This is a genomic window from Ruegeria sp. A5, assembly GCF_056543005.1.
In genome coordinates, this window is sequence record NZ_JBQGAV010000003.1 from 1 (window position 1) to 56,599 (window position 56,599).

Below are 56,599 nucleotides of genomic sequence, written 5' to 3' on the forward strand. Positions count from 1 at the left end.
ACGGATACTGAACAGGCATCTCCCAACCCGCAAAATCAACCAACTTACCCCCCAACTCAACATGCAAAGCGTGAAGAGGCGTGCGTTTTAATTCGGTCATCAGACTAACCTTTCAATCAGCGGGACTGGTCGCGAACAACCGTGACGGTGCAATGCGCGTTGCGCACGACACGGGCCAGGTTCGGGCCAATCTCGTAGTTCGGAAAATCGCCTTTGGTCGAAGCCATGACGATCAGATCAAAGCCCTCTTTGTAGGCGAGCTTCAGTATCTCACGATAGACGCTGCCTTCTTCGATATGGATCGCCACATCAGATGCACCGTTGTGATCCAGTATGGCCTGCACCGCATTGCGCACGTGGTCTTTTGCGCCTGCGCCATAGTTGGCGGGCAGGTTCGGCAACTGGATGATCTCAGGAATGACAGCAATCGCGTGCAATTCGGCACCGTAGAACTTTGCTTGTTCTTGTGCGAGCGGCAGGGCGTTCTTCCACGAACGGTCGTCGGTGTGATCAATCGGCAGCAGGATTTTCGTGGCCATCACGTCTCTCCTCGAGAAATGGAATTCTGTTTGAAGCCGGGGGGCCGGGATGGCCCCCCGTATTTTCATCCGAGATTATTCGGCGGGTGTGCCGCCTGGCTCTTCGGACTTGCCGCCCGAAGCGAAGAACTCTTTCGTCAGTTTGAAGACGATCGGGCTCAGCAGCGCCAGGGCGATCAGGTTCGGAATGGCCATCATCGCGTTCAGCGTATCGGCCAGCAGCCAGATGAAGCCCAGATCCGCTGTTGCGCCAAAATAGATCATGACGATCCACAGGACGCGGTAGGGCATCAGGGATTTCACGCCTAGCAGAAACTCAACACATTTCTCGCCATAGAAGGACCAGCCCAGAATGGTGGTAAAGGCAAAGATCGACAGAGCGATGGCGATGAGATACCCACCGATACCCGGCAGCGACAGTTCGAACGCGTGACTGGTTAGTGCTGCACCGGATTCACCCGATGTCCACGCACCCGACGAGATGATCGCCAGACCGGTGATGGTGCAGACGATGATTGTGTCGATGAACGTACCCAGCATCGCGATCAGGCCCTGGTTGACCGGACCTTTGGTCTCGGCTGCGGCGTGTGCGATCGGAGCGGAACCCAGACCGGCTTCGTTCGAGAAAACACCACGTGCCACACCAAAGCGGATCGCGGCCCAAACGGCAGCACCCGCGAAACCACCTTCGGCGGCCGACGGGGTGAAGGCGTAGGTGAAAACAAGCGACAGAGCGGAGCCGATGTTACCGATGTTGATCAGTAGAACCAGCAGGCCTGCGACGATGTAGGCAATCGCCATGAACGGAACCAGTTTACCTGCAACCGCACCGATGCGGGTGATTCCGCCCAGGATCACGGCCGCGGTCAGAACCATCAGGACAACGCCGGTAACCGAAGTGTTCAGGCCGAAGTTCGACTCCAGAACCTGTGCAACACCATTGGCCTGTACGCCGTTGCCGATGCCGAACGCCGCGATTGCGCCGAACAGAGCAAATGCAACACCCAGCCAGGCCCATTTCGCGCCGAGGCCATTTTTGATGTAGTACATCGGGCCGCCGACATAGTTACCAAGCTCGTCTTTTTCGCGGTATTTCACCGCGCAGACAGCTTCGGCATATTTAGTGGCCATGCCCACCAGGGCGGTCATCCACATCCAGAACAAGGCACCCGGACCGCCCAGGAAGACAGCAGTGGCCACACCAGCGATGTTGCCCGTACCGATAGTCGCAGATAGCGAGGTCATCAGCGCGTTGAACGGGCTGATCTGGCCCTCGCCCTGACCTTCGCGGCCTTTGAACAGCAGGCTGAAGCCCGTGCCAATGCGCAGGATCGGCATGAACTTCAGGCCGACCTGCAGGAAGAAGCCAACGCCGAGAATGAGAACCAGCATCAGCGGCCCCCACACGACGCCATTGATGGCCCCTACGATTGAATTTAACGCTTCCATGGTTTCCCTCCCATTTGCGTTAGGTTTATGCCCTGTTCGCCAAAGCCCGCTGGCGGGCCTGCTTGAGGGCGGCAAAGTCTTCGTCCGCGTGGAACGATGATCGGGTCAGCGGCGTTGCCGACACGTGCAAAAAGCCCTTGGAACGCGCGATCTGTTCCAGTTGGGCAAAATCTTCCGGTGTCCAGAACCGGTCAATCGGATGGTGTTTAGGGGTCGGTTGCAGATATTGGCCGACGGTCAGGAAATCGACATTGGCCGCGCGCAGGTCGTCCATGACCTGACGGACATCGTTCAGACTTTCGCCAAGCCCGACCATCAGGCCAGATTTGGTAAAAAGCTCCGGGTTCGCGCGTTTGGCATCATCCAGCAGACGCAGCGAGGTGTAATAGCGTGCACCCGGTCGCACAGTTGGATAAAGGTGCGGCACAGTTTCCAGATTGTGGTTGAAAACGTCTGGCGCCGCTTCAAATACGATCTCTGACGCAGTGCCTTTTCCAAGAAAATCGGGTGTCAGAACCTCGACAGTCGTACCGGCGTTCTGATGGCGCACGGCACGGATGGTCTGAGCGATATGCTCGGCCCCACCATCTGCCAGATCATCGCGATCGACCGAGGTGATCACCACATGACGCAGGCCCAGTTTCTTGACGGCGGCGGCGACTCGCCCGGGTTCAAACACATCCAGAGCATCCGGGCGACCCGTTGAGACATTGCAGAACGAACAACCCCGCGTACAGACCTCACCCATAATCATCATGGTCGCGTGACGCTTGGACCAGCATTCGCCGATATTGGGGCAGGCGGCTTCTTCGCAGACCGTCGCCAGATCATGCTCGCGCATGAGGCGTCGTGTTTCATAGTATTCAGCGCTGTCGCCCTTTTTCTTGCGAATCCACTTGGGCTTGCGCGGGATGACACTGTCGGCCTTTTTGGCTTTTTCCGGGTGGCGAGGACGAAGCTGGATGGTCATCTGGCTGGTCTCCCTTATGCGTGGATCGCGCGCCCCAGGGCGTCGAGGCAGGCTTCTTTGACGGCCTCGCCCATGGCCGGGTGCGCATGGCAGGTTGCAGCGACTTCGGACACCGTTGCGCCCTTTGTCATCGCCAGAACCAGTTCAGCGATCAGATCGCCGCCATGGGCTCCGCATATATGCGCACCCAGGATCTGGCCGTTCGGGTCTGCCAGAACCTTCACTGCACCGTCTGTTTCACCGGTCGAACGCGCGCGTGAGTTCGCCATGAAGGCGAATTTGCCGACCGAATACTCGGCACCGGATTCTTTCAGTGCTTCTTCGGTCAAACCAACCGAGGCGACTTCGGGGTCGGTGTACACCACGCCGGGGACGGTGTTGTAATCGACGTGGCCAGCTTCGCCTGCCAGCATCTCAACACAGGCGACACCATCTTCTTCGGCCTTGTGCGCCAGCATAGGTCCGGGAACGCAATCACCGATGGCGTAGATGCCCGGGACAGATGTCTGAAATGCGCCATCAACTTCAATGAAACCGCGTTGGTTCACGGCCACGCCCAGCTCTTCCAAGCCAAGGCCACGTGTGACTGGGCGGCGACCCACGGCGATCAACACCTTGTCGGCCTCGATCACTTCTTCTTTGTCCTTGCCGACGCGGTCCACAGTTAGTGTCAGACCAGTATCCGTTTTGTCGACGGATTTCAGTGCCCGGCCCAGCTGGAATTTCAGGCCACGTTTTGACAGCCCGCGTTGCGCCAGTTTGGCAATTTCACCATCCATGCCGGGCAGCACGCGGTCCAGATATTCGACGACCGTAACTTTAGCTCCGAGACGCGCCCAAACTTGCCCAAGTTCCAGTCCGATGACACCGGCACCGATCACCACCAGATGCTCGGGCACACTCTCCAGCGCAATCGCGCTCGTCGAACTGAGGATATCTTGCTCGTCAATCTCAATTCCTGGCAACGGAATAGGTTCGGAACCAGTGGCAATGAGGATGTTCTTGGCCTCATGAACTTCGTCACCTACCTTGACCTGACCAGCGGCCGGAATACTGGCCCACCCTTCGATCAGATCAACGCCGTTTTTCTTGAACAAAAACGCAATGCCCTTGGTCAGGTCGCCTACGATCTTGTCCTTGCGTCCCATCATTGCGGGCACATCGATGCTGGCCCCCTCGACCGCAATACCGTGGGAGGAGAGATGTGCAAGTTCGGCATATTTGGCCGAGGAGGTCAGCAACGCTTTGGAGGGTATGCACCCCACATTCAAACAGGTCCCGCCAAGCGCACTGCGGCCTTCAACGCAAGCGACTTTCAGGCCCAGCTGTGCCGCGCGGATCGCGGCGACATAGCCGCCCGGACCGCCCCCGATGACAATAAGATCGTAAGTCATTTGGTCTTCTTTCAGTAGATCGGGTGGCTTGCGCAGAGCGCGCGGACCTTTTCACGTGTTTCCTTTTCGACGGTCTCGTCACCGTCAGACGATTGTGCCAGCGCGTCGAGCACATCACCGATCATGTGGCCAATCTGTTTGAACTCTTCTGGTCCAAACCCACGGCTGCAGCCTGCGGCCGTACCAAGACGGATGCCGCTGGTGACAGTGGGCTTTTCGGGATCACCCGGAACGCTGTTTTTGTTGCAGGTGAAACCTGCACGCTCTAGCGCCGCTTCGGCGTCTTTGCCGGTTACGCCGACTGGGCGCAGATCAACCAGCATAAGGTGGTTTTCAGTGCCACCCGAAACGATGTCACACCCGCGCGCCATCATCACGTTGGCCAGGGCCGAGGCACTGTCGACAACGCGCTGCATATATTCTTTGAATTCAGGCTGCAGCGCTTCACCAAAGGCGACTGCCTTGCCTGCGATCACATGCATCAGGGGGCCGCCCTGCAGACCCGGGAAAACAGCCGAGTTGATCTTTTTTGCCAGCGCTTCATCGTTTGTAAGAATAATCCCACCGCGCGGACCGCGTAGCGTCTTGTGCGTAGTCGACGTAACAATGTGTGCGTGCCCGATGGGCGAGGGATGCAGGCCGGTCGCAACCAAGCCGGCGATGTGGGCCATGTCTGCCAGAAGCCATGCGCCAACTTCGTCGGCAATGGCGCGGAAGCGTGCGAAATCGATCTTTTGCGAATAGGCCGATGCGCCTGCAATGATCAGTTTGGGCTTTTCGGCTTTCGCCAATTCTTCAACCTGATCATAGTCAATCAGCCCGGCCTGGGTCAGGCCATATTGAACCGGACGGAACCACTTGCCGGACTGGGCAGGTTTTGCGCCATGGGTCAGGTGACCCCCAGCATCCAACGACATACCAAGAATCGTGTCCCCCGGGCTGAGTAGTGCCAGCTTAACCGCCCCGTTGGCTTGCGCGCCCGAGTGCGGCTGAACGTTTGCATATTCACAGCCAAACAGCTTCTTCAATCGGTCAATGGCTTCGGCCTCAACCTCATCCACATATTCACACCCGCCATAATAGCGGCGACCCGGATAGCCCTCGGCGTATTTGTTTGTAAGTACGGAACCCTGCGCATCGATCACTGCCTGAGAGACGATGTTCTCGGAAGCGATCAGTTCGATCTGTTCAGCTTGGCGTATGCCCTCGCGTGCGATCGATGCAGCGATGACGGGATCAGCCTCGGTGAGCGGTTTTGTGAACATGATCTCCTCCTGTAATCTCGTTTCCAGTGTACGAAATTTTGTTTCCTATAGTGGAATTAGTGTACGCAAGGCAACAAAAATTTCATCACAGTAAAGTTGTTTGGCTCGGGGGAAATGAGTAAGCTGTGATAAAACAAGGAGATTCCCATGTCTGAGGACAACCTGAAAGATGGTGCCGGACCGGAAGAACAGGACGAGGGGGCGGCTTTGGGTCGGTCGATCCGGGATGCACGCCGCGCAAAAGGCTGGACATTGGAGGAGGCCGGGCGCGAAGCGGGAATCGGTCGATCGACACTTTCAAAGATCGAAAACAACCAGACACGTCCAAGTTTCGAGATCGTGCGGCGGCTGACACAGGCCTTGGACATGAACACGCCACAGCTGTTCTTGCAGTCCGCCCAATCGGGAATTTCGGGGCGACGTGATTTTACGCCGAAAGGGCAAGGCGAGATAAGAAATACGCCGACCTACATGCACGAATTGCTGTGCTCGGACCTGACCAGTAAGCGAATGCTTCCTTATATCGCGACGATAAAAGCGCGTGACATATCAGAATATGAGAACTGGATCAGGCACACAGGCGAAGAATTCATGTACGTTATCAGTGGCGAGTTGATATTCGTATCCGAGCATTACCGCCCCTTACCGATGAAACCCGGAGATTCTCTGTACTACGATAGCGGTATGGGGCATGGCTGTATTTCTACGAGTAAGGAAGACGCCAGGGTCTTGTGGGTTTCGCTGGAATGACACGTTAGGCCACGGCGCTTTCGCGCAGAATACCAATACCAACCTGAGCAAACGGATATCTCATGGACCGGACTATTTTCACTGGAACTATGCCTGCCCTTATGACGCCGTGTAAGGCCGACAGGACACCTGACTTTGACGCGCTGGTCGAAAAGGGCAAAGAGATGATCGCGGCCGGCATGTCCGCTGTCGTCTATTGTGGCTCGATGGGGGATTGGCCGCTTCTGACGGATGCCCAACGGATGGAGGGCGTGGAACGGCTGGTCGACGCTGGCTTGCCGGTTGTCGTGGGGACGGGTGCCATCAACTCGAATTCCGCTGTGGCGCACGCAGCACATGCACAGAAGGTCGGCGCGGCAGGGTTGATGGTTATCCCTCGGGTTCTGTCACGAGGCTCATCGGTTGCCGCGCAAAAGAACCACTTCAAGGCTATTCTTTCTGCGGCAGCGGACGTGCCTGCGATCATCTACAACAGCCCTGTCTATGGGTTTGCCACCTGTGCGGATTTGTTTTTTGCACTGCGGGCCGAGCATCCGAATTTGGTTGGCTTTAAGGAGTTCGGGGGCAAGAGCGACCTGCGCTATGCCGCCGAACATATTACATCGCAGGACGATCAGGTCACTTTGATGGTAGGCGTCGATACTGAAGTCTACCATGGGTTTGTGAATTGCGGCGCCACCGGATCGATCACCGGGATAGGAACGGCGCTGCCCAAAGAGGCATTGTTGCTTGCGGCGCTTTCGAAAAAGGCAGCAGAGGGACATGCCGAAGCACGGTTGCGCGCGCGGGAGTTGGACGAGGCATTTGGCGTTCTGGCAAGTTTTGACGAAGGCACGGATCTTGTTCTTTACTACAAGCATCTTCTGGTGCTGAACGGCGAAGAGGAATACCGCCTGCATTTCAATGAAACCGACGTGTTATCTGACGCCCAGCGAAATTACTGCGAGCAACAGTACAACTTGTTTAAGTCGTGGTTTACCGATTGGGTTCGTCAGGGTGGGGTCATTGCGGAATGCATGTGATTGACAGCCATACCGGTGGAATGCCCACACGGGTCATTCTGGACGGGGGGCCTGATTTGGGTTCAGGATCACTGGCTGAACGCGCCAAGCGACTGGCAACGGAACATGAGCGGTTCTACAAGTCTGTTCTACTGGAGCCACGCGGCCAGCCCGGCATGGTCGGGGCGCTCCTTGTCGAACCGGTCAGTGCTGATTGCAAAGCGGGCGTGATCTACTTTGACGCGGATGCGGTACTGGGCATGTGCGGCCATGGGACGATCGGGTTGGGCGTAACATTGGCGCGTCTTGGACAGATCGAGGTTGGCGCGCACCGAATCGAAACTCCGGTAGGTGAGGTTAAGATTGATCTGCTGGACGCCAACACCGTGCAGGTCACCAACATTGAAAGCCGCCGCGTACATCAGTCCGTGACGGTCGAGACTGCAGAGTATGGTCCCGTCACCGGCGATGTCGCTTATGGCGGCAATTGGTTCTTCATTGTCGAGCCAAGCCCGATCCCGGTTGCGCCTGAGAACATTCGCCCGCTGACCGACATGGCTATCGCAATTCGCGAAGCCTGCATTGCGCAAGAAGTTGGTGGCGAAAATGGCGAGCCGGTTGATCATGTGATCTTTCAGGGCACCTCACCGAATGCAGGTATCCATAGCAGAAACTTTGTTCTGTGCCCCGACGATGACTATGACCGTTCGCCATGCGGCACCGGCAGCTCGGCCCGGCTGGCCTGCCTCGCGGCCAGTCGGCGCTTGTCCGCTGGGGAAGAAATCGTTCAGGAAAGCATCATCGGAAGTTCGTACAGGCTGTCCTATCAGCCGGGGCAGGGCGGGGGCATTGTCCCTCAGCTAACTGGCCAGGCGCATGTGATGGCAGAGGGTAAGCTTTTCTTTGCGCAGAATGATCCGTTTCAATTTGGTATTGCGCGTTGACGCAGGGAGACGAGCAAGACGGAATCCCATTCGGGCGTCGTGTTCAGAAAATCGTATCAGGTGGACAAACCGGCGTAGACACTGCCGCATTGGAGTTTGCCCGCGCAAATGGCATCCCCTATGGCGGCTGGGTGCCGAAGGGTCGAACGAATGAGGATGGGTTGATTCCTGCGCATCTCAGCGGGCTTGTTGAAACGAAGTCTGAAGATGTCGCTGAACGGACAAGGCTCAACGTCTTTGCCAGTGACGCCACGCTTGTTTTTATCGACGCGTCAGACAGTCCCGGCACGCGGAAAACGGTTGAGTTTGCAGTTGATGCTGAAAAACCGCATCTGGTGGTGGATATAAGAAAAGGAAAGGCCGATTGCGCGCAACAGATACGTGCTTGGCTTAGCGCCAACCCTGTAACTGTTCTGAACATTGCAGGCCCGCGCGCTTCGGAGGCCCCCGAGATTGGTCCGCGTGTGCACGAGGTGCTGGACGCTTGTCTGGATCAGTTCATTCAGCCCAAGTAATCGCGCAGCGCTGGCGGAGGATTGTTGAAGAGTGTCTCAGTCTCAGCAGGTGGATAGGCGATTTGATCCGCAACCAATACGGTTTGGTCGGTTATCCGAAGCGCATCCCGTGGGTCGTGGCTGACCATAAGCAGGGTGGTTTTGGTCTCGGCGACTAATTCAGCGACCAGATCGAGCATCTCAGTTTTCAAGGCAGGCCCGAGCGCTGCAAAAGGTTCGTCGAGCAATAACACCTGACGCTTTTGCACAAGGATCCTCGCCAGCGCCACGCGGCTTTGCTGACCACCTGACAATTCGGCGGGTTTTCTGGCCGCCATTCCCTGCAGGCCAACGCGGCAGAGGGCCGATTGAATGTGGTGTTGGTCGTCTGCGGTCAAACCTCCATTGGGCCTTAGGCCCAGGGCGACATTCTGTTCGGCGCTCAGGTGAGGAAACAGGTTTCCGTCTTGAAATAGCATTGCGATCGGTCGACTGCCTGGTGATAATGTCGATAGGTCATGATCCTTCCATTGGATGTGCCCACTTCTCAGGTCTCGAAAACCCGCGATAGTTTCAAGAAGTGTTGATTTTCCTGCCCCCGACGGACCGATGATCGCAACGCTGGATCCGGCTTTGACCTCAAAGTCAGCGCTTAATTGGAAATTGCCATTTGCAATGATGCAATTGTCAAGCTTCAGCATGCCAGCGACCCCCTCGATCCAGAACCCAGAAAACACCCATCGATAGTATAAGCAGCAGCAGCGCGCCTCCTGCTGCGGCCTGCATCTGGTATGCGCCCATGAGTCGATAAATCTGCAGAGGCAACGTCGCGATCTGCGCATCCGCAAACAGAGCGATCACGCCCAGATCACCCATCGAAAGTGCTGCGGTCAGGCCCGCGGCAAAGCCAATTTGGGGCCGCAGGCGAGGAAGCATGACACGCAGGAAAAAGGACCAGTTGTTCATGTTCAGGGCCAACGCCAACCGCCCGTGCCGTTCCAACACATCGCGCGCTGCGGGAACCAAAATTCGAAGGGCGAAGGGCAAGGCCATGACCGCGTTCACAAGCGCGGTTACCGGCAACGCAAGAGTTGTAGGATTGGCCAGCGGGCGGATCAGAATAAAGAGACCCGTACCAATGACCAAGGGCGAGGCGGCGAGGCCAAGAAGTCCGCCAAGTTCGACGATGCCGAATCGGCCTGTCGCGACGGCTGTCGCCATGGGCAGTGCCAGCAGTAATAGGAGCATGGTACTGGCGGCGGCAACACAGATTGAAATTATTGCGGCACGGAACACCAAAACCGGCATCTCAAACAGCCCAGCGATACCCGAAATCGTGACGGATGCCAGAGGTAGCAGCAGGAACGCGGCGGCGATGATAATCCAAAACGCATCCAGCAGTGGTCCTCGGCCATCCCAGCGCCTGATCTCACGATTCAGGCCGGTACCGAACCCGTCGCCGCGCGAGAACTTTAAGGCTCCCAACGCAGCCGCTGCAGTCAGGACAAGTTGCAAAGCGGATAGTAAGGCGGCGCGCCCTAAGTCAAAATCATATGTAAAGGCCTGATAGATCGCGAGTTCAATCGTGGTGGCGCGCGGCCCTCCACCCAGCGTCAGGGCAACTGCAAAACTGGTCAGGCAAATGGCGAAGATCACGGCCAGCACTCCGGGCAGAATGCGGCGTAGCATTGGCAGTTCGATCAAACGGAACATTGCCATTCCTTCGCACCCAAGTTGGGCCGCTAGCCGGAAACGCTCGGCAGGGATCTCCTGCCAACCCTGCAAGATCAGGCGTGTTGCCAGAGGTAGATTGAAAAATACGTGGGCCAGAACGACACCGTGCAGCCCATAGATTCGAATGGGCGGCAGACCGAAATAGCCCAACGCGTCCGAGATCCATCCTGCCCGGCCAAAGACCTGAAGCAATCCCAGAATGGCGACGATCACCGGCAGGATGAAAGGTGCGCCCAACAGCGTGATAAGGACGCGCCTACCGGTGAACCGGCGGCGGGCCAGCGCGCGGGCGACCGGAATAGCCAGACCGGCGCTGAACATTGCAGAGAGCGTCGCCTGGAGCAGGGTAAAGCGTAAGGCAGCCCAGTCGGCGGGACCAAACCCGCCGCCTGCATCTGCCCGCACCGCCACCATGAACAACGTGCCCAATATCAGTGCGGCAACGATGGCCGCCGCACTGACACCGGGGAGTGGGTTTACTGGCTGAGTGCGCCCAACCATTCCGAAAGCGCCTGTTCCCGCGCGATGGCGGCTTGGTCCTGATCAAACAGCAGAGACTTCTGAGGGATCGTTAGAGTTTCAAAACCTTCGGGCAGACCGGAAGATGGGGTTACGGCCGGGTACATCCAGTTGGTTGTTGGAATGATCGTCTGAAACGCGTCAGACACCATGAAGTTCAGAAACTGATCTGCCAGCTCGGGCTGATCGGAATTGGCCAGCTTGGCCGCAACCTCGACCTGCATATAATGGCCTTCGTCAAAGGCTGCTGCTGCTTTGCTGGCATCTTCCTCGGCAATCAGGTGATAGGCTGGCGAGGTCGTATAGCTTAGAACCAAGTCGGCCTCACCTTCAAGGAACAAGCCATATGACTCGGACCAGCCCTTGGTAACCGTCACGATATTGTCAGCAAGGTCAGCCCAGATTTCTTGGGCTTCATCGCCATACGCGGCCTTGACCCACAGCAGAAGACCCAGCCCCGGCGTCGATGAACGCGGATCCTGAATGATGATCTTGATGTCACTATCTGCCAACTCGCGGAAGCTGTTAGGAGCGGCAAAATCTGCATTGTGAACAAATGCAAAGTAACCCCAGTCGTAGGGGGCAAAAACTGTGTCGGTCCACTCGATGGGCAGAGCATACTCGGCAGTGACTGAATGAGGTGCAAACAGGCCGGTTTCTTTAGCTGCCGATATCAAGTTGGTATCCAAACCCAATACAATATCGGCGTCGCTGTTTTCGCCTTCCAGCCGAATGCGTGACAGCAGTGCCGCGCCATCTTCGACGCCGACAAGGTTCAGGTCGCATTCGCATTGCGCTTCAAACGCCTCTTCGACCTTCGGGCCGGGGCCCCAGTCCGAAACGAAGCTGTCGTAAGTATATACGGTCAACGTGGGCTTATCGGCTGCCACAGCCGAAGTCGCAGTCAGTATTCCCGCAGCAATTGCCAGATGTTTCATATCATCCTCCAATGCGGCGAGAGGGTAAGGATGGATGAAACCTGTACCTTTCCCTCCGCCGGTTCTAGCCGGTTCAGGTTCAACGGGTTTGCCAATTGGCATCTCAGCGCGGTCTTTAGCGCACCCCGAGGTAGGGTCGTGATTAGGGGGATGAGAGGACGATTTCAACCGAAATCGTTAGGTTCTCGTTCAATAAGCATTGAATGAAATACCATAAGAACGAGCCACGAAGCCAGAGAAGTCCTTTAGGAGATATGCGCATATTTGACGCGCATATAGTATATTGATATTCTCGGGCACATGGAGGCTAAGACAGAATGAACGCTCAACCACGCAAACCGACCAATCTATCACTTGATAGCGCTTTGCTCACCGAGGCCAGAGCGCTGAACGTGAACCTGTCGCGTGCCGCCGAAGAAGGAGTGCGTGCCGCCGTTGCCGCTGCGAAGGCCGCGCAGTGGAAGGCTGAAAATGCCGAAGCGCTGCAAAGCTCAAATTCATATGTTGAACAACACGGGTTGCCCTTGGACGGCTTTCGCCAGTTCTGATGCCGAAATACGATGTATTACCCAATCCATCCGGCGATGGCTATCTTCTGGATGTGCAAACCGATCTTTTGAGCGATCTGAATACCCGCATAGTGGTGCCGCTTTTGCCAAAAGCACATGCGCCGAAACCAGCGACCCGCCTCAACCCTGAGTTCCTGATAGATGGTGAGCAGGTTGTAATGGTGACCCAGTTCATGGCTGCTGTTCCTGTGGGACTCCTCAAATCACCAGTGGGTCATCTGAAAGATGATTTCGAGCAGATCACCGTGGCTGTAGACATGCTGATGCAAGGGTTCTGAACGACAATAGCTGGCCTCATTGGCCAGCCACTTTGCGCGCATAACACCTGTCAGGTGTTATGCTTCTGCTCTACTTGTCGCGCAGTACCACGACACTGCAATGTGCATGACGGACCACACGTGCAGCCGTTGAACCGATCAGATAGTCCGAAAGGCCCGGTTGGTGTGACGCAACCACTATGCAGTCTACTTTATGTTCCTCGGCCCAATCCAGAATGGAATTTGTTGGATGACCTGTAACAACATGAGTGCCGATCTTCGGAGACTCCATCGATGCGTTCAGTTTGTCCTCAAAATCAGAAACACTTTTCTGAACCTGCTCAGGTGGAAAGTACGACCCGATATACGAAGGTAGTTCTTCGAGAACGGACAGCACCGATACTGTCCCGCCATCCAACAGCAAGCGGCTTGCGGCATCCAGAGATTTGGCACAATCGTTGATGTGATCAGGGGCGACTGGAACGAGGATATGGTTATACATCTGTACCTCCGGATTATTTCAGGATGTTGGGCAACCAGGTGGCGATCTGCGGGAAGATGAAGATCAGGGTCAGGCCAACGAACTGGAGTGCCACAAACGGGCCAACCGAATTGTAGACATCCCCCATGCTGACATCTTTGGGCAGAACCCCTTTGATCCAGAACAGTACAAAACCGAACGGAGGTGTCAGGTAAGCGATTTGGATGTTCACGATGAACAGCGCGCCAAACCACAGCTTGTCGATCCCCAATTCGTCGATAATCGGGATGAACAGTGGTGTGCACAGCATGATGATGGCCCAATCATCCATCACCATACCCAGGACGAGGATGATCAGCATCATCATCAGCAGGATGCCGGTTGCACCGCCGGGCATGGAAAGAACCAGATTGGTCAGCAGGTCCTGGCTGCCAAGCGTGTTGAACACATTAAGATAGACGGTGGCACCAATCAGAATCCAAAGCCCCATACCGCTGAGCTTCAAGGTGGACACCAACGATTCCCTCAGCACCTCCCAGGTCAGTTTGCCGTAGATCAAGTTGATGACAAAGGCGCCTGCGGCACCAAATGCGGCAGCTTCCGCCGGCGTCGCGATACCGCCCCAGATGACGCCCAGAACGATGATGATGAGTAAGGCAAACGGCCAGATGCTGAGAACGGCGGTCAGTTTTTCGGTGCGGGTGAATTTCTGATCGGCGGGCAGGGCGGGGCCCAGCTCGGGCTGGATTTTACAACGTACGCCGATGTAGATCGTGTAGAACGTGGCCAGCATCAGGCCGGGCAGCAACCCCGCCATGAACAGGTCACCGATCGAAACCTTGGCCAGCAATCCATAGAAGATGAACGGAACGCTTGGTGGGATCAGCGCACCCAATGCACCGCCTGCCGCGATACAACCGATCGCGATACGGCGATCATATTTGTAGCGCATCATCGAAGGATAGGCGATCTGACCCATCGTGGTGGTCGCCGGTGGTGTGATGCCGGTGATTGCAGCAAAAACAGTACAGACCTGAACTGTACCCATCGCGAGACCACCATGAATGTGGCCGATCAGCTTGTAAACGGCGTCATAGGCCGTTTCGGCTATCCCCGAAAATCTTATGAGTGAGCCCATGAACAAGAACAATGGCACTGTGACCAGTACCGAATTCCAAGGCGTTGAATAGAATGCACTGGGCACGGACAACAGCGCGCGAGGTTCGAAAACCAGGGCAAATAGAACCGCTGTTCCGCCCAAGCCGAACGCAACCGGCAGCCCCATGAAAAGGATCCCAAACAGTATTAAGAAATACAGCGCTGTAATTAGTTCGAGGCTCATGATCTTTAGTTTCCCTACCTAGTGGCCGTTCGCGCGGTCTTTGCCGGGTTGCGTGTCAGCAGTGCTTTTAACACTGACATGCGCCCGTCTGGTCCGCTGGCCCGACGATCGGGCCAGCGAAAGAGTTTTAGCTATATTGGAAAGATGACATTGCGCGGGATTATTGCGCGTTCGCCTTGTCTTCCAGGAACCTCTTGAAGATTTCCACGCCTTTGGCGTTGCCCTCGGATGCGGCTGCAACCTGCGGCCAAACTTCGGCAATGGATTTCTCGCGCATACGAGCAACTTCTTCATCGCTCAGCTCGATTACTTCACCACCGGCATCGCGTAGGATTTGAAGCGCTTCTTCGACACCTTCCGCATGCATGCGGCTGGTTTCGAAATAGGTTTCTTCGAAAACACCGTTGATCTTTTCGCGCTGCCAGTCGGTCAGGGCGTTCCAGCTCTGCAGGTTGATGAAGATCTCCTGGTGCTGAGCAGGGTTCCAGCCGGGCATAATCGCATAGTCAATAACTTCCTGGAACGACATGTCATCGATGCCGCCTGTATCCCAGTAGGTGCCTTCGATGGTGCCCAGTTTGATTGCGGTGTAAATCTCACCACCGTTCATCGAGACCGGCGCGCCGCCCATGGTCGAGTGGAAGATGGCCTGGGGTCCACCGGCGCGCATCTTGCGGCCTTCCAGATCTTCCAGTTTTTCGACACGGAACTTGGTGAACATTGCGTTCGGTCCCTGGTTGGTCCAGCCTGCCCATTGCAGGTTCCGCGCGTTGGCGGCCTCTTGCACGATGTCACCAACGCGGTAGTCGGGGTTGCCCCACATCACTTCCCACGCTTCTTCGGTGTTGTCGGCGCCCATGGCCATGCCAAACGCCAGCATACCTTCGGGCATGTCGCCACCATAGACTGAACCCCAGCCCGCGTAGCCATCGGTCAGACCAGCCGCCGCTGCGCCAAAGGCCTCTGCACCACTGACCAGCGCCCCTGCGGGCTCAACACGGATTTTGACGGTGCCTTCAGTCGCTTTTTCAACTGCTTCAACCCATGGGATCAGACCGTTGTCCCAGCCGGCATCGGTTTGGTCAAATGCGGGCTGGAAGGTCCACTCGGTCACTTCATCCGGCGGCCCATCTTGTGCTACGGCAATGCTTGCGGTCAAGGCTATGGCGCCTGCCCACATGGTTGTGTGCACAAACCTGTTTGGTTTCATGTTAATTCCTCCTCGTTAGTGGATCAGTCTATTTTCGTTTGTATTTGCAGGCGCCCAGGCCAGCGTGCCTAACTGCGCCCGAAGATCGTTTGCAGATCGCGGAGCAAGTGTTTCAGGACCACCAAGAGAACCATTGCACCGCTGAGTGGGATCGCAAATTTGATCGGATAAATCGGGATCGGAATGGATGTGGGGGTCTTCTGATTAAGCATCAGAGACAGCGATGCGGCTTCGTAACCCTTCCAGATCAATGCGACCAGAAACAGGATTGCAATCGGTGCCGTCAGGACATCCAAAATCGCCTTTGACCGCTTGCTGGCGTTTGCATAAAACAGGTCGAGTTTGACGAAACTGTCATGCTGCAACGCATAGACGCCGCCGGTGCAAGCCAACAACACCATCGCAGCTTGCAATGTGGTGCCGATCCACTGGGAGGGCGCGTTCAGTACATAGCGCATGAATACGTCCGACACGCCAAAAGCCATGCAATACAAGATGAGAAACCAGCCGATGCGGCCCATGACTTCTGAGATTGCGCTTGTCAGCTTTTCCAGACCGCGCATCAGCATGCCAACCTCGTTGTGTTTTTCATGGATCTGGTTCTCCCTCAAAAAATCTGTGCGCTGAATTGATGTACCGGACCCTTCGCGTCGGGGTTCGGACGGACATCAGAGAAACGTCTGCTGAATCGCTGTTCACAGAGTCGACGCATATCCCACTCCTGCAAAACCATGCGAATGGTCTCCCTCCCTAGTCGCATCGAACGGCCCGGGTGATCCCTAATTTCGACATGGAACTTCCCGGATCGCTACAGCAAACGCGAAGGAGTTCGACTGAGAAAGATACAGTTGTTTGTAATAATGGGTACAGATTTCATCGCGCCAAGTGACTGTTCGATGCCGCGATTCAGTCCCGCGCGTTAAGATGTTACAAGTTCAACAATGGCAGCGCAGGTTGCTTAAGCACATCTCTGGTCTGTATAAGTACTTTAAAAACATAGCGTTGGCTGAAGTCTCTTTTTTGAGTTATCATCAACCCGCTTTTAGTAAGAGCGCTATTGCTTTCAGCATTGCCAGTACAGAATTGGGGAATTTAGCGTCGTTTCCACTTTGCATGGAGCACTTGAAAACATGGTTACAGTTTGCAAATCGCGTCGCAGAATTTGCGACTAGAGCCCGACAGGACATGACACAACGGTTGAGCATCGACAAAACTCAGTCCAGCGGTTTGCGAGATCAGATCGTCTCGCAGATTTCACGACTCATTTTTGAAGGTTTGATGCCGTCTGGACTAAAGCTTGCCTCATGTCGGGGGTTGGCGCGGGATCTCGATGTTTCGATCAATACGGTCGTCGCGGCTTATCGAAAGCTTGAAGAAGAGCAACTGATCGAGGCCCGGCCCCGCTCGGGTTATTATGTCTGCTCTGACGTGGGGATTCGCACGGACGGTGATGCGATTGGGCGAACCAGCACCAGACAACGCACATCGATTGGCCAGAAACTGAACAAACTGCGCCGCACCGAAGAGATCGAAACCATCCAGCGCCCGAATGACTGGTATAAGTACGACTATCCGTTTGTGTGCAACCAAATCGATGATGGCGCATTCCCGGTTGCGGATTGGCGCGAATGCACTCGGTTGGCCATGAATCGAAAGCACCTGAAAATCTGGTCTGCGGACGGGCTGTACGAGGATTGCTTTGAACTTATCGAGCAGGTCCGGCAGCGCATCCTGCCCCGTCGCGGTATTTTTGAACCCAGCGATTCAATCCTGATCACATTGGGTTCGCAAAACGGGTTATTTATCACCAGCCTGTTGTTCGGCGGGCGCGATAAAACTGCGGTTATGGAGGATCCGGGATATCCGGATGCACGCAAGATCCTTCAGGCAAATTTTGGGAATGTAAGGTTTCAACCCATTGATAGCGAGGGTCTGATCGTCGATGAACGTCTGCGCGAGGCTGACCTGGTATTCGTAACCCCCAATCGCCAGCACCCAACCACCGTTACGATGTCCGAGCGCCGCCGCAAGGCCTTGCTGCAGGCCGCTGAAGAGTATGATTTTTACATCGTCGAAGACGATTACGAATGCGATGTGGATTACCGGCATTCTACTTTGCTGCCGCTGCGCAGTCTGGATGACACGGATCGACTGATCTATTTGGGCAGCCTTTCCAAAGGTCTTTCACCAGGTTTGCGCCTGGGGTATCTGGCGGCTGCGCCAGAATTTATTGACGCCGCGCGCGATTGCCGGGGAATGATGATGCGCCATCCGCCGATGATTCTTCAGCACACTGCTGCCGCGTTTATTAACTTGGGGTACTATGATGGCTTGTTGCGCAGGGTTCGCCAGAATTATGAGCTGCGCTGGCATCTGGCTGATACGACGATCCGTGAAAAGCTACCCCATTTCCTGAAAACGGGCGAATTTGGCGGAACGGTTTTTGTGCTTTCTGATCCCGAGGCCCGGTTGGATGCCATGACGATATGTCAAGCCGCCCTAAAACGCGGTGTTATTGTGGAGCCGATCGGGCCCTGTTTTTCAAATAAAACCGCAGGGAGATACCACTTTCGTCTTGGCGTCTCGTCAATCCAACCCGGTTCTATCCGAAAAGGGATTGAGCTGTTGTCCGAAGTGATTTCAGACCTACGCGCAACAAATTCGTAATGTCCCAGGGCGGGATGCAAACCAACAGTCCGCAAGCTTAAAAAGATTGATCGATGGTTCAATCTCCGACAGCTGAGTTTTCCCCCCACAGCATACGTGATACCAGGCTGGCTAGAAGGCTCAGGACGTACCAAGTCAACAGAAAGCCGACGCATTCCAGGGCGAATGACCCCCATTTGTAGAATAGGTCAGCAATAACAAAGGCGATAAGTAGCCAGGGGGCTTCCTGCCGCAAGAATGACTTTACGCCTTGTGATTTAATCGCTCTGTGCATGATGTAGATCCCTGAATTATAAATGGTTATAATGTTTTAGACGATAACGGGCGGATGGCGACGTGGTGCGTCATAGCGCTGCTGTGCGAACCAGGTCATGGTTGGTTCGATGTCAGTTTGGGTGTTCCCGCCCTGCAGCGTGTACCCGGCTGCCAGCCAGGTGAAGCCATCATCGGCAACCTCGGCACAGTTGGTGTAGTCGCCCCATTTTCCCAGACCCGGAGTGTCGGTGCCACGTCGAGCGAGGGCCAGCCGCCAAGTCAAATCGATATCGTCGTATGAGCCAACAACATGGCTCGGATGCAAATTCCCACCACCCGCAAAGACCGAAAGCCCTACATCACCAACCCGGTTTACAGCTGTTGAGGGGTAGGCGAACGCGATCTGACTGTTCCAGATATCCGGTTCGTCAATCAATGACATGGTTGCTTCGTCAATGCGGACGGTCCTGACGAAAGGGAGTGGCCTGTTGGTCTGACGATTAGCTGTCCACATAAAGCCCAGAACGCCGCGTCCCAGCCAACCAGCCATAATGCGTGGATCAGTGCGCGACATCCAGTCGCCACCGGTGGTCTGCGCGGAATAATTGCCTGCGGACCAAGGCGTGACATCGATGTCGAATTCATCTACGTCCGAGGCGTTCTCGGCCCATCTGAATACGCGGATCTGCGAGTTCGTGTTGTGGCTGGCAAAGTACATCGCGCCGCGTGCGCCTTGTACGCAGCGCAGAGAGAAGTTGTCTTCTGTTTCGAATATGTCGAATGATAGCGTTGCCGCGGTCGCCAGTTCGTCCAGTGAAATCCGCAGAATGACCGAGCGGGTAAACTGGTTAGCCCCGGCCGAGAACACATTGGTGCCCGCATACATATAGTTTTCGGACAACGAAACGTGATTATAGTCGAACCACTCATTGTTCCACGCGGGATCAAGCCCGGCGGGGGTGAAATCCCAAATGTTCCATGTGTCGTTCCCCAAGGTGCGCCCTTGTTTGACCGCAACCCGCAGTGTGTTGGTGCCCCCCTGTTCGATATATTGAAGCAGCCAGATAAGCAGATCCCGGCTTGGGTCGTAAATCGTGGTCTGGTCACAGCAAAACCCCCCGTCAACAGGTGGGAACAAGGTGAAAGGACTCATGTGAGACCAGCTTTGGCCGCCGTCCAGTGACCGACTTGCATACCAGTTGCCAGTGGCCAGAATCTGGCCTCCATTGCTGGAAACTGTCGGCTCGCCCACAGTAGAGGTTTGGCCGTTAGTATCGAAATCCGTAAGGTTTATTGTGTTGAAAATCCTTGGCTGATGGGTCGAGGGCATAGCAGCCTCCGTAATCTATTCATGTCAAAAAAATGTGCTTAATTGATTAGTAATCCAGTTCCGTCGGATCAGCGTCATTGCCGGATTGATCCGAATTATCTTCTTCCAAAGCAGGCCCGCCCTTTTTGCGAGTTTTTGAGACGCGCTCATCGCGTTCGCTCAGCATTTGCGGGGTCATGAGGCCTGACGCCCCGGCCCGTTCGCTCAGGGCGGAATGGGCCGATGGTTGTGGTCTCACCTCAAGTGTGCCCTTTCGGGTCGTTCGCTTTCCACGTGCTTGATTTGCCATTCAACTCTCCTATCCGTTCGTCAAGAAACGCATCCGAATTCGCAGGTCGTCGGATGGTGTTGAATGCACTATACATAGCAGATTTGCCCCGACTCTTCAATTGAGCCGGCTCGATGCGGGTCTCGCTCTGCTTGAATTCGCGCGCGTTAAAGCGGCACCATCCGAGATAAGCGCCCCGATAGCGGGAACAGGCAAGCCTGCAATGAATGATAGATATCCGGTTTGCCGTCAAAGATGGATGTCACGATGTCACCGGATTCATCCACCGCCGGGAACCAGCCGCCATGTTGGTGATCCACGAACGTTTCATTCGCAAAGGTCCAGAGTTTTCTGTACCAAATTTCATCCTCTTGCCTTTTATCCAGTGCGATCAGGGCTCCAACCGCACCAATGGCTTCAGCTACTGGCCACCAGAACCGCGACGCATTTGCGACCCGACCCCCAAAATCCAGCGTATATGCCATGCCGCCGCCGGGCAGCCACGCATCCTTGAGGGCCTGCGCAATCAATCGTCGCGATGACTCGGGCGCGCCCGAGTTTGGTCGGCCTGATAAATCCCAATGCTGCAGCTGAAGTCGCCCAAGCTCGAACGAATGGCCCGGGGTCGTGCCTGCGGGACGGAACATCGGGTCACCGGCATAGCCCCGGTCAATCTGCCAATCTGAGGTGAAATGCTCGGGCAAGCGCCAGTTTTCAGCAGGTGCGATCCGGCCGATAAAGAAATCCAGAATACGACCGGCGCGGGTAAGATAGATTTCGTCGCCTGTCGCCTCAAAAGCTGCAAGCAGTGCCTCAACTCCGTGCATATTCGCGTTCATTCCGCGATATGTGGAAAACGGCGTCCAATCGCGGTTCCATTCGTCGCGGAACAACCCGGTCTCATCATCCCAGAAATGTGTATCAAGGATATCCCGGACTTCGGTCAGCAGTTTGTCAGCTTCCGGGTGCCCTATCTGTTTTGCGCTTGAGGCAGCGAGCAGAACAAAGACATGCCCGTAGGCAAGTTTGCGATCATCCTTGATGTTGTCGCCATCCAAAGCCCAAAGGTAACCGGTGTGATCCCGGTCTTTGTGGTGGCTGTTGAGGTAGGCCATACCGTGATCGATGATCCGCTCTGCGCCTTGAAATTCAATCAGATGCCCCAGAGCGTAAGAATGCACTAGGCGTGTAGTCGTGTGCAGTTCCTGCAATGTGTTTGGCAGCGGGCTGCCATCATGGTCGAGGATGAAAAATCCTGGCTCGGTCCGACAACTTGCGCTGAAAAACGCCAACTGTTGCATAGCCTGATCTTTCAACCACGTGCGGTGTTCAGATGAATCAAGCCAAAAGCCCGGTTCGGAACGTGGGCCGGGTGGCAGAGGCAAGGTGTTGTCCATATTCTTCATCTCGCTTGAGGAATCATTCGGAATCGAACGAAAAAGCGCTGCAAAGCGCCAGTCGCCAATGAACCAAACACCGCGCACGAAGGCAATCGGCAAACCCGCACCGGACTGTCAGGGGTTGCCGTTCAGCCGTCGCAGTTGGCGGAAAACTCTTGGTAACTGCTTCAGGTTAATAGGTTAATCCCGGCCAGAATTACCACGGCGATGAACAACGTCTCCACTATGATGAGGGCGATTGCGGCTGCACCGACTGACAGGATCTGTTTAAGGTTTGTCTTCATCCCAACAGCTGCGATCGCAACAAGCAACAACCATCGAGAGCATTGGCTTAGAAATTCTGAAATCGCTGGCGGGATCACTCCGAATGAGGATGCCGCAGCGAGAACCAGAAATCCTAACACGAATCCCGGCAACAGCGGTGGACGTTTCCCGTCTTCGTCCATTTCAGCAAAGCCACGAATAATCAGTGAAGCGACCAAAACCACCGGTGCCAGCATCGCCACGCGGAACAATTTGACCAGCGTCGCTGTATCTCCGGTTTGTTCCGAGATCGAAAATCCCGCGCCGACAACCTGAGCCACATCATGGATGGTGCCACCCAGAAACACACCGCCCGCAATATCGTTCATCCCTAATGAGCGTACTAGGATCGGATAGGCGATCATGGCGATGGTGGACAAAACGGTCACGCCCATGACCGTAAAAATCAGACGCTCTTCCGAGCGTTCGTCCTTGGGCAGGATTGCACTGATCGCCATTGCCGCCGATGCACCGCAAATTGCAACCGAACCGGCGGTCAGAAAGGCAAAGCGCCATTTGTGGCCAAAAAAACGAGCTACGGACAGGCCAAAACCTATGGTCAACAGCACTCCGACGATCACAAGGGCAATCAGGTCCCAGCCCAGACCCAGCATCAGGGTCATCGACACGCGCACACCCAGCAAGGCCACGCCAAGGCGCAGAAGTGTGCGTGCGGCGAATCCGATCCCCTCAACGGTTTTTCCTTCTTCGCCCAGAAAGCTGACCGCAATCCCCAAAAGAAGGGCAAGCAGCATGGCCGGGGTAGCATAATGCTCGGACAGGAACTTGGCGGCGACGGCAACGGTTACGGCAATCATGACGCCGGGAAAGAGCGTGCGAACACGCTCCTTGCTCCGCTCGGTGAGGGATAGGGCTGAGGGATCGGCGGACGCCATAACGGATGGTCCTTTGTTTGTAATGAATGGGTCGCGGGCCTGCGCGATAAAGCAGGCGGGCTGCCGAGTTTAGGGTTCGCGCGCCTGCAGGATGGTCACCGCGATGATCTGCGTCACATCTTCCGCGCTGCATCCGCGCGATAGATCATTGGCCGGTTTGGCGAGCCCCTGCAAAACCGGACCGATCGCCAGATAACCGCCCAGCCGTTGAGTCATCTTGTACCCGATATTTCCGGCATCCAGATTAGGGAAAATCTTGACGTTCGACTGACCCGCGACCGAGGACCCGGGGGATTTTCGCTCACCAATCGACGGCACGAAGGCGGCATCGAATTGCAGCTCTCCATCCACATTCAACTCTGGGTGTTTCGCCCGCAAAATTTCTGTCGCGTTGACGACCTTGTCCACCGCTGGGTGTTGGGCGCTGCCTTTTGTTGAGAAACTCAACATCGCGATCTTTGGCTCTTCCTGCAGCAATGCCCGCGCGGACACCGCTGAAGCGGCTGCAATGTTTGCCAGTTCTTCGGATGTCGGATCGATCACCAAGCCGCAGTCAGAATAGAGCATGGCGCGCGCGCCTTCAGCAGCGGCCTCCGGCGGGTACATCAGGAAGAACGAGGATACCATTCCAGCATCGGGCTTCATTCCAATAACCTGGATGGCAGTTCTGACCACATCGCCTGTGGTATGGACCGCCCCACCTACGGTTCCAGTCGCGTGCCCCATCCGCACTAGCATAGCTGCGTAGACCAGCGGCGATTCTGCGGCCTTGCGCGCCTTGGCTTCATCGACACCTTTGTGTTTGCGCAGAGAATGATACTCGGCCGCAAAATCGTCAGTCAGTTCCGAATGCGCAGGATCATGGATGGCAATACCGTCCTCGGCTGAGCCACCCTCTGCCGCTAGCGCGGCTTCGACTTCGGCCTTGGGTCCGACGAGAATAATATCTGCCAGACCAGCCTTATGGGCAGCCAATCCTCCGGCAACGATGCGCGGATCGGCGCCTTCGCTCAGCGCAACAACAGGGCGGATTTCCGAGGCGCTGGCGGCCAACAACTCGATCGGTGTTTTCGTCATGCGTCTCGGTTCCTGAACTGTTGTTAAGTGGTGTCAGAACAGGTCACCTTGAGGTTGACGATGGTCGTTTTGGCGCTGTTCCGATTTCGTTTCTTGATTGCTTGGTTCCTGGTCACCGTCAAGCTGTTGCCGTTAGGTCCAGAATCGCCATCTGGCTATAGACGACGGCTACTCTGGACTTACGGGTCACTTGATCAGAACCTCGTCGGGTTCAGCCCGGCCTGAAACCAGTTGATGAAGGTGACGATAGAAAACACAGGCAAACCGGTCGCTTGCTGTATGTCCGCCGCGTAAGGGCACATGTTTGTACATTCCAGTACAATTGCACCAAGGTCGGGATTTCCCGCCTGCAGCGCAAGCGCTGCTTCGACATTGTCGTCGCGGGCTTTGTCCACATCCAGCGCCAATGCGTTTCTGAGGATCGCGGTTGTGAATTCGCTGCCGCCTTCGGTGGTGCCAATCGGAGTGCCGTCGGGGACCCGTGCCTTTCGCAGGTGCTCATCTGTAAGTGTTGAGGCAGAGATTGTTAGAATTCCGGCGCGCTTTCCTGCAGGAAGGACACGGTTCACCATATCGACCTGCATCATCGAGGACGTCGCGACCGGCACCGGCACTGCCTCGGCCAATTCATCCTGAAACAGCGAAAGAAAGCCGCAATTGGTGGTGATCCCGTCCACCCCGTCTTTTACAAGCTCCCGAGCCGCATCAATGAACGCTCCAAGCATTCCTTCGGCCCCTTTGCGGACCACAAGATCAGGCGAAGCGTCGCGTACGATGCGATAGAGAACGGGAAACGGCCATGTCTGCGCGTTGCCCATATCACCGGGAATACGCGGAAAATGTGCGTCCAACATCAGGATGCCGACAGATGCGCCGTATATGGATTTTCCGCCCTGCGCGATCATGACTGCGCCTCCTGAATGATGCGGGTCGAGATATCGTCCGACCCTTCCATATAGATGCTTGATATCCCATGGCGCACCGCGTCCTGCACCTGATCCATCCGCTTGTTGATATGGGTGCCCAAAGCCTGCGCGGCCTCATCAGCGTCGCGGTTCATCAAGGCCTGCATGACGCGCTTATGTTCGTCTTTTGAGCGTTGGACCCGGTCCAGACTCATGGAAATCCATCGGATATAGCGAATGCGCTCATTAATCCGCATCAGGGTTTGCAGCAATTCCATGTTGCCAGACAGCCGGGCGATGACCAGATGAAATGCTTCATCTCGCGTGACGGCCTCTTCAACGGTAAGCCCGGTGATATCGATACCCGTCGCATAAAGTTCGTCGTGAAGCGCCTGCAGTTGTTCTGTGGTGGCCTTGGTGCACGCTGCGCGGACGGCGGCGGTTTCGATGATTTGGCGCAGCTCGAACAGGTCAAAAATGCTTTGGGCATCCAATGGGCGGCAAAAGAAACCCTGTCCCGGGCGGAAGTCGAACAAACGTTCGGCGACCAGCCGGTTCAGTGCTTCGCGCAAAGGGGTGCGGCTGACGCCCAGCTCCTTCGACAGGGCGACTTCGTTCAAACGATCGCCGGGACGCAGGCGGAATGAAACCGCCATGGCCTTCATCTGATCGTAGATATCATCAACGCGTGGACCTGCCATTGGTATTGCCTTTTGGTCGTTGCCCCACAGGTGCCACAGGCCAGTCTTGAAATCAATATACAAAACTGTATACAGGTCTGTGTGCAGATTGGATCGAGGGAGTCGCCGACCATGACAGGAACGAATTACCTGACCGGAGCCGAGGCAATGGTCCGTATGCTTGAGGCGCATGGCGTGAAGCACATGTTCGGCCTATGTGGTGATACAACCTTGCCATTCTATGATGCGCTATCTCGGATGGATCACGGTATTCAGCACATTCTGACGCGGGATGAACGTCATGCGGCCTACATGGCGGATGGTTATGCAAGGGTGACAGGTAAGCCGGGTGTCTGCGAAGGCCCGTCTGGAGGCGGGGCGACATACATCCTACCTGGGGTGGTCGAAGCCAACGAAAGCTCGGTTCCTATTCTTGCGATCACCTCGGATGTGGCAACAACCAGCAGAGGCAAATACCCACTGACTGAGTTGGATCAGCCGACGCTGTTCAAACCGTTGGCCAAGTGGAACGCTTCGTTGGATGATGCCACGCGATTGCCGGCCATGGTTCGCGCGGCATTCCGTGCAATGACCACCGGAACACCTGGGGCCACACATCTTGCCTTGCCCTTCGATACTCAGAAAGCGCCGGTGGACGAGGCAGAGATCTGGGCGGATGCAAGACATCGCAGCTATCCGGCGGAACGTGCAGGCCCCGACATGGATGCGGTCGAGGCGGCAGCAGAGATACTTTCAAAGTCTAAATCCGCTGTAGCCGTTTGTGGCGGTGGACCCGTTCTATCAGGGGCAAGCGACGCACTGCGCCGGGTTGCGGGACTGTTGGATATGCCTGTCGCCACGACCGTGTCGGGGCAGGGCTCGATTGCCGAGACAGACCCGCTCGCGCTTGGTGTTGTCGGGTCGAATGGCGGGGTGCCTGCCACCCGCGCTGTGGTAGATGCGGCGGATGTCGTTCTGTTCATCGGATGTCGCGCAGGATCCGTCACGACCGAGCGCTGGAGAAGCCCTGCGCGCGATGCCACCATCATTCATATCGACAGTGACCCGATGGTGATCGGAGCCAACTATCCGACCGAAGTCGCTATTTGTGCCGACGCGCGTCTCGCGCTGGAAGCATTGGCGGACGCATTGGCGGCACGCCAAGACCTGCCCAGGCTGGGCGGGGCGGTCAAATCAAACGCGGCATGGGCGGCCAAATTGGCTGCGTTCGCCCCGCTTGCAGCCAGCCGAGAAACGCCGATCCGGCCCGAGGCTGTCATGGCTTCGCTAATGGATATCCTGGATGATGATGCGATTGTTGTCGCTGATCCCGGCACGCCATGCCCATATTTCAGCGCGCATTACCGCTGGCGGACACCGGGGCGGCATTTCATCACTAACCGGGCGCATGGGGCGTTGGGGTATTCATTGGGTGCTGCAATGGGTGCGCATATTGGGCGGCCTTCGGTCAAAACCTTGTCGGTGATGGGTGACGGCTCATTCGGCTTTGCCTGTGGTGAGTTCGAAACCATGGTGCGGCACAACATGCCGATCACCTCAATTGTATTCTCGAACTCGGTCTTTGGCTGGATCAAGGCCGGACAGGACGCAGGGTTTGGGCAGAGATACTACAATGTTGATTTCAACCGCACCGACCACGCCGCTGTTGCAAGCGCCTTTGGTGTGAAATCATGGACTGTCAAAGATCCCGAAGACCTGTCCAAAGTTCTGAAACAGGCTGTCGAGCATGATGGCCCGACATTGGTCGACATTTACTCACAACCGCTTCACGAGGCCGCTGCACCGGTTTCGGAATGGGTGGCATAAGAGGCGATCGAAGGGGTTAGCTGAGCCAGAAAATCCTGTGCAATCGTTGATAGGGGTCGCCCTTTCGCGGTGATAATGGCCAGATCAAGCATCACAGCCGGTCGGAAGGGGCGGGTTTGATACCCGCTCTCGTCGTCAAAGGTGACAGTGAAGGGATCGATCATCGCGACCCCCATACCCTGCTTGACGAAACTCAGCAGGTTTTCTGACAGATGGGTGTGAATCTGGGTCCGCCAGGCGCGCCCTGCAGATTGGAAGATGTCCCGAGTTCGTCGGTGGGTTTGATGCTCTGGCCCCATTACGATGAATGGTTCATTTTCAAGAATTTCAGGTGTGAGCACATCATAGTCCGCCAATGGGCTGGTTTCCGGAAAAGTCGCCAGCGTTTCGAATTGAAAGACCTGATAGTTCAGTGTGTCATGCAGAATGGGCATCTCGACAATGCCTATCTCAAACAGGCCTGAGATGACCCACTCCTGAATCTTCGACGAATATTGCGACTGAAAGCTCACCGACAGGTTCGGGCGGCTTTCGGCGAACCGCGCAATCTCGCGCGGCATGAAACCGAACGACAGCAGATGTGGGGCAGCGACCTGCAATTGACCCGGATGCTTGTTCTGCAGATCCGTGACCGCCTGCGCCACGTGATCCAGCCCCCGAACAACCGTATCAACCTCGCGGTATAGAAGTTCAGCTTCTGGCGTGGGCAGCAACCGGCCTTTGTTGCGTTCAAACAGCGGCAAACGCGCTTCGCGCTCCAGCTGTGCCAACAGATTGCTGATCCCGGGCTGTGAAATCCCAAGCACTGAGGCCGCACCCGTGACAGTGCCGGTTTCCATGATGGCGTGAAAAGCCTGTAGCTGACGAAATCGCAGGGACATCGCTATAGTATCATTTTTCCTGATGACCTCTAGATAATATAGTATTTGAAATGATATCCCCGTCAAGGCAGGCTTCGGCCATTGGCAGAGGGTGCAATGGGCGATCTGACACAGAAAATAATCGGCTATGATCTCTGGCATCTTGAGTTGCCCGTGACGTCTCGCCGTGATCATGGCATCGGGTCCGTCGAAGGAATATGCGAAGTAGTCGTCCTGCGGCTGAGATCCGAGGACGGCAATGAAGGATTTGGAGAGGCCTCTCCCTGGTCTGTCTTCACGGGCACCCCAGAGGCCACTTATGCAGCCCTTGATCGCTATTTGCGCCCTCTTGTGGTTGGAGCCAGAGTGGGTGATCGTTCAGCGATCATGGCACAGGCAGCTTATGTCGTGGCTCATTGCACCGAGGCGAAAGCTGCATTGGAAACCGCTTTGCTGGATCTTGCGGGCAGAATCAGCGGGGTTCCTGTTTGGTCTCTGCTGGGCGGGAAGTGCCGTGGAACCATTCCACTCAGTTGCTCAATTGCGAACCCGGATTTTGCTCAGGATGTTGAGCTGCTGTCACAATTGCAGGCCGATGGCGTTCGGATTGTAAAGCTCAAGACCGGGTTCAAGGATCACGCCTTCGATATCATGCGGTTGGAGTATCTCGCGCAGAACCATCCGGATTTCAGGGTTCGTGTTGATTACAATCAGGGGCTAAGTATCGAGGATGCACCGGCACAGGTTCGCGATGTTGCGCAATTCGCTCCGGATTTCATTGAGCAACCTGTCCGCGCTCATCAATTCAGCATGATGGGCAAGTTGCGACAGATGATTGACGTCCCACTTCTAGCTGATGAGAGCGTCTTTGGCCCCGAAGACATGGAACGGGCAGCGCGTGACGGTATCTGTGACGGGGTTTCAGTGAAAATCATGAAATCCGGTGGCCCGACACGAGGCCAGACTGTTGCCCGTATCGCTGCAGCACATGGTCTGACAGCCTATGGCGGTGATATGTTCGAGGCCGGATTGGCGCATCTGGCAGGCACACATATGATTGCTGCAACACCTGAGATCACGTTGGGCTGCGAGTTCTATCAAGCCTCCTACTTCCTGAAAGAAGACATTCTTGAAAGCCCCTTCCAAGTAAGCAGCGGCGAAGTTGTAGTTCCTGACGCACCCGGCCTCGGCAACAGGCCTGATGTAACCAAGCTTGAGCATTATGCAGTGGCCAAGGCGGTGGGGGCATGAGCGAGAAGAAGACCATAGCGATCATCGGCGCTGGGATTGTTGGCGTTTCAGCCGCAATCTGGCTGCAGCGGGATGGTCACGAGGTAATCCTGATCGACAAGGCCGGACCGGGAGAGGGCACCTCGCACGGCAATGGGGGCGTATTGGCGTCATGCTCGATTGTTCCGGTGACTGTTCCAGGGCTGCTCCGGAAGGCGCCCAAAATGCTGCTCAGCCCGTCACAACCGTTGTTTCTGAGATGGGGGTATCTTCCAAAGCTGATTCCTTGGCTAACAAAATATCTGAGTCATGCGAATGCATCAGATGTGGAACGCATCGCGTCAGCTTTGACGCCAATTGTTGGCGATAGCCTGAACGACCACAAAGCGCTGGCCGAGGGCACAGGCGCTGAAAAATGGATCGTGCCGTCTGACTATCTGTTCCTGTACAACGACCGCGCGCATTTCAAAGATGATGCGTTTGGCTGGGACATTCGGCGCAGGAACGGATTCACATGGGACGAATTGGAAGGCCCTGCCTTTCACGCCTATGATCCGGTCTATAGTGAAGACATTGGATTTGCGGCGAAGCTTTCGAATCATGGCCATATCACGGATCCAGGTCGGTACGTCAAAGATCTGGCGGCGTATGTCGAGGCACATGGGGGCACAATCCTACGTGCAGCGGTCGATGCCGTTGTTCAGGAAAATGGTCGCGTAACCGGTATACGGGCGGCAGGCGAAACCATCGCGTGTGATACGGCAATTGTAACTGCGGGCGTTTGGTCGGGGCCTTTGGCCAAGCGTTTAGGCATTTCTGTTCCCCTTGAAACCGAACGCGGCTATCATCTTGAATTGGTGGAGCCTTCTGCCATGCCGCGCAGTCCGGTCATGGTGGTTTCCGGCAAATTTGTCGCCACACCGATGGATGGCCGCATTCGTTTGGCTGGCATCGTGGAATTTGGCGGTCTTGATGCGCCACCCTCACGCGCGCCGTTTGAATTGATGCGCAAGAATGCCCGGATGGCCTTCCCGGGTTTGACATGGAAGGAGGAAGTGGAATGGATGGGGCACCGCCCAGCACCAACTGACTCGATCCCGATTATCGGTGAGGCTCCGGGGATTAGCGGTGCGTATATGGGCTTTGGGCACCATCACATTGGCCTGACAGGCGGGCCGAAAACGGGGCGACTTCTGGCCCAGATGATTGCGGGCAGAACACCGAACACTGACATGAGCGTCTACGCGCCCTCGCGTTTCGCAACATAGAAATGACTGGCGAAGAACGCCGGCGTCTCAAAACTCAACAGGGAGAAACATGATGAAAAAACTGACAAGCCTTCTGGCGGTAACCGCTCTGACAGCTACCGCGGCCGCACCTGCAATGGCCGAGAAATGGGATATGCCGATGGCCTATTCGGCATCGAATTTCCATTCGGCCACCGGCGCGGAGTTCGCCAAATGTGTGACCACCGGCACTGGTGGTGAGATTGAGATTGTCACACACCCGTCCGGGTCGCTGTTCAAAGGTGCCGACATCAAGCGTGCGATCCAGACCGGGCAAGCCCCGATTGGTGAGCGTCTGCTGTCTGGGCACCAGAACGAAAACGCGCTGTTCGGCTTTGATTCCATCCCGTTCCTGGCCACGTCATTTGATGATAGCGCCAAGCTTTGGGATGCCGCCAAGCCTTCGATTGAAAAGCTGTTGGCTGAACAGAACCTGACCCTGCTTTATGCAGTGCCGTGGCCTCCGCAAGGGCTTTATTTCAAGAACGAAGTGAACTCGGTTGCGGATATGGAGGGGATCAAGTTCCGCTCCTACAACAACGCCACCTCACGCCTGGCCGAACTGACTGGGATGCTGCCCGTCACCATCGAGGCGGCTGAGATTAGCCAGGCCTTTGCCACCGGAGTAGCGGATTCCATGGTATCGTCCGGGTCGACCGGCTATGACCGGAAGGTCTGGGAAAGCCTGAACTACTTCTATGAAGTGGATGCCTGGCTGCCGCGCAACTACGTGATGGTCAACTCAGACGTCTGGGCCGGTGTCTCGGATGCGAACAAGAACGTCATCAAAGGCTGTGCGGAACTGGCCGAGTATGCAGGTAACTGGCGCGCCAAGGAATATACCGGCTTTACGCTTCAGGGTCTGCGCGATGGCGGCATGACAGTTGGTCCTGCATCCGAACAGATGACGAATGAGCTGAAAGAAATCGGCGTCACCATGACCAACGAATGGCTTGAGGCCGCCGGAGACGAAGGCAAAGCTATCGTCGACGCGTTCAACTCTCAGTAACCATTCGAATGCGGGCGGCAGTTCATCCTGCCGCCTGCTCTCAATCCACAATAAACGCAGCGGGGACAGCATGGCGGCAATGCGAGGGCTCAGGTCCGTACTGGATTTCATTTATCTGGCAGCAGGGGTTCTGGCGGCGCTCAGCCTGATTGCCATTCTGGTGCTCATTGTGGTGCAAATGCTGGCCCGTTGGACCGGCGAAGTTTTTCCCGGCGCGCCGGATTATGCTGGATACGCGATGGCCGCTGCGTCTTTTCTGGCCTTCGCCAACGCCCTGAACCGAGGCAGCCATATTAGAGTCTCCATTCTCCTGAATGCGGTTCCCGATGGCTTTCGCAGAATTCTGGAAATCTGGTGCTTTGCGATTGGTTCGGCGGTCATGTGGTATTTCTGCTGGTATGCCTATCGCTTTGTGTACTGGAGCTGGAAGTTCAACGATATCAGCCAGGGGCAAGATAAAACCGCCCTTTGGATACCGCAATCTACCATGCTGATCGGAGCGGTCATTCTGGCCATCGCGCTGACCGATCACCTGTTCCATGTCCTGTTCAAGGGTGATCACCGCATCACCCGTGATCTGGCCGATCAGAGCCACGGAGAGTAAGAGCATGGAAAATATATCCGTTATTATCCTCTTCCTCTTTGTCCTTTTCACCTTGCTGGGCACCGGTGTCTGGGTCGGGCTGGCCCTGATGGGCGTCGCCTGGGTCGGGATGGAGCTGTTCACGACACGCCCGGTGGGTGATGTGATGATCACGACGATCTGGTCGGCGTCCTCTTCCTGGACGCTGACCGCCTTGCCTATGTTCATTTGGATGGGCGAAATCCTCTACCGAACCCGATTGTCCGAAGACATGTTCAAAGGCCTGTCGCCGTGGATGGCACCTTTGCCCGGAGGGCTGGTTCACACGAATATCGTAGGCTGTACGGTGTTTGCCGCGGTATCGGGGTCATCTGCCGCGACGTTGACCACGGTTGGCAAGATGTCGATCCCGGAACTGCGAAAGCGCAACTATCCCGAACGCATGGTCATCGGCACGCTGACCGGCGCGGCAACACTTGGGCTAATGATCCCACCGTCACTGACGTTGATCGTGTACGGCGTTACGATCAACGAGTCCATCACCAAGCTGTTCTTTGCAGGCATCCTACCCGGTCTTGTGCTGGCTGCCATGTTCATGGGCTATGTCGCCATCTATTCCAAAGTTGGCAAAGACTGGAACCCCAACGATGAGAGCAAGTTGACCTTTTCCGAAAAGGTTAAGAACTCCCGCTTTCTGTTGCCAGTGATCCTGCTGATCATGGTGGTAATCGGATCGATGTATCTGGGTTATGCTACGGCGACCGAGGCGGCGGCTTTCGGTGTGATTGGCGGACTGCTACTGGCAGCAGGGCAGGGATCGTTGAACTGGAAGACCTTCACTGAAAGTTTGATGGGCGCAACCCGCACCAGTGCGATGATTGCGCTGATCCTAGCGGGTGCTGCGTTCCTGTCATTGTCGATGGGTTTTACCGGCCTGCCGCGCGGGCTTGCGGATTTGATCGCGGGCTGGGAACTGACCCGGTTCGAGCTGCTCATGGTTCTGCTGGTTTTCTACGTCATTCTGGGCTGCTTCCTTGATGGGATTTCTTCGGTCGTGCTGACTATGGCTGTTGTCGAGCCTATGATCCGGGACGCCGGGATCGATCTGATCTGGTTCGGGATCTTCATCGTGGTCGTTGTCGAGATGGCGCAGATCACACCGCCTATTGGTTTCAACCTGTTCGTGATGCAGGGCATGACTAACCATGAAATGAGCTATATCGCCCGCGCTGCGATCCCGATGTTCCTGATCATGGTGCTGATGGTGTTCGTTCTGATCTGGTTCCCCGAGTTGGCGACGTGGCTGCCCGAAAACCTGCGACAAAGCCCCGGTGGGTAGACTCCGTTGAACCCGCTTCACCTCGTGGCGCGTCACGGCCCATATGTGTTGGTATCGGGCCTTGCCGCAGGCCTTCTGCTGCCGGGGCTGGCCGCACCGATGCGGCCTCTATTGCCGCCCTTGGTCATGCTCCTGCTGTTTTTGACGCTGCTGCGAATGCAGCCGGGGGCCATTGTGGGTTCGCTGGTTGACCTGCGAAAAGTTGCGGGAACGATTGCCGCCTTTCAATTGGTTTTGCCGTTGTCTGTCGTTGGGATTGGAATTGCCTGCGGATGGACCGGTTCGCCAGTTTTTTTGGCATTGCTTGTCATGGCTGCAGCCCCATCAATATCTGGCAGCCCCAATATGTGCCTGATGATGGGCTATTCTGCGGAACCGGCGATGCGACTAGTCGTGGTTGGAACGGCTGTTTTGCCACTGACCGCGTTACCGATCTTTTGGCTGATGCCGGAATTGGGTGATCTCAGGGCGGTCCTGATGACCGCGCTTCGGCTTTTTCTTACCATCACAATAGCAATTCTCGCGGCTGTCATATTGCGCCGCACGGTGCTGCGCCAACCTTCAAAGTCTACGCTTTTGAACGTGGAAGGTGCGGCAACGATTACTCTGTCCGTTTTCGTTGTTGGCCTGATGCCATCATTGAGCGCAACCGCACTTGTGGACCCACGTTTCGCGCTGTTCTGGATCGCGTTTGCCTGTCTGATCAACTTTGGGGCTCAGGTTGTCTCATTCCAATTCACACGAACTCGAATGCCCGGTGCCGAGGCTACGGCGGTGTCTCTGATCGCCGGAAACCGGAACATCGCGATATTCTTCGTGGCACTGCCACCTGAAGTGACCGCGCCGATCATGGTGTTCATCGGGGCCTATCAGATACCGATGTATCTGACGCCGCTGATCATGCGCCGACTGTATCAGACGGCTGCCACAACCAGCTGATTTGGGCCAGAGGCATTGGCGGTGCCAGCCCTAACGCTGATCCCCAACCCCGACGCCGACATAGGTTTCAAATCCCGATCCCAGAACCATCGTGGACGAGTAGATATTACGCAAGTCGACCATTCGGGGGGATCTCATAGCCTCTGCCAGCTCGCTCAGGTTCAGGGCGCGGAACTCGTTCCATTCTGTCAGCAAGACAACAACGTCCGCATCTTTGGCCGCGGCGTAGGGATCATCCATCCACTCGACGCCAGGAAGCAGCGCTTCCCCCTCGGCACGGCCTTGCGGATCGACAACGCGGACCTGGGCACCGCCACCGATCAGGGCGGGAACGATGGTCAGGGAAGGTGCGTCGCGCATGTCATCGGTGTTGGGCTTGAAAGTCACACCCAGAACCGCCACGGTCTTGCCATTGAAGCTGTCATCGCAGGCATCCCGGATCTTCTCGATCATCCGCTTCTTGACCTCATCGTTTACACGAATGACGGTTTCGGTGATCTGCATCGGGTGGGCAAAATCCTGTCCGATCCGGGCAAGTGCAGCGGTGTCTTTCGGAAAACACGAGCCGCCATAGCCAGGGCCTGCGTGCAGAAACTTGTTGCCGATCCGCCCATCCAGACCAATACCGCGCGCCACCTCTTTGACGTCGCCGCCTGCCCGCTCGCAAAGACCGGCGATTTCATTGATGAACGTGATTTTGGTCGCCAGGAATGCGTTCGCCGCGTATTTGATCATCTCGGCGCTTTCTAGATCAGTGGTCAGGATCGGAAAGTCACGCAGATAAAGCGGGCGGTAAATCTCGGCCATGACATCCGCCGCTCGTTCGCTTTCGACCCCTACGACAACACGATCCGGGCGCATAAAATCATCAATTGCAGCGCCCTCGCGCAGGAATTCGGGGTTTGATGCGACGTCGAATTCCGCCTTCGGATTTGCACCCGAGACAACTTCATGAACCTTGCGGTTGGTGCCGACCGGGACAGTCGATTTGGTTACGACAACCGTATAGCCGGTGATGGCATGAGCGATTTCTTCGGCGGCGGCCATCACATAAGTCAGATCAGCGTGCCCGTCCCCGCGTCTCGTAGGTGTGCCCACCGCGATGAACACCGCGTCCGCGCCGTCGACCGCAGCGGCCAGGTCGGTGGTAAAGGTCAGGCGGCCAGCAGCCACGTTCTTGGCCATGAGCACATCAAGGCCCGGCTCGTAAATCGGCACCTCTCCATTCTGAAGCATCTTGATCTTGCGATCGGATTTATCGACGCAAATCACATCATGGCCAAAGTCCGAAAAGCAAACCCCGGACACCAAACCGACATATCCGGTGCCAATCATCGCAATGCGCATTTATCGAATTCCTTCTTTTGGGTTTCGCCAATGGCGCATTTCCTGGTCTCTTTCAACCGCTGAACTAAGAGCTTTTGGGGCTCGATAATTACAACCGCCTAGGCATTGCCGGCTTGCTTTCGACAACAGCTCGGCACTTCTGAGGTGTTGCGGGCGATAGGGCAAAATCATCAGACTGTCTCTTGGCGACCGAATATGCTTGTTGTGGTGAATTGTTCAAGTGCTGTTCGTGGCTTGCGTTGAACTGGCTATCTGGTCTCGGCGAAGAACGGCGTGTTGCGATCAAGATTCGTTGCCAGATCGGATTTTCGACGATGGCATTCGTTCGACCGCTGGCGCGCATTCTCAATCCTACATGTAATATCAGGCACTTCTTCGCTTCAGCAAGCGTTGGGCATAGCCAGAATGCGAAGCTTCATATAGTCTCACAATCAGTTTTCGTGGTGTCGAGCGGCGGTGCGAGCAATCTGTTAATTATTTTAAGGCTTCGCGATGGGGGGCATGTTCTCGTTATTGGGTTCCGGGGAAGGCGTTGGCCTTAAATCTCCACGCCGCATGAGCGCCGGTCGCGGAGCGCGCTGATGGTGCTGCACCCCACCGGCCCGGAAACTGATCTTGGCGCGATGGAGCACCGCCATCTGACTGTCATGATGGTGGATCTTGTCGAGTCCACGGTATTGGCTCAAATGCTTGAGCCCGAAGATTTGCTGTCTACGACATTACGTTATCATAAACTGGTCGAACAAATTGCCGTTGAGTTCGGGGGCAGGGTGCTGCAGATCGTGGGCGACGGTATCCTCGTCGCCTTTGGTTGGCCTGCTGCGTCTGAAAATAATGCCGAGCGCGCTCTACGCGCTGCGCTGCGCATCCATACTGATCTGCCCGCAATGGCGGGTCCGCTCGATCTCAGGTGCCGGATTGGGATCGCATCCGGCGTAGTGCTTGTCGGGGACATCGCGCTTGGGACCAATATTCAGCCCGACGCGATTTTTGGATCGACGCTAAATCTTGCGGCACGTCTTCAGTCGTTGGCAACCCCCGGTGGAACAATGGTTTCTGCGGCAACACGAGCGCTTGGGGCCGAACAAATGGAGTTCGAGCCGCAAGGCGTTCAGAACCTCGCGGGGTTCGACCGGCCTGTTCCAGTTTATCGATTGACCGGTGAAGGCAAGGATCAGGCACGCCGCCATAACCGCACCCCGTTGCTTGGCCGCAAAGCCGAACGCGGACAACTCCGCCGCGCGTGGAAAGATGTGGACGCTGGAAGAGGGCGGGTGATTCACATATTGGGTGAGGCAGGGATTGGCAAATCGCACCTGATCCGTGATCTGCGTTCGTCGGTCGGGCCGCAGGCATGGGTGACCTATCACTGCAGCCCGTTCCATGTCAGCACACCGTTCTTTCCCTTCATATCACAGGTCGAACGGTGGTGCGGCATCCACAATCAGGACGATATTGCCGCGCGTCGCAACCGGTTGTCAGAACATCTGAGCGATATTCTGGACGACGCGCAACTTCGCACGCTGTATTTCATTCTTGCCCCGGGCCCCGGCGACAGCGGGACGACCAGTGAGGACGAACTGCGCGCGCAGCTGAGTGACATATTCATCCGCGTCTACCAAAAACTCAGCCGAGAGGGGCCGGTGCTTGTCGTGGTTGAGGATATGCAATGGGTCGACCCATCGACCCTTTCGGTGCTGCGCGACGTGGCCGAGCATCTGACATCACTTCCCGTCCTGATGTTGATGGTTTCGCGGATGCCGGCGCCATCAGCGATCAAAGAGAGCATACCGTCTCTTGAGCAATTGTCGCTTCCACCGCTCGATGATGCGACATCGTCAGAACTGGCCAAGGCGGCCTCGGGTGAGCGCCTTGACGACCGCACCACGGCGCAGATTTTGGCGCGCGGCAATGGTGTGCCCCTTTTCATCAAGGAGTGCTCTGCCGCCATCGCTGCGTCGCCTGAACGTATCGTGGACAACATTCCCGCCACGTTGCATGACCTCCTGGCGCAACAGGTGGACGAGGTCGGAGAACTCCGACGTGCCGCGATCGAGGCCGCTGTTATAGGTGGTGCCTTTGGGGCACCTTTGCTGGCTCAGATCAGTGAACTGACTGAAGACGAGTCCGAAGACGCGATCTTTGGGCTCGCCGCCACGGGTATTTTGCAACATCTGCCCGGCGCGAATGACGACGCAGAAATGATCTGGCGGTTCCGCCATGAATTGGTGCGTGAGGCGGCATATCAAAGCCTTGTGCGGGACCGTCGCATTCATTTGCATCGACGCACGGCAGAAGCCCTTGCCGCCCAACCGGAAGCCGCCCGACAGCCTGAACAAATAGCGCGGCACTGGGAACTGGCCGGTGAAACAACGAAGGCGGTGGCCGCCTGGTCGGAGGCCGCGCGGCTGAACCTGAGGCGCCACGCAAATCGCGAAGGGGCTCAGCATGCCCGAAACGGATTGCGGCTGTTGGACGAGTTGCCCGCAGACCAACGAGATAAAGCTGAATTGAACTTGCAATTCCTTCTGGCCGCTGCCGAACGCGTGCATGTCGGTTATGGTGCCGAGCCCGCAATCGATGCCTTTGGGCGCAGTTTTGAACTGGCTGAAAAGCTGGGCGACAGACGTACTCTTGTGCGCGCGGGCAGGGGTCTGTTTACCGCTGCAATGGTCAAAGGTGATTACCAGAACGCCGAGCAATGGGGGCAAGCGATCATCGATGCGTATGACGATCACCACACCCGAATGGTCGGAAACTACATCTGTGGGGCCGCGCTATCCCCGCGCGGTCGGTTTCAGGATGCGGCAGCAGCTCTGGAACAAGCGGCGTCTCATGCGGATGCGCATCGCGCCGAAGCTGGAAACAGCCCCGATATTGCAGCCGTGATACAAATCGAGAGTATGAGCGCGCTGGTTGACAGCTTTCAGGGCAAAACTGAGGCGGCACTCGCCAAAGCCAAGCGGGCAGTTGACGCCGCGATGGCGTCGGGCCAGCCCTTGATCATCGCAAATGCAATGCATTGGTTGACCGAAATCCACATGCAGATGGACCACCCGGATTATGCGCGTATGGCCAAGGCGCTGAGCGCGGCTGTTCAGGACAAGGGCGGCCCTTATTACCAAGCTGTTGCGACGGCCCATCTTGCCGGGGCTGCCATCAGAACCGGCGAGGCCACAGAGGGCGTGGCCATGCTGCAGGCCGCTTGGGGAAGGATGCACGCAACGGGTGCCGAGGCGGCTGGCGTGCTCGTTAACGCCGAGCTCGCACGGGGCTATCTTGCTCTGGGTGAGATTCAGAAAGGGTTGGATGCGGTGGAGGCTGGTCTGACATGTGCAGAAAACACTGACGAGCGGAACTATGAGGCCGAAATCCACCGGATAAAGGCGGCTCTTCTACTGGAACAAGGTAGTCCGTTCGACGCGGCTGAGGCGGCTTTGCGTGAAGCTATAGCCGTGGCAAATGATCAGGGCGCGGCGCTGTATGAATTGCGCGCGCTGAGTGATCTTGCCTGCATCCGGCCAGCCGATACGGAAGTTGCCGCGCGGATTGCTGAGCTGGAAGAGCGCGCGGTCGCGTCTTAGGTCCCGCCGGGACGTCGACCTAAAGTGCAGTCTTCGGGTTGCAGGTCCAAGCCAACAAAACGCGCCACCTGCGAGAATGACGAAGTTTTCTTCAACAACTGAAAACCCTTCTCTGAAAAAGTCTCAGCTGAGTACAAGTTTTTGGACACCATCGGGTTGTTCATAAGCTGCGTGATCGCGTCATACGCCACCATCGATGTCATCAGATCGCCCATGATCACATCGCCCTTGTGCTGTTCCGCAAAGAGACCAGGGAACAACTCGACCCTATTGACGTCGCAATAGAGCCGGCTCAGGTCGGCAATCAATTCGTCCGCAAACGGCTGATCACCAACCATCTCAGTAAAGCTTGAATGCGGTTTGCGGCAGAAATGATGACGATAAGTGTTCAGCGACGGAAGACGCGCCTTACGCGTCAGGGCAATTGTAGCTTCGACAGGGGCAGGAGCACCGGGCGCAGGCCTTTGGAACAGGAAATCGGGCGTGTTGCGCAGCGACATGCGGGCCGCAGGTTGGCGCGACAATGATCGGATCATTTCCGCCAAACCTGTTTGTTCGACCAGTCGTGGATTGAATCTGAACCCCTCCGGGCCAACCTGTGCGCCGTCGATTATGAATCGCTCGGGGATCATCGAATGCCAGCGGTAGAGCAAATTGAACTCAATCGCGATCTGGTTGGAATGATGCCACGGTTGCCAGCGATTGACGCCAACGGGTAGTTTGAAAGGCATATTGGCGATGTGGGCGATGTAGTCCTCAAGCACAAGCTTGATCAGCAATGCGATCAAGGTGCAGCGTGTAGTCTGGAACACACGCTCTTTATCCCAGCCTGATATGCCGCGCTTTTCGCGCCACAACAGATCGGCAAAGGTGTTATGGGCGCGCAACATCAGTGTATTGATCGCGATATAGCCTATGGTACCATTGCCATTATCGAGCCCGGTTGCATGAAAATCGAGCAGTAGCTGGTCAATCGCGTGATCGCTGAGACCCGGATGCGCCCGTTTCACCGCATTCCACAGCTTGCAGGGATCGTGCAACGGCTTTCCGCAATTCTCGCCAGTGGCGAGACTGCCATCAAAAGGGGGTGCTAGCTTAACACCACCGGATTGGTTTTTTTGAAACAGCTTCGGAGCCCACATCTCGCCCTGTGTATCCAGACGAAAGGCCAGCCGGTGCGTTAGTTCATTGGTATCGGGATCGCGTTCGCGCAGCATGTCGGTCTGAAAATCGTTCAGCCCGTAGATTTGGCACAGATCGACTTCGTGGTTCGAATCCGTCTGATCAACCGGTCCTTTCGCCCCAAAGGTGCGAAGGAAACTGTCGGTAAACCATTGTGCGGCCGAGATAAACAATAGTGTCGATCCTTGCGGGCACATCAAGGTAAGCGGGCTGCCATCCATTTGTGTCCGTCGGCGAAAGAGATCAGCAACTTCGCTTTCCGACGGCAGGACGGGTGAGAGGTCTTCTGGCGTCGTATGCCGACCGATCCAGCGATGGGAAAACACGCCGGGCCATGTCGTGTAGTCTGCGCCCATTGTATAGGGCCGCGGTCGGTGGATCTTCGCGGCGTTTGCAAGCCTGATCGCGGCCAAATAACTCGTAACGGGTGGGGAGATCTTGAATCCGAGTTTGATCAGATCATCAACGTCCAGCATCAATACATCTCCGTTTGGTCATCGGTTCGGGAACCGGGCGCGGGCCAGGCTCAGATAGGTTCTGAGCCGGATCGCATTAATCGGTCCTAAAGGTTCGTGATCTGCCGTGACACGCCAGGGCGAGAAGCTCATCGCGTCGCCATTCTGCGGATCAAATTCTGCACCTTTGGGAATCGTGATATCCGCCACGGGCGTGACGGTATGATGGTACGGATCAAGAGGTGCATCTGGTTGCGGATCGCATGCCCACCGGATGCGATTGTCTAGCACATCGAATTCGTCGGCCGGGCGCGGGGGCTCAATCACACACAGCTCGAAGTGATTATCTCCATCGGCCACGTCTTGCCGCAAACACTGCCCGATCCCATCTGGGTCGTCTACCGGATGTGCCGGAACTTTTGGTTTAGCGCTGCGGGCTAGGTATCGGACTGTTAGATCGGGGCCCAGCCGATACGGTGTTGTCGACCAGAAATGGACCTCAAAAGGCGAGTGCATATAGTTCGAGGCGAAATCACTCGCGACGCGAAACTGACGCTTGCCTTCACGAGTGAGGAAGGCTCGAAATCCTGCGCGCAGCCCTTTGGTGATCAACCTAAGGCTCCATTTTCGTCGCCCTTTGATCGCGTGCTGGACCGCTTGTAATGTGGCGACAAGCCTGCCCAATCGCTCATATTCATCGGGGACGTAGCTGGGAAACACATCCTGATCGACCAATACAAAATCGAACTCGTCGCTGAGTTGTGTGGTCCCCAGATGCGCAAGTGCTTCGGCGTCGATCAGCTTGGGGCCAGGCACGTCAAAAAGCTTGATCGCCATCCCGTGGGCATCCGATTTCCGGTCATCCAGATGCGCGCCGTTGGAAAAGCGAAGTGCGGCTGAATAGGCTGCGGGCTGTTCAAACAGGCCGTGACGGAACTGTTCTGGTAGATCGTTTCTGACGGTGAATATTGCAGCCACACACCCGTGACTGCGCCCATGCTGAGCCCTTAAGCGATGGCCTTTCCACCGTGCAACGGCCTCGAGATTGTGGTCAATGACATCATCAACAATATCCGGCGGCAATGCGTTTTGCGAAACATGTGTCAAAGAACCGTCTCCTTGGATAAACCCAGGCAATGATCAAACAGGGGTAAGGTGCTGACAAAGCTAAACCTCTAAATTTGTTCAGCTTACCTCAGATTGTCTAATTTCCAAACACACCAACTATGGACAACCGTGGCCAGACAAATTCGGCGCGCAGCCCAAGCTATTCGGTTGGTGCTTCGGACACGTGGTTGGCGGCGCTCGATCCTCGACCAGAGTTGGGTGCCTTCGACTTTATCATTGACGTGTCCGGTGTTCTCGGGCACTCAATCGATTGATGGTTCCCGGTGGCGTTGCCGCGGGATGAAAAGGGAATACGGTGAGGCTTGCCAAAAGGTGCCAATTCCGTAACTGCCCCCGCAACTGTAAGCGGTGAGCAAGGCCAAACAGCCACTGGTCCACAGGATCGGGAAGGTTGGCCGAGCGCGGACCCGCAAGTCAGGAGACCTGCCATCAGATGTTTAACCAACCCGGGGCGGGGCGTCCTGGAAGGAGGCTTTGATGGCACGTCAAACACGTGTTTACATAACCGGCAGCTTCCGCATGTGCTTGGAAACAAGTGGAGTGGACCATGCCAGATACGCCTGATCATTTCATTCTGGTTTGCCAAAGTTGCGCTGATGGGCAGCCCGTTGATGCGATTTGCGACGCATTGGCCGATAAATTGCCTTTTGGCTTTGCAATCCGCGCGTCGGCTTGCATGGCAGGCTGCGATAGCCCCAGAACGGTCGGATTTCAGGCCGTAGGTAAGGCCCAATACCTTTTTGGCGGCATTCAGACCGCGGATGAGGTGCAGGCCCTGGTCGAGTTTGCGGCGCAATACCGTGAAAGCCCGGATGGCTGGACAAATGCCACTGACCGCCCGCGGGCGTTGTTCAGAAAGACCCTCTCGCGCATGCCGCGGATTGAACAGGGGGCGTTGGAATGACGATGCCATCCTTTCTGGTTGCCGAAAATCTAGAGTATTACGCCCTTAACGGCGATGTCCTGCTGCGGGGCGTCTCGTTCGAGTTGGGCGAGGGGGCCATTCTGGCCATCGCCGGCCCGAACGGGGCGGGAAAAACGACACTTCTCAATCTCTTGTGCGGTGCTGAGCCGTTGGCGCTTGGCGATGTTCGGATCAAAGGGCGCAGCCTGAAACAGCTCTCTGCCAAAGAACGTGCGCGCACGATTGCCGTGGTCGGTCAGCAGGAACTACCCGACGGACGCTTGGCGTTACGCGATTATGTTGCGCTGGGGCAAATACCCATCCGTGCGGACCGCTCAGCCGAAGGTCACGCGCATGAGTTGGATCGGATTCTCGACCTGACCGGCCTTGCCAATTTGGCAGGCAAACGCATGGCTCAGCTGTCCGGAGGCGAACGTCAGCGCGCCCATATCGCGCGTGCGTTGGCGCAGAATCCGTCCTTGCTGTTTCTGGACGAACCGACCAACCATCTGGATCCCGATGCGAAGGGACGGATGCTGTCTCTGGTCGCCGAGCTTGGGATCACCGTCGTGATGATCGTGCACGATCTGGTCATGATCCCCGAATTCGCCACCCATGTGGCGCTGATGAAATCCACCCGCATGATCGGATTTGGCTTGGTGAATGAGGTGCTGACACCTGAACGGGTCCGCGAAACCTTTGGCGTTGATTTCCTCTGCTTTCACCATGAAGGCCGCGTGATCCCTGCGCTTGATATTCGAAGAACCACAGTCTCAACTTAATCAAAGGAACACACTGGGATGAAACACATCTGGTCCGTGGCGTTGGCCACTGCCATGGCAAGCGGTGCCGCTGCACAAGAAGTCACCGTAGACAATTGCGGCGAACCTCTGGTCTTTGACGCAGCACCCGAGCGTCTGGTTGTGCATGACATGAACATGACCGACATGGCCTTTGCGCTGGATCTGCAGGACAAGATCGTCGGCCTGACCGGTATCACCGGCTGGTACAAGACCAGCCCCGATTTTGACGCGCTGCGCGGCGACATCCCCGAGCTTGCGCCGAAATATCCGACCGTCGAAAACCTTGTGGCAGTTGAGCCCGACCTGTTCTTTGCCGGTTGGTACTATGGCATGAAGCCGGGTGGCGATGTGACGCCGGACACGCTGGAGCCCTTTGGGATCAAGACCATGATCCTGACGGAAAGCTGCGTCCATCTGGACAAGGATCGCCCCGAAGCCAGCATGGATCTTCTGTTTGGCGATGTGTTGCGCTTGGGCAAGGTGATGCAAGTCGAAGACAAGGCCGAAGCTCTGGTCTCGGGCTGGAAAGAGCAGCTGGCAGCGATCGAAGCCAAGACTGCTGAACTGCCCAGGCCCCGCGTCTTTCTTCTGGATGGTCCTGCAGATGCTCCGTTTACCGCCGGTAAATTCGCGATTCCCGATGCGATGATCACAGCCGCCGGTGGTGAAAATGTCACTCATGACATGGACACGAGCTGGGGCCGCACTTCGTGGGAGGCCGTTGCCGCATCGAACCCGGAATTCCTGGTTTTGTTGGATTATCAGACCGGCAATGGTGCCGAGGACACTTTCAAGTTCCTGCAGGAGCATCCCGTCATGTCGCAGACTGATGCCGTCAAGAACGAACGCTGGATCGGATTGCGCTACGAAGAGCTGACGCCGGGACCGGCAAATATCGAAGCGATCTCGAAGATGGCGCGCGCGATGCATCCGGGTCAGAGCTAATATGGGCCGACTGGGCCTGACGTTGTTGCTGGGGGCGGTCGTTCTGACCGCCCTTTTGCTGATTTCCACGATCTACGGCACAACCTCGATTCCTTTGTCCGACACCTTCACCGCGATATTGCGCGGTACCGGGTTGCAGGACGGAGAGATGTCACCGCTGCATAGGATCGTATTCGACCTGCGATTGCCCCGCGCGTTGTTTGCAGCCGTGATCGGTGCCGGGCTGGGCATCGTTGGCGTGGTGCTGCAAACGACCACACGTAATGACCTTGCCGATCCATTTCTGTTCGGCCTGTCCTCGGGCGCGGCAGCGGGGGCGGTGTTTGTAATTACCGTGACCGGAGATATTCTGGGTTTCTGGACTCTGCCGCTGGCTGCCTTTTGCGGCGGTCTTGTGGCGTCGGGCATCGTGCTGGCGCTGGTTCATGGGCTTCGCACCAGCGCACCGGAGAAGCTGATCCTTGCGGGTCTGGCTGTGTCGTTTTTGTTTTCGGCCATCACCAACTATCTGATTTTCGCCGGCGATAGCCGCGCCGCCCATTCTGTCATCTTCTGGATGCTGGGGGGGCTGGGCCTGGCCCGTTGGGAGACGTTCCCGCTGGTGTGCATCGGTCTGCTGCTGATCCTGAGCTATTCGCTTTATCGCAGCCGCTGGTTGGATGCGCTGCTGACCGGGGATTTGACTGCCGCTACTCTGGGTGTGCCGGTTCGGGGTCTGCGGTTCAGCATGTTTTTCACCGCAGCGTTGGCAACGGCCGTGTTTGTTTCCGTAGCCGGGGTGATTGGTTTTGTCGGTCTGATGGTGCCGCATATTGCACGCGGGATCGCAGGTCCGCTGCACAAAAACCTTCTACCTACCGCCGCTATGGTTGGTGCTGCCTTGTTGACCGGCTCTGACATTCTCAGCAGGCTTCTGCTGGCTCCGCAGGAATTGCCGGTGGGGATCGTCACAACTTCAATCGGATCGGTGTTTGTATTCTTGCTTTTATTCAGGACTGCGAGAAATCAACGGTAAGGCCCTCGATCTTCGCTCACAAGATATTTCGTCCTGATCAGGTCTGAGCCGAGTTTATACCTTTCCGTCAGCCGCTTGGCTGAGCCACTTGAACACAAGCTTGGCGCGGTCGGATGAGGTGTTGTGTAGTTTCACGTAGAAATCCAGTTGCGATGAGATGGTTTGCGGCAACAGTCTGACCAGTTTTCCGGATGCGGTCAGCTCCGAGGTCAGTCCCTCCCATCCCAGCACCGCGCCCATATCGTCCTGCGCGGCCTGAAGCGCGATCGTGTAATTGTTGACCCGATGCGCGGAATTCAGGGGGCCTTCATAGCCGAGTTTCTGGGTCCAGGCACGCCAGTCGGTCCAGCCGGTATCCGGAGCGTCGAGATGAATTAGGGGGACCCTGGCAATATCTTCAACACGTTTGATGGGATTCTGTTGCGCAAACCTTGGGCTGCAAAGCGCCATGATCTTGTCGTGAAATAGTGTCTTGAAGATGCCCGTTTCGCGGCTGGAATCGCCGTAATGGATACTTAGGTCGCATTTTGACGTGTCGATGCCGAGGTCAGTCACGACCTGCGTCACGGAAACATGTCCGTATTGCTTCCAGAACTGCGCAAGGCGCGGGGTGAGCCAAAGTGAACTGACTGCCGTGGTTGAGCGGATCGTTACACCTTTTCTGTCGTATTGACGCCGCAACTGCCCAAGGGCTTCGCTGATGCCTTCCAGACCACGTTGAAGGGCAACAAGAAGATAAGCACCGCTTTCAGTAAGTTCCACGCCGCGATGATGGCGCAGAAACAGCGCGCATTGCAGCTCGTTCTCCAGCGCTTTGACCTGATGGCTGATTGCGGCCGGCGTGACGTTCAGCTCTTCTGCGGCGGTCTTGAAGCTTACATGCCGCGCAGCAGCCTCAAAGCTGATAAGCGAACTTACAGGTGGAAGATCGTAGGGCCTGTTGAGCAAGGTGATTTGACCTGTGATGGTTTGTAAATCCAATATTATATAAGCACTATCCGAAGATCAGGCTTAGCTGATCTTATTCAAAGTGAATCTTTTTGCAATTGCCCGCCAGCGGTTCACTGTGAAAATTCGCCACAACCGTTTGAGACATGATCAATGGATGTATCAAAGGTCCTCAAGACCCTTGGCGTTCATATCGATCTTTCCTCATGCAATGCGACCCCCGGTTGGTCGTGCACAAGTTGAAGGAGTTGCAGTATGCAGTCACATGCAAAAGTCGTGGTTGTCGGAGGTGGGTGCGTCGGTGCGTCAATTCTGTACGGGTTAACCGAACATGGGTGTTCCGATGCCGTTATGCTGGAGCGCACCACACTGACCTCGGGTTCGACGTGGCATGCGGCTGGTTTGCTAGTGACCTTTGTGCGGTCGCACAACGTGTCGAAGATGACGATGGAAACCATCCGCATCTACACCGAGGTGGAAGAGAAGATGGGCAGTTCGGTCGGACTGCGTAAGGTAGGACAGCTGCGGGTGGCTAATACCGAAAAGCGCTGGGATGAGTTCCAGTCCTATATCTCGATCGCCGAAGCCGCCGGCGTGCCTTGTAAGCTGCTGACGCCAGAGGAGATTGCCGAGGTTCATCCCTTGCTGAACCAAAGCCCGGATATTCGGGGTGGTATCCTGCACACGGAAGACGGCTATGTGAATCCCGCCGACATTACCATGGCATTGGCCAAGCTTGCGCGGGATGCCGGCGCCAAGGTATACCAGAACACTGAAGCGCAGGCTTATGAGAAGCTGGACAGTGGCCACTGGAAAGTGACCACCAATCAGGGTGAGATCACCTGCGAGCATCTGATCTTTGCTACCGGCAACTACGCCCGCGAAAATGCGCGCCGCGTGGGGCTGGACCTGCCATGTATCCCGATCGTTCACCAGTATTGGACGACTGAGACGGTGCCGCTGTTGAAAGAGCGCCGGGCGCAAGGCTTGCCCGAATTCCCAATCTTGCGCGATGAGGACTACGGCGCTTATCTGCGTGAAGATGTGGGCGGTATCCAGTTCGGGCCGTATGAATTCACCAAAGACCTCAAACTGTTTGCCGAGGATCGTGTCCCGCCCGAGTTCGGAGCCGATCTGTTGCCCGAGGATTTTGATGCCGTGGAAACCCAATGGGAACACGCCATCGAACGGGTGCCGACCTTGGGTGAGGTTGGGATCAAGGCCAACACCCGTGGCCCGTTCCAGATGACCCCGGACGAGCTGCCTCTGGCCGGACCCGCGCCAGGGCATGAGAACCTTTGGTTGGCCGAAGGCATGCCTGGTGGCATCCTCTGGGGCGGCACCGTTGGTAACCGTTTGGCCAAATGGATCGTCGATGGCGATCCGGGCATGGATATGTCGGAGCTCGACCCGCGTCGATTCTCGGACTACGCCTCAAAACGTTGGACCATGGATAAGGTGCGCGAGACATGGGGCACCCATATGGATGCGCATGTTCCGGGTGAGGACTTCCCAGATGCGCGCCCGATGAAGACCATGGGGTCATATGATCTTTTGACTGCTCAGGGCGCGGTTTGGACCAGCTTTAACGGCTACGAATTTCCTCGCTGGTTTGCCAAATCGCCCGAAGAGGCGATCCCCGAACACAGTTTCCGCCGCACCAACCATATGGAGCGTGTTCAGGAAGAGGTGCGCACCACCCGTGAAGAGGCTGGCTTCATCGAAATGTCGCCGATGACCAAGTTCACAGTGCGTGGACCGGGTGCAGCCAAATGGCTGGATAGCCTGATGGCCAACAAGCTGCCCAAGGTGGGCCGCATGACCTTGTCGCTGATGTTGAACGATAAGGGCGGCATGGATGCGGAGTACACAATCGTGCGCTATGCCGACGACGATTTCTACCTGATATCGACGCCGAACTGGCGAGCCTACAATTGGGATCAGTTACAGCGCGTGCTGCCAGGTGATGGCTCGGTGGTGATCGAGGATATCTCAGAACAGCTGGGCGTGATCGCACTGGCTGGGCCCAAGGCACGGGACATCCTGCAACCATTGACCGATAATGATTTGTCGAACGAAGCATTCCCATGGCTGTCGGCACAGATGGGCGAGGTGGGCTATGCCAAAGGTGTGCACTTGTTGCGCGTCTCCTACACCGGTGAGTTGGGATGGGAACTGCACCACCCGGTCGGGTACAATCGCCACCTCGTTGATTTGCTGCTGAAATCGGGTGTGAAACCTTTCGGGCTTGAAGCGTTGGAGTCGATGCGGCTTGAGAAATCCTATCGCGCAATCAACCGCGAAATCTGCAAGGACCTGACCCCATATGAGGCCGATTTGGGCCGTTTCGTTGCAATGACCGAGAAGATCGGCGGGCAGGTGGCCGAACGTGATTTCATCGGCAAAGCCGCGTTGCAACAGCAGCAGGAGCAGGGTGGATACAACACACTGGTCACACTGAAGCTGCCATTCTGCGACACCTCGGTGATGTTTGACGAAGGCGTCTATGCCGATGGCAAGCTGATCGGACGCGTCACTTCGGGCGGGTTCTCGTATTACTGCAACCACGACATTGCGATGGCGCTGGTTCCACACGAGATGACGGCACCCGGCACCAAAATGCAGGTGCTCATCCACAATGAAATGCGCGAGGCCGAAGTGATCGATACCTGCGCCGTTGATCCCACCAGCGCCCGCGCGCGCGCCTGATCCGGAGGATTTGAGATGGCAGAAGTCAAAGCACGCTCGGGCCGTGGCGGTGGACGTGCCGCGCGGGTCAAGGCTCGCACCAACCCGCCCCCAGTCTACTTGTCGACGCTGAACCGCAAAGTTGGCCCGATTGATCTGCTTGGTCCTGAAGGCGTTGAGAAAATCCACAACGCGGCCATGACTATACTTGAAACCACAGGGATTGAGTTCCGCGATCCGGTGGCCTTAGCGGATTGGAAGAAGTACGGTGCGGATGTTCAGGGTGAGCGGGTGCGCATCGGACGCGAGATGCTTATGGACCTGATCTCGGCCGTTCCCTCGGAATGGGGCTATGCCGCGCGCAACCCGGAACGCTCGCTGCGGGTGGGCAATCGGCATTCGGTCTTTGCCAATGCGTATGGCGCGCCATTTGTCTATGGTCTGGATGGTGTGCGCCGCCCTTCGATGCTGGAGGATGCGCATAACTTCTTCAAACTCAGTCAGATGAGTCAGTCGATGATGGTACCGGGTATTTTGCCGGTCGAGCCGCAGGACGTACCCGTCCCGCAACGCCACCTCGAGCTGGTTCATGCCGCACTGACGCTGACCGACAAACCGATCAAGGGTTCAGTTCTATCCGAACAGGCGGCGTTGGACTCGGTAGAGATGACTCGCATCGTGTTTGGTGAGGAGTTTGTTGACAACAATGTGGTGATGGCAGCCCTGCTGAACTGCAACACACCGTTGGTCTGGGATGAGACCATGTTGCAGAGCCTACGCGTCTATGCCGCCGCCAACCAGCCCTGCCTGCTGTCGCCCTTTGTTCTTGCCGGGGCGAGCACACCTGCAAGCCCGCAGGGTGGTGTCGCGCTGCTGATTGCAGAATCTCTGGCCGGTATGGCCTACAGCCAGATCATCCGGCGCGGAGCCCCGATGGTGCTGGGGGTAGCAATCATGGGCGTTTCGATGAAGACAGGTGCACCGATGATGGGCTCTCCGGAACCCGGGCTGATGAACCTTCTGGTGGGTCAGATGGCACGGTTTTATGGTGTGCCATGGCGGACCTGTACCATGTGGACCGGTTCGAAATCCCCGGATATGCAGGCTGCGTTCGACACCGCAAACACCATGTGGCCGGTGCTTCTGGGCGGTGCAAACTACATCGTACACTCGGCAGGCTTCCTAGAAGGCGCGCTTGGGGTCAGCTACTCAAAATGGGTGCAGGACGCGTTGCAGTTGGAGAACTTCCACCGTTTCTTCAGCGGCCTGCAAGAGGAAAATCTGGACACGTTGCTGGGCGACATTGACAAAATCGGACCGGGTGGGCACTTCCTTGGTACTGACCACACGCGCGAAAACCCAATGCATATGAACCACTTGCAAAACAATGACAGTTTTGAACAGTGGGAGGCAGAAGGTGCGAAAACCGCAGAAACCGTTGGCACGGAAGAGGCGCAGCGTATGCTGAACACCTACGTCCAGCCACCAATGCCGGACGATCAGCGCGGGGCGTTGGATGAATTCGTCGCTAAGAAGCGGGTGGAATACAGCGCCTAAACAGATCTGCAAGCGGGCACTTATGTGCCCGTTTCCTCAACCAACGACAGGATTAGGCACATGGCCGATAACTCGACGATCGCTCTCTCACTCGACGAAGTAGAGGAATTGGCAAAATCTGTCCTTGTGGCTGCAGGCATGGATGAACATGGCAGCACGGTTCTGGCCGGGCTTGTGCGGATGAGCGAGCGCGACGGCCCGCGTAGCCATGGGTTAAGGATGTTACCTGTTTATGCGCAGAGCTTTTCTTCGGGATATGCCAATCCCGAGGCCGACCCGAGTGTCGAACGGATCGCACCGGGGGTTCTGCGCGGAGATGGTGACAATGGCTATTACCAGATCGTGGCCGCCAAAGCTCGAAACGAGCTTATTGAAATGGCGCGCGCGAATGGTATTGCCGCGTTTACTTGTGCCAATTGCCACCATCTGGGGGCACTACGTTTCGATACAGGTCCGCTGGCGGACGCTGGGCTGGTAGCGCTAGGTGTTGTGAACTCGCTCTCGATGGTGGTGCCGCAAGGCGGCACCCGCCCTGTTTTTGGCACCAATCCGATGTCCTTTGCTTGCCCGCGACCGGGTCGTGCGCCGGTTGTTTGGGATCAGGCCTCGTCAATGGTTGCGCTGATGGACATCCGGATGGCCGCGGCTGAAGGGCACGAATTGCCGCGCCCTGCGGGGCTTGACCCGAACGGTCAGCCAACCAGCGATCCCAACGCGATTTTGGAGACCCGCAGTCTGTTGCCGTTTGGCGAGCACAAAGGCGCGGCGATCGCATTCCTGATCGAAGTTCTTGGCGCGGCACTGGCCGGTGGAACATTGTCCGTGGACAATGCCAACCGCGAAGCGCACGGTGCGTTGAATATCAAGGGCGGTTCAACGTTGATCGCGATTGATCCGGCGCGTTTCGGGAATGCCGCATTTGAAGACTATGTCCAACGCATCTGCGCTGAGATTGAAGGCAACGGGGATGCCCGCGTTCCCGGAGATGGCCGCTTGAAGAACCGTGCTGCGGCCGAAGCGGATGGTGTTCGCGTCACGGCGGACTTGATGAAGCAACTTCGCGAACTTCTGTAGGGGTCCCAGTAATGGCACGGGTGGTTGTAATTGGCGGCGGCATCGTCGGAATATCCTGTGCGCTGAAATTGCAGTCGCAGGGCCACGAGGTCACCGTCGTAGAACCAGGTCCGGTTGGTGAGGGCGCGAGTTGGGCTTCCTGCGGGTGTATCGCAGTGGGTGAGATCGTGCCGTTGTCGCAGCCGGGGATGCTGATGAAAGTGCCGGGCTGGTTGCTGGATGCCGAGGCCCCGTTGACACTGCGCCCGGCCTCAGCAGTGAAGCTGCTGCCGTGGTTTGCACGGTTTACCGCCAATGCGCGACGCTCGAAAATGCGTGCAATCGCCTCCGATCTGGCAAGACTTACGTTTGCTGCAACAGCGGATTTCAAGGCTCAGCTTTTAGATGTAGGCCATCCTGAGCTTTTGGTCGAACGGCCGGTAATCAAGTTGTTTGACGACGACAATGACCTTGCGACCATGCGCGCAGCTTTTGAGTTGGCGCGTGAGTTGGGTTGCACGATTGATCAAGTTACAGGTCAGGAAGCGCATGAAATCGATCCTGCAATAGCATCTGATTTCAAACATGCAGCTTTGCTTAGAGACTGGAGTTTTGTGACGGACCCTAAGGTATTGGTTGAAACGCTGACGCAGAGTTTTAGCAGCCGCGGCGGGGCAGTCGTCGCAGGAAAAGCAATCGGTTTTACGCAGGACGGACAACATGTGAAAAGCGTGAAGCTGAGCGATGGGCGATCGATCAGCGCAGATGATTTCGTCATCGCTGCGGGAACGCCGTCTAGGATCTTGGCCAAGACGTTGGGTGTTCAATTGAGGATGGAAGGGGTGATCGGATATTCGACTGCGTTGAAAGATAGCGGGGTCGAGCTCCACCATACGGTGTTTTATGCCAAAGGCGGGTTTGGCATTACACCGTATCAGCAGGCGCTGGCAGTGGCCGGTTCCGCAGAATTTGCCGACCTGAACGCGCAGCCGAATTGGAACCGAGCCGATGTGCTGGTCAGGCGTGCATGCCGCGTATTACCGGGTTTGAAGACCGATAATGCGGAACGCCGGATGGGTCGCCGCCCGTTTACACCGGACACACGTCCGATCATTGGCCGCAGCAGGCGACTGGCTAACGTCGCCTTTGCGACGGGTCACGGACAGCTTGGCCTGACACTAGGCGCGACGACGGCGCGTATAATCGCAGATGTAATTGCTGGCAGATCACCGGACATCGATATAAAAGCCTTCAGCCCAGATCGGTTCTCGTCCTGAGCCAAAGCCCGCCCAGCTCTTTTTGAGCCACATGGGACGTCATCAGCAACGCGATCATCCAGCCAGTCACCACGGCACCTGCGGTGCCGAACCAGACACCAATTTCGTTAAAGCCGAGCAGGCCGACGAAAATCCAGACAAAAAAGGCGACGCCAAATCCTTGACGATATAGGCTGATCCACACGGTCCAGATCGGTCGCTTCAAGGCTTGCAATAGCGAGTTGATGGAAAACAGCATCATGTAGATTGGGAGGATCAGACTATCGACACGTAGATAGCTAAGTCCGACGCGGATCACTTCGGGATCGTCGGTGAAAAAGCCCATCATAAGGCGGCCAAAAATCCACAATATGGGGGCTGCGATGGCGGTCATGATGAACCCGACTTTCCAGCAATAAAACAGTGCCTCGCGTACCCTTTCATAGTCGCGGGCACCGAAATTCTGGGACGCGATGGGCAGCAGTGCCCCCGTGACCCCCAGCACCGGCAAAAGCAAAATCTGCTCAAGCCGAATGGCAATGCCAAAGCCAGCGATTGCGTGCTCTCCAAAGATTTTCAGGGCGAACTGCATGACGAAACCTGACAGCAGCATCACGAAGAAAGATGTCGCTGTGGGAAGTACCTGAACCGAGATCTCCTTGAACTTCTGTAGGCGCGGAATGAAGTTTCGGGGGCGCATGCGCCTCATCCTGCGGCGTCTGAGGACCTGACGGATCAGAAACACCATCACACCGGTCTGGCTGAACACTGTCGATACAGCGAGGCCATCAAATCCGATGCCCGGGATCATGCCCGGAATGCCGTAGATCAAGAGGGGGTTCAGACCGATATTGGCAAAAAACGCCACCATGAGGGCGCGTTGCATCGATACCGCGTCACCATGTGCCTGAAGAATGCCATTGCAACCGAAGGCCAGTAGAAATCCGGGCAAGGCCAATAGGAGCCAGTGGAAATAACGTAAACCTGCATCGCGATAAGGTCCCGGTTCCGAAACCAGAGTTATCAGCGCAGGGCCGTACCAGAGACCAGCCGCCGCCAGAACACAGGCTGCAATGAAGCCATAGATCATTCCCTGTGCCGCAAACCGCCGCGCTGCTCGAGTGTCTCCAGCGCCTAATGCGTTGCCGACCAGCGCGCTCATCGCGGCACCCAACCCGACCCCGACCGAAATGGCAATGAAAAAGGCCTGAAACCCTAGTGCCAATCCAGCCTGCGCGCTGGTCGAGAGAAGGCCGGCGAAGAACATGTCGACAACGTTGTAGAGAGTGTTGAACAACATCCCGATTGCGCCCGGGATCGCCAGGGTTCGGAAATGGGTCGAGATTGGCCCGCGCGTCAGATCAATTTCAGTTGGGATGGCCATATCAACTGGCCACTACGGACGCTCGGCCTGAACGGTCAGGAAGACGAACTCGGGGGTCAGTACCTCTTCGAAGCCGTGATTCAGCTCTGCATCGACGCTGATGCTGTCTCCTGCTGAAAGAGTAAATCGGGCCTCGCCATAGCGATAGATGGCCTGCCCTTCGAGAACCTGCACAAACACGACGCCATGGCCGACATAAGTGGGCGGCTGCCCCTCGTCGCGCAACAACGTGACACGACGGGCCTGAAAGCGCAGGTCCTTCCGGGAATGCAGCGCAAGGTTGACGTATTCGTGCGAATGGCCGCCCGCCAGTCGCGTAGACTTTAGCCCTTCGCCATGGCGAACCAGCGTATAGTCGGTGTGGTCTGTCCGCGCTTCGCGAAACAGCGATACGATTGGTACCTCTAACGCTTCGGCAAGTGCAGCCAGCGTATCGATTGACGGAGAGACCAACCCGTTTTCGATACGGCTGACCATAGCAGCTGAGATACCAGACTGTTCTGCCAACCGACGGGCGGATTGCTTGCGGCTTTGGCGCAGCTCCCTGAGCGAGGCACCAATAGCGCGATCAATCTGTCTTCCCGGCGTGTCATCGTGCATGATTCAATCCGTCATTCCTCGGCGTAGTAGCCCACCACGTCCCCTTCCGTTGTGACACCCAGACCATTCAGCAATCGGTTGGCATAATTGAAATATCCGACGATCTGGTTGATCTCGAGAATCTCTCCGTCTTCCCAGCCGGCATCTTTCAATGCGCGAACTTCGGATTCCTCCATTGCACCCGGCGACAGGGTCAGCTTTTGCGCATAGATCAGCGCGGCCAACTGCGCACCTTCAAATGCATCCTGCGGCCGGTGGGCCTTTAACGCGGCCTCGATTGCGTCGGCGCGTGCGTCGTCACCGATCAGATGTCGGGCGTTTGCCCAGTGGTTGGCATAAGAATAGGGGCAGGTGTTCAACGTCGATACGTAAGAGCTGATGACTTCCTGAAACCACATGGGTATGGAATTGGCTTCATCATGCAGGCACGCGCGATACAGAATGACGTGACCTTTCATGGTGTTGGGACGCAGTGAATGCACACGCATCACGTTGTCCACGGTCCCGTGTGGTGTGCGCGCCAGATCCAGAGTCGCTCTCAGGTGCTCGTCGGCATCTTCGTCAGATATCATCCGAATCCAGGCGGACATTCACGTTTCCTCTCGTGTTTTTTGTTTCTATTTTCGCGGCGTGTGCCGTTCGGCTGAGTTTTTTATTGACGAATATTGCACATTAAGCAACCATATTGAACAGCGCGCAACGAATTTGAGGATTCTGAAGCTTTGCCAGATCTCTCCACACTGCCTGAATCCCCTCGAATGACCTCGTGCCCATGCGTGCATGACCTCATGTTGCGATCGCACCACCACAGCGTCATAGATCAGCGACGCCAGCTGATCCGCATCTTGACAGGTTCGGCATGACACAGCTCTCCCCCATGATCGAAGTGACCAATCTGGATAAGTTCTATGGGACTTTCCATGCGCTCAAGAACATCGATCTGACCGTTCATCAGGGCGAGAAGGTGGTAATCTGCGGCCCGTCCGGATCGGGAAAATCCACGCTGATCCGCTGTTTCAACGGGTTAGAGTGGCATAATT

The 56,599-nt window shown here is 56.4% G+C and carries 52 protein-coding genes and 2 riboswitches (1 of these 54 cut by a window edge); of the genes, 25 read left to right on the forward strand and 27 right to left on the reverse strand.

From position 1 onward, the window contains the following. Window positions 1-116: 116 nt before the first annotated feature. The 5 genes from ACR0AY_RS08420 to glyA form a co-directional block, all read right to left on the reverse strand. On the reverse strand, window positions 117-539 hold the full coding sequence (locus ACR0AY_RS08420) for a universal stress protein (RefSeq protein ID WP_170393736.1): 423 nt from the start codon (window positions 537-539) through the stop codon (window positions 117-119). Between the two features lie 75 nt (window positions 540-614). After that, window positions 615-1,988, reverse strand: coding sequence for an alanine/glycine:cation symporter family protein (locus tag ACR0AY_RS08425; protein WP_170393738.1), 1,374 nt, complete (start codon window positions 1,986-1,988; stop codon window positions 615-617). Window positions 1,989-2,013: 25 nt separating this feature from the next. Continuing rightward, the gene (gene lipA, locus ACR0AY_RS08430) at window positions 2,014-2,958 is read right to left on the reverse strand and encodes a lipoyl synthase (RefSeq protein WP_170511646.1); all 945 of its coding nucleotides are present in this window, start codon (window positions 2,956-2,958) and stop codon (window positions 2,014-2,016) included. A gap of 14 nt (window positions 2,959-2,972) precedes the next feature. Next, window positions 2,973-4,352 (reverse strand): dihydrolipoyl dehydrogenase, encoded by a 1,380-nt coding sequence (gene lpdA / locus ACR0AY_RS08435; RefSeq protein ID WP_170511649.1) that lies wholly within the window; start codon window positions 4,350-4,352, stop codon window positions 2,973-2,975. Window positions 4,353-4,363: 11 nt separating this feature from the next. Further along, entirely contained in the window at window positions 4,364-5,617 is a 1,254-nt protein-coding gene (glyA, locus tag ACR0AY_RS08440; protein ID WP_170465569.1) for a serine hydroxymethyltransferase, read from the reverse strand. Window positions 5,618-5,764: 147 nt separating this feature from the next. Between glyA and ACR0AY_RS08445 the strand changes: the two genes are divergently transcribed. From ACR0AY_RS08445 to ACR0AY_RS08460, 4 genes are all read left to right on the forward strand, one after another. Then, window positions 5,765-6,367 (forward strand): helix-turn-helix domain-containing protein, encoded by a 603-nt coding sequence (locus ACR0AY_RS08445; RefSeq protein WP_170393747.1) that lies wholly within the window; start codon window positions 5,765-5,767, stop codon window positions 6,365-6,367. Between the two features lie 62 nt (window positions 6,368-6,429). After that, entirely contained in the window at window positions 6,430-7,389 is a 960-nt protein-coding gene (locus ACR0AY_RS08450) for a dihydrodipicolinate synthase family protein (protein ID WP_170511652.1), read from the forward strand. Continuing rightward, entirely contained in the window at window positions 7,380-8,312 is a 933-nt protein-coding gene (locus ACR0AY_RS08455) for a 4-hydroxyproline epimerase (RefSeq protein ID WP_170511654.1), read from the forward strand. Before ACR0AY_RS08450 ends, ACR0AY_RS08455 begins: the two co-directional genes overlap by 10 nt. Continuing rightward, window positions 8,309-8,827, forward strand: a complete 519-nt coding sequence (locus ACR0AY_RS08460) for a putative molybdenum carrier protein (RefSeq protein WP_170511656.1) — start codon at window positions 8,309-8,311, stop codon at window positions 8,825-8,827. Before ACR0AY_RS08455 ends, ACR0AY_RS08460 begins: the two co-directional genes overlap by 4 nt. Here the strand turns inward: ACR0AY_RS08460 and ACR0AY_RS08465 are convergent. The 3 genes from ACR0AY_RS08465 to thiB are packed head-to-tail and all read right to left on the reverse strand — an operon-like array spanning window position 8,815 to window position 11,997. Next, window positions 8,815-9,507, reverse strand: coding sequence for an ATP-binding cassette domain-containing protein (locus tag ACR0AY_RS08465; protein ID WP_170511658.1), 693 nt, complete (start codon window positions 9,505-9,507; stop codon window positions 8,815-8,817). The two genes, ACR0AY_RS08460 and ACR0AY_RS08465, sit on opposite strands and share 13 nt — an antisense overlap. Next, complete coding sequence (locus ACR0AY_RS08470) at window positions 9,494-11,041, reverse strand: thiamine/thiamine pyrophosphate ABC transporter permease ThiP (RefSeq protein WP_170511660.1); 1,548 nt, start codon at window positions 11,039-11,041, stop codon at window positions 9,494-9,496. The genes ACR0AY_RS08465 and ACR0AY_RS08470 overlap by 14 nt, the downstream gene beginning before the upstream one ends. After that, window positions 11,017-11,997 carry a thiamine ABC transporter substrate binding subunit gene (gene thiB / locus ACR0AY_RS08475; protein WP_170511662.1) on the reverse strand — a complete coding sequence of 327 codons (981 nt, stop codon included), beginning with the start codon at window positions 11,995-11,997 and terminating at the stop codon, window positions 11,017-11,019. The genes ACR0AY_RS08470 and thiB overlap by 25 nt, the downstream gene beginning before the upstream one ends. A gap of 32 nt (window positions 11,998-12,029) precedes the next feature. Further along, window positions 12,030-12,135: riboswitch (TPP riboswitch) on the reverse strand. Window positions 12,136-12,314: 179 nt separating this feature from the next. Between thiB and ACR0AY_RS08480 the strand changes: the two genes are divergently transcribed. Together ACR0AY_RS08480 and ACR0AY_RS08485 are read left to right on the forward strand one after the other, a co-directional pair. After that, window positions 12,315-12,545 (forward strand): type II toxin-antitoxin system CcdA family antitoxin, encoded by a 231-nt coding sequence (locus ACR0AY_RS08480; RefSeq protein WP_170511663.1) that lies wholly within the window; start codon window positions 12,315-12,317, stop codon window positions 12,543-12,545. Continuing rightward, entirely contained in the window at window positions 12,545-12,844 is a 300-nt protein-coding gene (locus ACR0AY_RS08485; protein WP_170511665.1) for a CcdB family protein, read from the forward strand. The genes ACR0AY_RS08480 and ACR0AY_RS08485 overlap by 1 nt, the downstream gene beginning before the upstream one ends. A gap of 70 nt (window positions 12,845-12,914) precedes the next feature. Here the strand turns inward: ACR0AY_RS08485 and ACR0AY_RS08490 are convergent, their stop codons facing one another. The 4 genes from ACR0AY_RS08490 to ACR0AY_RS08505 form a co-directional block, all read right to left on the reverse strand. Then, a complete protein-coding gene (locus ACR0AY_RS08490; RefSeq protein ID WP_170511668.1) occupies window positions 12,915-13,325 on the reverse strand; it encodes a universal stress protein in 411 nt (136 codons plus the stop codon). A 13-nt stretch (window positions 13,326-13,338) separates the two neighbouring features. Continuing rightward, the gene (locus ACR0AY_RS08495; RefSeq protein WP_170393768.1) at window positions 13,339-14,646 is read right to left on the reverse strand and encodes a TRAP transporter large permease; all 1,308 of its coding nucleotides are present in this window, start codon (window positions 14,644-14,646) and stop codon (window positions 13,339-13,341) included. Window positions 14,647-14,806: 160 nt separating this feature from the next. Beyond that, the gene (locus ACR0AY_RS08500) at window positions 14,807-15,856 is read right to left on the reverse strand and encodes a TRAP transporter substrate-binding protein DctP (RefSeq protein ID WP_170511670.1); all 1,050 of its coding nucleotides are present in this window, start codon (window positions 15,854-15,856) and stop codon (window positions 14,807-14,809) included. Between the two features lie 68 nt (window positions 15,857-15,924). Continuing rightward, window positions 15,925-16,425 carry a TRAP transporter small permease subunit gene (locus ACR0AY_RS08505; protein WP_170393772.1) on the reverse strand — a complete coding sequence of 167 codons (501 nt, stop codon included), beginning with the start codon at window positions 16,423-16,425 and terminating at the stop codon, window positions 15,925-15,927. A gap of 616 nt (window positions 16,426-17,041) precedes the next feature. Here ACR0AY_RS08505 and ACR0AY_RS08510 point away from each other — a divergent pair. Then, complete coding sequence (locus ACR0AY_RS08510) at window positions 17,042-18,523, forward strand: aminotransferase-like domain-containing protein (protein WP_170393774.1); 1,482 nt, start codon at window positions 17,042-17,044, stop codon at window positions 18,521-18,523. Window positions 18,524-18,833: 310 nt separating this feature from the next. On the opposite strand, the gene ACR0AY_RS08515 is transcribed toward ACR0AY_RS08510, so the two are convergent. From ACR0AY_RS08515 to ACR0AY_RS08545, 7 genes are all read right to left on the reverse strand, one after another. Then, on the reverse strand, window positions 18,834-20,108 hold the full coding sequence (locus ACR0AY_RS08515; protein WP_170406931.1) for a hypothetical protein: 1,275 nt from the start codon (window positions 20,106-20,108) through the stop codon (window positions 18,834-18,836). 46 nt (window positions 20,109-20,154) lie between these two features. Then, window positions 20,155-20,397 carry a hypothetical protein gene (locus ACR0AY_RS08520; RefSeq protein WP_170393778.1) on the reverse strand — a complete coding sequence of 81 codons (243 nt, stop codon included), beginning with the start codon at window positions 20,395-20,397 and terminating at the stop codon, window positions 20,155-20,157. Window positions 20,398-20,543: 146 nt separating this feature from the next. After that, a complete protein-coding gene (locus ACR0AY_RS08525) occupies window positions 20,544-21,782 on the reverse strand; it encodes an AGE family epimerase/isomerase (RefSeq protein WP_480454002.1) in 1,239 nt (412 codons plus the stop codon). 161 nt (window positions 21,783-21,943) lie between these two features. Beyond that, window positions 21,944-22,975 carry a putative sulfate exporter family transporter gene (locus ACR0AY_RS08530; protein ID WP_170422527.1) on the reverse strand — a complete coding sequence of 344 codons (1,032 nt, stop codon included), beginning with the start codon at window positions 22,973-22,975 and terminating at the stop codon, window positions 21,944-21,946. A gap of 69 nt (window positions 22,976-23,044) precedes the next feature. Then, a complete protein-coding gene (gene pta / locus ACR0AY_RS08535) occupies window positions 23,045-24,052 on the reverse strand; it encodes a phosphate acetyltransferase (protein WP_170511674.1) in 1,008 nt (335 codons plus the stop codon). Between the two features lie 194 nt (window positions 24,053-24,246). After that, a complete protein-coding gene (locus tag ACR0AY_RS08540; RefSeq protein WP_170406943.1) occupies window positions 24,247-24,957 on the reverse strand; it encodes an aspartate/glutamate racemase family protein in 711 nt (236 codons plus the stop codon). Continuing rightward, window positions 24,954-25,658, reverse strand: a complete 705-nt coding sequence (locus tag ACR0AY_RS08545) for a GntR family transcriptional regulator (RefSeq protein ID WP_170511676.1) — start codon at window positions 25,656-25,658, stop codon at window positions 24,954-24,956. The genes ACR0AY_RS08540 and ACR0AY_RS08545 overlap by 4 nt, the downstream gene beginning before the upstream one ends. Before the next feature lie 111 nt (window positions 25,659-25,769). Here ACR0AY_RS08545 and ACR0AY_RS08550 point away from each other — a divergent pair, with 111 nt between their 5' ends. Continuing rightward, window positions 25,770-27,464: a thiamine pyrophosphate-binding protein gene (locus ACR0AY_RS08550; protein WP_170511677.1), complete on the forward strand. Its 1,695-nt coding sequence runs from the start codon at window positions 25,770-25,772 to the stop codon at window positions 27,462-27,464. Here ACR0AY_RS08550 and ACR0AY_RS08555 read toward each other — a convergent pair. After that, on the reverse strand, window positions 27,425-28,345 hold the full coding sequence (locus ACR0AY_RS08555; protein WP_170511679.1) for a LysR family transcriptional regulator: 921 nt from the start codon (window positions 28,343-28,345) through the stop codon (window positions 27,425-27,427). The two genes, ACR0AY_RS08550 and ACR0AY_RS08555, sit on opposite strands and share 40 nt — an antisense overlap. Before the next feature lie 96 nt (window positions 28,346-28,441). On the opposite strand from ACR0AY_RS08555, the gene ACR0AY_RS08560 reads away from it, so the two are divergent. The 6 genes from ACR0AY_RS08560 (at window position 28,442) to ACR0AY_RS08585 (ending at window position 34,710) form a co-directional block, all read left to right on the forward strand. Continuing rightward, a complete protein-coding gene (locus ACR0AY_RS08560) occupies window positions 28,442-29,575 on the forward strand; it encodes an enolase C-terminal domain-like protein (RefSeq protein WP_170511682.1) in 1,134 nt (377 codons plus the stop codon). Next, window positions 29,572-30,822 (forward strand): NAD(P)/FAD-dependent oxidoreductase, encoded by a 1,251-nt coding sequence (locus tag ACR0AY_RS08565; RefSeq protein WP_170511683.1) that lies wholly within the window; start codon window positions 29,572-29,574, stop codon window positions 30,820-30,822. The genes ACR0AY_RS08560 and ACR0AY_RS08565 overlap by 4 nt, the downstream gene beginning before the upstream one ends. Before the next feature lie 52 nt (window positions 30,823-30,874). Continuing rightward, window positions 30,875-31,849, forward strand: a complete 975-nt coding sequence (locus ACR0AY_RS08570) for a TRAP transporter substrate-binding protein (protein ID WP_170511685.1) — start codon at window positions 30,875-30,877, stop codon at window positions 31,847-31,849. A gap of 70 nt (window positions 31,850-31,919) precedes the next feature. Next, window positions 31,920-32,453, forward strand: coding sequence for a TRAP transporter small permease (locus ACR0AY_RS08575; protein WP_170406962.1), 534 nt, complete (start codon window positions 31,920-31,922; stop codon window positions 32,451-32,453). Between the two features lie 4 nt (window positions 32,454-32,457). After that, the gene (locus tag ACR0AY_RS08580) at window positions 32,458-33,771 is read left to right on the forward strand and encodes a TRAP transporter large permease subunit (protein WP_170393803.1); all 1,314 of its coding nucleotides are present in this window, start codon (window positions 32,458-32,460) and stop codon (window positions 33,769-33,771) included. Between the two features lie 6 nt (window positions 33,772-33,777). Further along, window positions 33,778-34,710 (forward strand): hypothetical protein, encoded by a 933-nt coding sequence (locus ACR0AY_RS08585; RefSeq protein ID WP_480454006.1) that lies wholly within the window; start codon window positions 33,778-33,780, stop codon window positions 34,708-34,710. A 30-nt stretch (window positions 34,711-34,740) separates the two neighbouring features. Here ACR0AY_RS08585 and ACR0AY_RS08590 read toward each other — a convergent pair whose 3' ends face one another. Continuing rightward, window positions 34,741-36,057 carry a UDP-glucose dehydrogenase family protein gene (locus tag ACR0AY_RS08590; RefSeq protein ID WP_480454008.1) on the reverse strand — a complete coding sequence of 439 codons (1,317 nt, stop codon included), beginning with the start codon at window positions 36,055-36,057 and terminating at the stop codon, window positions 34,741-34,743. 581 nt (window positions 36,058-36,638) lie between these two features. Between ACR0AY_RS08590 and ACR0AY_RS08595 the strand changes: the two genes are divergently transcribed. Further along, on the forward strand, window positions 36,639-39,641 hold the full coding sequence (locus ACR0AY_RS08595; RefSeq protein WP_170511689.1) for an AAA family ATPase: 3,003 nt from the start codon (window positions 36,639-36,641) through the stop codon (window positions 39,639-39,641). On the opposite strand, the gene ACR0AY_RS08600 is transcribed toward ACR0AY_RS08595, so the two are convergent. Continuing rightward, window positions 39,638-41,299 carry a peroxidase family protein gene (locus ACR0AY_RS08600; RefSeq protein WP_480454010.1) on the reverse strand — a complete coding sequence of 554 codons (1,662 nt, stop codon included), beginning with the start codon at window positions 41,297-41,299 and terminating at the stop codon, window positions 39,638-39,640. The genes ACR0AY_RS08595 and ACR0AY_RS08600 overlap by 4 nt on opposite strands. Before the next feature lie 18 nt (window positions 41,300-41,317). Next, entirely contained in the window at window positions 41,318-42,385 is a 1,068-nt protein-coding gene (locus tag ACR0AY_RS08605) for a catalase family protein (RefSeq protein WP_170422551.1), read from the reverse strand. A gap of 119 nt (window positions 42,386-42,504) precedes the next feature. On the opposite strand from ACR0AY_RS08605, the gene ACR0AY_RS08610 reads away from it, so the two are divergent. The 5 genes from ACR0AY_RS08610 (at window position 42,505) to ACR0AY_RS08630 (ending at window position 46,073) form a co-directional block, all read left to right on the forward strand. Beyond that, complete coding sequence (locus tag ACR0AY_RS08610) at window positions 42,505-42,660, forward strand: hypothetical protein (protein WP_170422553.1); 156 nt, start codon at window positions 42,505-42,507, stop codon at window positions 42,658-42,660. Beyond that, window positions 42,644-42,851, forward strand: a riboswitch (cobalamin riboswitch). Its footprint overlaps the gene before it by 17 nt. A gap of 102 nt (window positions 42,852-42,953) precedes the next feature. Further along, entirely contained in the window at window positions 42,954-43,310 is a 357-nt protein-coding gene (locus ACR0AY_RS08615) for a DUF1636 family protein (RefSeq protein ID WP_170511693.1), read from the forward strand. Further along, on the forward strand, window positions 43,307-44,092 hold the full coding sequence (locus ACR0AY_RS08620) for an ABC transporter ATP-binding protein (RefSeq protein WP_170511695.1): 786 nt from the start codon (window positions 43,307-43,309) through the stop codon (window positions 44,090-44,092). Before ACR0AY_RS08615 ends, ACR0AY_RS08620 begins: the two co-directional genes overlap by 4 nt. A gap of 18 nt (window positions 44,093-44,110) precedes the next feature. Next, on the forward strand, window positions 44,111-45,058 hold the full coding sequence (locus tag ACR0AY_RS08625) for an ABC transporter substrate-binding protein (protein ID WP_480454013.1): 948 nt from the start codon (window positions 44,111-44,113) through the stop codon (window positions 45,056-45,058). A gap of 1 nt (window position 45,059) precedes the next feature. Then, window positions 45,060-46,073: an iron ABC transporter permease gene (locus ACR0AY_RS08630; RefSeq protein WP_170509083.1), complete on the forward strand. Its 1,014-nt coding sequence runs from the start codon at window positions 45,060-45,062 to the stop codon at window positions 46,071-46,073. A gap of 54 nt (window positions 46,074-46,127) precedes the next feature. Here the strand turns inward: ACR0AY_RS08630 and ACR0AY_RS08635 are convergent, their stop codons facing one another. Continuing rightward, the gene (locus ACR0AY_RS08635) at window positions 46,128-47,021 is read right to left on the reverse strand and encodes a LysR substrate-binding domain-containing protein (protein WP_170511699.1); all 894 of its coding nucleotides are present in this window, start codon (window positions 47,019-47,021) and stop codon (window positions 46,128-46,130) included. Window positions 47,022-47,276: 255 nt separating this feature from the next. Between ACR0AY_RS08635 and ACR0AY_RS08640 the strand changes: the two genes are divergently transcribed. From ACR0AY_RS08640 to ACR0AY_RS08655, 4 genes are read left to right on the forward strand one after another with little or no spacing between them, the layout of a single operon-like run. Then, window positions 47,277-49,730 carry a GcvT family protein gene (locus ACR0AY_RS08640; RefSeq protein ID WP_170511701.1) on the forward strand — a complete coding sequence of 818 codons (2,454 nt, stop codon included), beginning with the start codon at window positions 47,277-47,279 and terminating at the stop codon, window positions 49,728-49,730. A gap of 15 nt (window positions 49,731-49,745) precedes the next feature. Further along, window positions 49,746-51,266: a trimethylamine methyltransferase family protein gene (locus ACR0AY_RS08645; protein WP_170393827.1), complete on the forward strand. Its 1,521-nt coding sequence runs from the start codon at window positions 49,746-49,748 to the stop codon at window positions 51,264-51,266. A 60-nt stretch (window positions 51,267-51,326) separates the two neighbouring features. Beyond that, on the forward strand, window positions 51,327-52,340 hold the full coding sequence (locus tag ACR0AY_RS08650; protein WP_170511703.1) for an Ldh family oxidoreductase: 1,014 nt from the start codon (window positions 51,327-51,329) through the stop codon (window positions 52,338-52,340). Window positions 52,341-52,351: 11 nt separating this feature from the next. Further along, the gene (locus ACR0AY_RS08655; protein ID WP_170511705.1) at window positions 52,352-53,596 is read left to right on the forward strand and encodes an FAD-dependent oxidoreductase; all 1,245 of its coding nucleotides are present in this window, start codon (window positions 52,352-52,354) and stop codon (window positions 53,594-53,596) included. On the opposite strand, the gene ACR0AY_RS08660 is transcribed toward ACR0AY_RS08655, so the two are convergent. The 3 genes from ACR0AY_RS08660 to ACR0AY_RS08670 are packed head-to-tail and all read right to left on the reverse strand — an operon-like array spanning window position 53,571 to window position 56,149. Then, window positions 53,571-54,959 carry an MATE family efflux transporter gene (locus ACR0AY_RS08660; RefSeq protein ID WP_170511707.1) on the reverse strand — a complete coding sequence of 463 codons (1,389 nt, stop codon included), beginning with the start codon at window positions 54,957-54,959 and terminating at the stop codon, window positions 53,571-53,573. The two genes, ACR0AY_RS08655 and ACR0AY_RS08660, sit on opposite strands and share 26 nt — an antisense overlap. 12 nt (window positions 54,960-54,971) lie before the next feature. Further along, complete coding sequence (locus ACR0AY_RS08665; protein ID WP_170393837.1) at window positions 54,972-55,559, reverse strand: helix-turn-helix transcriptional regulator; 588 nt, start codon at window positions 55,557-55,559, stop codon at window positions 54,972-54,974. 11 nt (window positions 55,560-55,570) lie between these two features. Further along, on the reverse strand, window positions 55,571-56,149 hold the full coding sequence (locus ACR0AY_RS08670; RefSeq protein WP_170511709.1) for a peroxidase-related enzyme: 579 nt from the start codon (window positions 56,147-56,149) through the stop codon (window positions 55,571-55,573). Window positions 56,150-56,418: 269 nt separating this feature from the next. On the opposite strand from ACR0AY_RS08670, the gene ACR0AY_RS08675 reads away from it, so the two are divergent. Then, window positions 56,419-56,599: the beginning of an amino acid ABC transporter ATP-binding protein gene (locus ACR0AY_RS08675; protein ID WP_304621969.1), read on the forward strand. 566 nt of this gene lie beyond the right edge of the window; the window shows 181 of its 747 coding nt (coding positions 1-181); its start codon is at window positions 56,419-56,421; the stop codon falls past the right edge of the window.

Excerpts from the sequence above, each read along its gene's own strand:
- ACR0AY_RS08630 (WP_170509083.1), top strand. The coding sequence starts at position 45,060 with ATGGGCCGACTGGGCCTGACGTTGTTGCTGGGGGCGGTCGTTCTGACC.
- ACR0AY_RS08510 (WP_170393774.1), top strand. The coding sequence starts at position 17,042 with ATGACACAACGGTTGAGCATCGACAAAACTCAGTCCAGCGGTTTGCGA.
- ACR0AY_RS08570 (WP_170511685.1), top strand. The coding sequence starts at position 30,875 with ATGAAAAAACTGACAAGCCTTCTGGCGGTAACCGCTCTGACAGCTACC.
- ACR0AY_RS08450 (WP_170511652.1), top strand. The coding sequence starts at position 6,430 with ATGGACCGGACTATTTTCACTGGAACTATGCCTGCCCTTATGACGCCG.
- ACR0AY_RS08620 (WP_170511695.1), top strand. The coding sequence starts at position 43,307 with ATGACGATGCCATCCTTTCTGGTTGCCGAAAATCTAGAGTATTACGCC.
- ACR0AY_RS08530 (WP_170422527.1), bottom strand. The coding sequence starts at position 22,975 with ATGGCGTCCGCCGATCCCTCAGCCCTATCCCTCACCGAGCGGAGCAAG.
- ACR0AY_RS08645 (WP_170393827.1), top strand. The coding sequence starts at position 49,746 with ATGGCAGAAGTCAAAGCACGCTCGGGCCGTGGCGGTGGACGTGCCGCG.
- ACR0AY_RS08590 (WP_480454008.1), bottom strand. The coding sequence starts at position 36,057 with ATGCGCATTGCGATGATTGGCACCGGATATGTCGGTTTGGTGTCCGGG.
- ACR0AY_RS08555 (WP_170511679.1), bottom strand. The coding sequence starts at position 28,345 with ATGTCCCTGCGATTTCGTCAGCTACAGGCTTTTCACGCCATCATGGAA.
- ACR0AY_RS08495 (WP_170393768.1), bottom strand. The coding sequence starts at position 14,646 with ATGAGCCTCGAACTAATTACAGCGCTGTATTTCTTAATACTGTTTGGG.
- ACR0AY_RS08500 (WP_170511670.1), bottom strand. The coding sequence starts at position 15,856 with ATGAAACCAAACAGGTTTGTGCACACAACCATGTGGGCAGGCGCCATA.
- ACR0AY_RS08490 (WP_170511668.1), bottom strand. The coding sequence starts at position 13,325 with ATGTATAACCATATCCTCGTTCCAGTCGCCCCTGATCACATCAACGAT.
- ACR0AY_RS08650 (WP_170511703.1), top strand. The coding sequence starts at position 51,327 with ATGGCCGATAACTCGACGATCGCTCTCTCACTCGACGAAGTAGAGGAA.
- ACR0AY_RS08515 (WP_170406931.1), bottom strand. The coding sequence starts at position 20,108 with ATGCCCTCGACCCATCAGCCAAGGATTTTCAACACAATAAACCTTACG.
- ACR0AY_RS08540 (WP_170406943.1), bottom strand. The coding sequence starts at position 24,957 with ATGATCGCGCAGGGCGGAAAATCCATATACGGCGCATCTGTCGGCATC.
- ACR0AY_RS08640 (WP_170511701.1), top strand. The coding sequence starts at position 47,277 with ATGCAGTCACATGCAAAAGTCGTGGTTGTCGGAGGTGGGTGCGTCGGT.
- ACR0AY_RS08580 (WP_170393803.1), top strand. The coding sequence starts at position 32,458 with ATGGAAAATATATCCGTTATTATCCTCTTCCTCTTTGTCCTTTTCACC.
- ACR0AY_RS08665 (WP_170393837.1), bottom strand. The coding sequence starts at position 55,559 with ATGCACGATGACACGCCGGGAAGACAGATTGATCGCGCTATTGGTGCC.
- ACR0AY_RS08420 (WP_170393736.1), bottom strand. The coding sequence starts at position 539 with ATGGCCACGAAAATCCTGCTGCCGATTGATCACACCGACGACCGTTCG.
- ACR0AY_RS08520 (WP_170393778.1), bottom strand. The coding sequence starts at position 20,397 with ATGGCAAATCAAGCACGTGGAAAGCGAACGACCCGAAAGGGCACACTT.
- ACR0AY_RS08550 (WP_170511677.1), top strand. The coding sequence starts at position 25,770 with ATGACAGGAACGAATTACCTGACCGGAGCCGAGGCAATGGTCCGTATG.
- ACR0AY_RS08480 (WP_170511663.1), top strand. The coding sequence starts at position 12,315 with ATGAACGCTCAACCACGCAAACCGACCAATCTATCACTTGATAGCGCT.
- ACR0AY_RS08560 (WP_170511682.1), top strand. The coding sequence starts at position 28,442 with ATGGGCGATCTGACACAGAAAATAATCGGCTATGATCTCTGGCATCTT.
- ACR0AY_RS08595 (WP_170511689.1), top strand. The coding sequence starts at position 36,639 with ATGGTGCTGCACCCCACCGGCCCGGAAACTGATCTTGGCGCGATGGAG.
- ACR0AY_RS08670 (WP_170511709.1), bottom strand. The coding sequence starts at position 56,149 with ATGTCCGCCTGGATTCGGATGATATCTGACGAAGATGCCGACGAGCAC.
- ACR0AY_RS08625 (WP_480454013.1), top strand. The coding sequence starts at position 44,111 with ATGAAACACATCTGGTCCGTGGCGTTGGCCACTGCCATGGCAAGCGGT.
- ACR0AY_RS08465 (WP_170511658.1), bottom strand. The coding sequence starts at position 9,507 with ATGCTGAAGCTTGACAATTGCATCATTGCAAATGGCAATTTCCAATTA.
- lpdA (WP_170511649.1), bottom strand. The coding sequence starts at position 4,352 with ATGACTTACGATCTTATTGTCATCGGGGGCGGTCCGGGCGGCTATGTC.
- ACR0AY_RS08470 (WP_170511660.1), bottom strand. The coding sequence starts at position 11,041 with ATGGTTGGGCGCACTCAGCCAGTAAACCCACTCCCCGGTGTCAGTGCG.
- ACR0AY_RS08565 (WP_170511683.1), top strand. The coding sequence starts at position 29,572 with ATGAGCGAGAAGAAGACCATAGCGATCATCGGCGCTGGGATTGTTGGC.
- ACR0AY_RS08660 (WP_170511707.1), bottom strand. The coding sequence starts at position 54,959 with ATGGCCATCCCAACTGAAATTGATCTGACGCGCGGGCCAATCTCGACC.
- ACR0AY_RS08655 (WP_170511705.1), top strand. The coding sequence starts at position 52,352 with ATGGCACGGGTGGTTGTAATTGGCGGCGGCATCGTCGGAATATCCTGT.
- ACR0AY_RS08575 (WP_170406962.1), top strand. The coding sequence starts at position 31,920 with ATGGCGGCAATGCGAGGGCTCAGGTCCGTACTGGATTTCATTTATCTG.
- ACR0AY_RS08610 (WP_170422553.1), top strand. The coding sequence starts at position 42,505 with ATGGACAACCGTGGCCAGACAAATTCGGCGCGCAGCCCAAGCTATTCG.
- pta (WP_170511674.1), bottom strand. The coding sequence starts at position 24,052 with ATGACGAAAACACCGATCGAGTTGTTGGCCGCCAGCGCCTCGGAAATC.
- thiB (WP_170511662.1), bottom strand. The coding sequence starts at position 11,997 with ATGAAACATCTGGCAATTGCTGCGGGAATACTGACTGCGACTTCGGCT.
- ACR0AY_RS08425 (WP_170393738.1), bottom strand. The coding sequence starts at position 1,988 with ATGGAAGCGTTAAATTCAATCGTAGGGGCCATCAATGGCGTCGTGTGG.
- ACR0AY_RS08445 (WP_170393747.1), top strand. The coding sequence starts at position 5,765 with ATGTCTGAGGACAACCTGAAAGATGGTGCCGGACCGGAAGAACAGGAC.
- ACR0AY_RS08455 (WP_170511654.1), top strand. The coding sequence starts at position 7,380 with ATGCATGTGATTGACAGCCATACCGGTGGAATGCCCACACGGGTCATT.
- ACR0AY_RS08600 (WP_480454010.1), bottom strand. The coding sequence starts at position 41,299 with ATGCTGGACGTTGATGATCTGATCAAACTCGGATTCAAGATCTCCCCA.
- ACR0AY_RS08505 (WP_170393772.1), bottom strand. The coding sequence starts at position 16,425 with ATGCTGATGCGCGGTCTGGAAAAGCTGACAAGCGCAATCTCAGAAGTC.
- lipA (WP_170511646.1), bottom strand. The coding sequence starts at position 2,958 with ATGACCATCCAGCTTCGTCCTCGCCACCCGGAAAAAGCCAAAAAGGCC.
- ACR0AY_RS08545 (WP_170511676.1), bottom strand. The coding sequence starts at position 25,658 with ATGGCAGGTCCACGCGTTGATGATATCTACGATCAGATGAAGGCCATG.
- ACR0AY_RS08485 (WP_170511665.1), top strand. The coding sequence starts at position 12,545 with ATGCCGAAATACGATGTATTACCCAATCCATCCGGCGATGGCTATCTT.
- ACR0AY_RS08615 (WP_170511693.1), top strand. The coding sequence starts at position 42,954 with ATGCCAGATACGCCTGATCATTTCATTCTGGTTTGCCAAAGTTGCGCT.
- ACR0AY_RS08525 (WP_480454002.1), bottom strand. The coding sequence starts at position 21,782 with ATGAAGAATATGGACAACACCTTGCCTCTGCCACCCGGCCCACGTTCC.
- glyA (WP_170465569.1), bottom strand. The coding sequence starts at position 5,617 with ATGTTCACAAAACCGCTCACCGAGGCTGATCCCGTCATCGCTGCATCG.